A 56,690-nucleotide genomic window follows, 5' to 3' on the forward strand; every position below is an offset into this window, starting at 1 on the left:
CCCGCCCCCCCCCCCCCCCCCCCCCCCCCCCCTCCCCCGTGCCCCCCCCCCCCCCCCCCCCCCCCCCCCCCCCCCCCCCCCCCCCCCCCCCCCCCGACAACGCGGCGAGGTGCGGCATCAGACGCCGCGGGCCAGGCAGGACTTTGCGGGACACCCCCTAGCAACGCCTTTCCGCGGCAGCGGCTCAGGAACCGGTGGCGCGGACCGAGCCGGTGCTCGAACCGCTGGGGTCGGCCACGAAGCAGGTGACCTTGTGGTGGCCGACGTCCCAGCTGCTGGACCGCGGGACGGAGTAGAAGGGCTCCAGCGATTCCGGGAGCTCCGCGCCCTGGCCCATGTAATCGGTGAGCGCCGTGCTGTCGCACTTCTCCTCGGCGGTCGCGTTGACCTTGTCATCGCCGGGGAACGACCCGTCCTCCAATTCGAAGACGGCGTACGCCTCTCCCTTGTGAGGCTCGTCGCAGGGCACGATCGTCACCGAGAGGGATGCGTTGGCGTCCTTCTGGCCCTCCGGAAGTTCGTCGTCCATGTTGAAGCAGTCCCCCATGCGGATGTCCTGAAGCTCGCCGGAGCCGGGGGCGGTGACCTGGCCGGTGCTGTCGCGCTCCGGCCCGTCGTCCAGCACTCCGGTGAACCCGAACGCCAGCACGGCCGCGAAGAACAGGAGGGTCAGGCCGTGGATGACGATGGCCGCGATGGCGAAGCCCTTGCCCTTCTCGCCGCGGTCGCGGATCTGGGAGAGGGCGACGATGCCGAGGATCAGCGGGACCAGGGGTATCGCGCAGATGATCGACATGACGAACGCCACGACGGCCAACGTGTTCGTCTTCGGCGAGGACGGCGCATACCAGCCCTGCTGTTCGCCATGGGGTCCCGGCGGCGGCCCAGGGGGCGGTGGGGGCGGTGGTCCGGGCGGAGGGGGCGGCGGTCCGGGCGGTGGTCCGGGCGGTGGTCCGGGCGGAGGGGGAGGCGGTCCGGGCGGAGGGGGCGCGCCGGGCTGACCGGGCTGCCCCTGCGGTCCCCACTGCGGGTGCGGCTCGGGGGATGACGGCGGTTGCGGTGGTGTGGACACGGCGTGGCCCTCCTCGTGCAGAAGGTGGGACGCAGCCAACAGCGGTGAACCGCGGAGCGGACCGCATGCGCCGTACGACGTCGACGCATGCCCGCCGATGGAGAGTTGTGCCACTTCCACGCTACTGCCGGGCCCCCCGCCCGGCGAGCCGAGGGCTCGTAAGGGGCCCGGAAGAGGGCCCGGAAGAGGACTCAGAAGAGGCGGAGTTTGTCGTCCTCGATGCCGCGGAGGGCGTTGTAGTCCAGGACCACGCAGTCCATGCCGCGGTCCGTGGCCAGGACGCGGGCCTGGGGCTTGATCTCCTGGGCCGCGAAGACGCCCCGCACCGGCGCCAGGTGCGGATCCCGGTTCAGGAGCTCCAGGTAGCGGGTCAGCTGCTCGACGCCGTCGATCTCGCCGCGGCGCTTGATCTCCACCGCCACCGTCGCGCCGGAGGCGTCGCGGCACAGGATGTCCACCGGGCCGATCGCCGTCATGTACTCGCGCCGGATCAGCGTGTAGCCGTCGCCCAGCGTTTCGATCCGGTCTGCCAGGAGCTCCTGGAGGTGTGCTTCCACGCCGTCCTTGATCAGACCCGGGTCGACACCCAGCTCGTGGGAGGAGTCGTGGAGGACTTCCTCCATGGTGATGATGAGCTTCTCACCCGCCTTGTTGACGACCGTCCAGACGCCGGCCTCGTCCCCGCTCCCCTCCTTGAGGGTGCAGGGGGGCGACATCCAGTTGAGCGGTTTGTACGCCCGGTCGTCCGCGTGGATCGAGACACTGCCGTCGGCCTTCACGAGGATCAGACGGGGTGCCGAGGGCAGATGGGCGGTGAGCCGGCCCGCGTAGTCGACGGAGCAGCGGGCAATGACGAGACGCATGGTCGGCAACGCTACTCGACCGACGGCCCTCCACGCGATTCGCCCCTGAAAGCCCCGTTCGCCGATGGCGCGTTGTATGCGCATTCTCCTGGTGCGCCACCCATGGGGCGCCTACCGTGGTGAGCAGGAGGTTGCGGAGCGTGCACGCTGCGTCGCCGCCTCCGTCCCTGCCCGTAAGACCCCGGCAACCCAAACCGCCGGGGTCGCGAGAGGAGAACCCATGTCGCTCGACGTCTCACCGGCCCTACTCGAACAGGCCGAGCGAGGCGAGGTCGACGAAGCCGCTTTCGTCGACTGCGTCCGGACCTCCCTGCCCTTCGCATGGGAGATGATCAGCTCGCTGGTGGCACAGCTGAAGGTGGACGGCGGAGAGTTCGCCGACAACCAGACGCCGCCGCCCGACGAGCAGGCGCGTGGCCAGCTGCTGCGCGCTCTCGCGAGTGACGCGATACGTGGTGCGCTGCAGCGGCACTTCGGGGTGCGCCTGGCATTCCAGAACTGCCACCGTGTGGCCGTGTTCCCGCTGGATCCTTCCTCGGACGACCGGCTGGCCAAGTTCACCTCGATCCGCGGCCAGCTGCTCAACCAGTCGCCCGAGCTCCGGGACTGCTGACCCACCGTACGAACCGCATGACAGGCACCACCCGCACCACCCGCACCACCGTACTTCGCTGCCGCTCCGTATCGCGGGAGGTGCCATTGATACCGGAGCGGCAGCCTCAGCCGAGACGGGGCAGGACCTCGGCGCCGAGGCGCCGTACGTTCTCCTCCGTCGCGGCGAGATCCCCGGACCCCTCCGTCAGCAGGGCGAACCGCGTGATCCCCGTCCGCTCCGAGGTGGCCGCGAGCCGGTTCGCCGCCAGCCGCGGGGTGCCCACCGGGTGCAGATCGCAGAGCAGCTCGGTATAGGCGACGGGGTCCCGCATCGCACGCTCCCGGCCGTCGACCGTCACGTGCGCGTCCAGCCCCTGCTTCAGCCAGCCCGGCATCGCCTTCAGCAGGGCCTCGCGGGCGTCCGCCGTACGGTCCGCCAGCTGGCACACGCCCGCCGACACGTGCCGGGCATGCGGGTTCCGGCCCGCCGCCGCGGCCGTACGCCGGTACAGCGCGACCATGGCCGCCTTGTCCTCGTCCCCGCAGTGCATCCCCAGCAGCATCGGCAGCCCCCGCTCCGCGGCCAGCCGTACCGACGCGGGGGAGGTGCAGGCGACGATCACTTCCGGCCCTGATCCGTCCCCGTCCAGCGCCTCCGACGGGCGCGGTACGACGGCCACTTCGCGAAACCCGTACCGCTCGCCGGCAGCCGCCACCCGCGGCTCGGTGAGCCAGCGCCGCAGCAGGTCCAGGCCCTCCGGGAACTCCTTCTCGTAGGCGTCCAGGCCGCCGCCGAACACCTCCAGGTCCACCCAGGGCCCGCCCCGGCCCACCCCCAGGGTGAAACGGCCGCCCGAGGTCAAGTGCAGGAGCGCCGCCTGCTCCCCGAGGGCCACCGGGTGCGTGCTCGGCAGCACGCTCACCGCCGTGCCCACGCGCAGCCGCCGGGTCCGCCCCAGCAGCAGCGCCGCCAGGGTCACCGCCGACGGGCAGACCCCGTACGGGACGAAATGGTGCTCGGCGAGCCAGACCGAGTCGAGCCCGGCCTCCTCGGCCACCTCGGCGGTCCGCACCGCCCGGTGCAGAGCCTCCCCCTGCCCCTGGCCCGGGAACTGGGCCGCCAGTACAAACGCTCCTACGCGCATCGCCTTTACCCTCCTCGTGGCTGACGCGGCCTCCCCCAGGTGGACCGGTTCATCTGATGGCAACAACGTCTGACACGTGCCAAAGGCACGGCCTGACAGGAAAGTTATTGGGATAGTCAGGCCAGTCGACGTCACCGCGCCGCCTCTGCCAGCCACCCTGCGGGTACCCGGCCTCGCTGCGCGTAGTCTGGGAGAAAGTCACTTCCGTCCGCCCATCCGTGAGGTATACGTGTCACCGCGCCACAACCGCCCCAGGGGCGGCGAGACTCCGGACGAACGCCCCAGCACCGGCCTCGACCGGTTCGGGCTGGAGCGCACCGAGGAGTACCAGGGCGAGGAGTGGAAGGTCCGGCACGTCGCGGGCGCGAGCGCGGCGGGCAAGCGCTACCGCTGCCCGGGCTGCGACCAGGAGATCCCCTCCGGCACCCCGCACCTGGTCGCCTGGCCCGAGTACGGCGGCGTGGACGACCGCCGGCACTGGCACAAGGCCTGTTGGAACGCGAAGGACCGCCGCACCTCGCGGGTGCAGCGGTCCAGGAACGCGCCCAAGTACTAGGAGCCGCGGCAGTACCAGGAGCCGCGGCGCCTCGGCCGCGGCGTCTCAGACGTCGCGGCGGCCGACCACCACGTACGAGCCCGCCACCGCGGCCCCCGTCACCAGCAGGATCAGCAGCAGCTGCGCCGCGTTGCCCGGCAGGTCGGCGGTGTCGCTGTTCGGCAGGCCGAACAGCTGCATGAGGGCGACCGGGGCGTTGTACTGGAGCACGGCCCGGCCGAGCGAGGCCATGGACTCCCACATGCTGAGCATCCCGCCTACCACCGGCGGCAGCGTGACGAGCCCCAGCATCACGGCGATCGCCCCGGCGGAGTGCCGCAGCATCGCCCCGATCGCCAGGCCCAGCACGCCGAGCAAGGTGACGTACAGGCAGCCGACCAGTGCGTTGACCCATTCCCGGCCTCCGTGCGACCCGGCGGCCGCCCCGCCCCGCATGATCGCGGAGGCCAGCCCGACCACCGCCACCGAACCGGTGACGGCCAGGAAGGCGACGGTGGAGAAGACGAGGTACTTCGCGGTCAGCACCCGGGCCCGGTCGGGGGCGGCGGTGAAGGTCGTACGGATCAGCCCCGTGCCGTACTCGGAGGTGATCGTCAGGATCCCGAGCACCATCACGGAGATCTGACCCACCAACAGCCCGAACAACGCGGGCGCCGTGAGCGGCACCTCCTGGTAGTCGGTCGAGCGGGTCTCGGAGACGGCGAGCAGGCCGACGCCGACGACGAGCAGCACCAGCGAGCCGAGCGTCCACACCGTCGAGCGCACCGAGATCATCTTCGTCCACTCCGAGGCCACGGCGTGCCCGAGGTGCGGCCGGGGCGTCGGCAGGGGCGAGGTGTAGCTCTTCGGCTGGTCCGCGGTGCTCGTGGGGCCGGTCATCGGGTGTCCTTGCGCGTGTCCGTCGGGGTGCTGCGGGGGGTGCCGGCGAGCTCGCCGGGGCTGCCGGGCATCAGGAAGGGCTGCCCGCCCGCCCCGGGCGGCGGGGGAGCGAAGAAGCCGGTCTGCGGCACCTCCGGGGCCGGGAGCTCGTCCTCCCAGGCGGGGACGCTCAGCGGCTCCGGCTCCCACAGCTCGGCGCGGGGGTCGTCGGTGGAGGTGTACTCCACGGCGGGCTGCGTCATCCGCATGTAGGCCTCCTCGAGCGAGGCCCGGTGCGGGGACAGCTCCCACAGCCGTACGCCGGCCTCGTGCGCGAGATCGGAGATGCGGGGCAGCTCGAGGCCGGTCACGCGCAGTGCCCCGTCGGGCTCCTGGAGGACCCGGCCGCCCGCCTTGGTCAGCGCCGTACCCAGTGCATACCGGCCATCTTGATCATTGTCGGCCGCGCGCACCCGCGCGAATCCGGCCGAGTTGTGCGCGATGAACTCCTGGGTGCCCATGTCGGCCAGCAGCCGCCCCCGGCCGATCACGATCAGGTGGTCGGCGGTCAGCGCCATCTCGCTCATCAGGTGTGAGGAAACGAACACCGTGCGGCCTTCGGCGGCGAGCCGGCGCATGAGGGTGCGGACCCAGAGGATGCCCTCGGGGTCGAGCCCGTTGACGGGCTCGTCGAACAGGAGCACCTGGGGGTCGCCGAGGAGGGCGGCGGCGATGCCGAGCCGCTGGCCCATGCCGAGCGAGAAGCCCTTCGTACGCTGCCCGGCGACGTCCTGGAGGCCGACCACGGCGAGCACCTCGTCCACCCGCTTCTCCGGGATGCCGGAGAGCTGGGCGACGGAGAGAAGGTGCCTGCGGGCCCGGCGGCCGCCGTGCACGGCCTTGGCGTCGAGCAGGGCCCCGACGTGCCGCTGGGCGTTCGGCAGCTGTCGGAAGGGCACGCCGTTGATCGTCACGTGGCCTGCCGTGGGCCGGTCCAGGCCGAGGATCATGCGCATGGTGGTGGACTTCCCGGAGCCGTTCGGCCCCAGGAATCCCGTCACGTGACCCGGCCTGACCTGGAAGGACAGCTGGTCGACGGCGGTCTTGGCGCCGTAGCGCTTGGTCAGGCCGACAGCCTCGATCATTGCTCTGCCCCTGCTCTGCCCCTTGCCAGGACCGGACGGCTTTCGTCCGCGTAAGGGTTAAGAGGATATCGAGTCGCCCTCGGTTCCACCCCGGAGCGGATCCCTGAACTGACCCTGAGCCCGACCCGGGGATGACCCGTAGTACGCGGGGCGTCCGTCCTGCGACGGAGGCCCCGCGTCCCGGCCGTCAGGCGTCGCGCTTCTTGAGGACCAGGTAGCCCCCGAGCACAGCGGCCAGCACCCACAGCGCCATGATCCCGAAGCCGCCCCACGGGCCGTAGGGCGCCGTGCCGCTGTCCATCGCGCCCGGGACGACCTGCATGATCTTGGAGCCCGCCTGGTCCGGGAAGTACTGGGCGACCTTCCGGGTGGCACTGACCGCCCCGAGGATCGTCGAGACCAGGAAGAAGAACGGCATCAGGATGCCGAGCGACAGCATCGAGCTGCGCAGGATCGTCGCCACGCCCATCGAGAACAGCGCGATCATGGCCATGTAGAGGCCGGCGCCGACCACGGCGCGCAGGACGTTCGGCTCGTCGATGCCGATGCTGCGGTCGCCCAGGATGGCCTGTCCCAGGAAGAAGGACAGGAAGCTGGTGACCAGGCCCACGACCAGCGCGAGGCCGGTGGCCACGATGAGCTTGCCGGCCAGGAAGCTCGCGCGGCGCGGCACGGCGGCCAGCGAGGTGCGGATCATGCCCGAGCTGTACTCGGTGCCGACCACCAGCACACCGAAGACGATCATGGCGAGCTGGCCGAGCGTCATGCCGGCGAAGCTGGCCAGGGTCGGGTCGAAGGTGAGCTGCTGCTCCGGCGGCATGTCGTCGAAGGTCGCGTTGAAGACGGCGCACAGGCCGGCGCTCACGCCGACCGTGACCACCAGCGCTGCGACCAGGGTCCAGATCGTCGAGGAGACCGTGCGGATCTTGGTCCACTCGGACCGGAGAACGGCGTTGAAGGCCATGGTCACTCGCCGCCCTTGCGCGTCGCCTCGTAACCGGCGCCCCACGCGGGTACGTCGGCCGGCCGGGCCGGGTTGTCGGCCGCCTGGCCGGGGCCGGGCAGCATGCCCGGTGCGCCCGGTGCGTGGGCGTGGTACTCGACGGAGTCGGCCGTCATGCGCATGAACGCTTCTTCCAGTGAAGCCCGTTGCGGGCTGAGTTCGTGCAGCACGATCTGGTGCTGGGCGGCCAGCTCGCCGAGCTGCTCCGCGGCCACCCCGTCGATCTCCAGCGTGCCGGTGGCCGGGACGGTGATGGCGTCGATCCCGGCTTCGTGCAGGACGTCCCTGAGCCGCTCCTGCTGCGGAGAGCGCACCCGGACGTAGCTGCGCGAGTTCTGGTGAATGAAATCAGCCATAGACATGTCGGCCAGAAGCTTTCCCTGGCCGATGACGATCAAATGGTCTGCGGTCAGCGCCATTTCGCTCATCAAGTGGGAGGAGACGAAGATCGTCCTTCCCTCGGCCGCCAACCCCTTCATAAGATTCCTGATCCAGAGAATTCCCTCCGGGTCCAGACCATTGACGGGTTCGTCGAACATGAGGATCTCCGGGTCGCCCAGCAGCGCAGAGGCGATTCCCAGCCGCTGGCCCATGCCCAGCGAAAATCCTTTCGACTTCTTCTTCGCCACGGGCGTCAGCCCGACAAGATCCAGTACTTCGGCCACCCGGCTCTGCGGGATCCGGTTCGACTGGGCAAGGCAGAGAAGGTTGTTGTACGCGCTGCGGCCCCCGTGCATGGCTTTCGCGTCCAGCAGCGCCCCGATGTGCTTCAGCGGTTCCGGCAGGTCCCGGTAGTGCTTCCCGTCGATCCGGACCGTGCCGCTGGTCGGATTGTCGAGGTCGAGCATCATGCGCATGGTCGTGGACTTCCCCGCCCCGTTGGGGCCGAGGAAGCCCGTCACCACCCCCGGTCTGACCTGGAAGCTGAGGTGGTCCACGGCGGTCTTCGCGCCGAATCGTTTGGTAAGGCCCTCAAGCTCGATCATGCGGCTCACGCTAGAACGCCCGAGGGCCCCACGCCACCTCAAACAGGTGACACGGGGCCCTCGGGCAGGACATTTCGCTACCAGCGAGTAGCAGGTGAGTGGCCGACAGGTCGACCGCCGGTGAACTGCCCGGCGTCCTAGCGGCTCTGCTGCGCCGGAACGCCGCGGGTGACGGGCTCGTCGTCGACGATCGGGTTGGCGGCCGCGACGGCGGCGCCGGTCAGCGTCGCCAGCATCTCGCGGACGTTGGTCAGCTGGGCGTTGATGGAGTCGCGGCGGTTGGTGAGCGCCGCCAGCTCGCGCTCGGACTCGCTGCGGATGCGGTCGGCCTTCGCGTTGGCGTCGGCGACGATGTCCTCGGCCTGGCGCTGCGCGGTCTCCACCGTCTGGCGGGCGCGGCGTTCGGCGTCCGTACGCAGCTTCTCGGCCTCCAGGCGCAGCTGCTCCGCGCGGTGCTCGATCTCCGCGAGGCGCTTCTCGGCCTTGGCCTGACGCGAGGCCAGGTCGCGCTCGGACTGCTCACGGCGCTTGGCCAGGTTGGTCTCGAAGTCCGCGGCGGCCTGGGCGGCCTTGGCGCGGGTCTCCTCGAACAGGGCGTCGGCCTCCTCGCGCTTGGAGGCGGCGTCCTTCTGGGCCTCGGCGCGCAGGGTGGAAGCGTCGCCCTTGGCCTTCTCGACGATGCGGACGCCCTCGTCCTCCGCCTTCGACTTGCGGTCGGCGGCGAACGACTCGGCGTCGTTGCGCACCTGCTGGGCAGCCGACTCGGCGAGCTCACGGTGCTGCTCGGCCGCGCGACGGGCCTCCTCGCGCAGGTCCTTCGCCTCCTCCTCGGCCAGGCGCAGGATCTTCTCGACCCGGGCGCCGAGGCCGGCGTACGACGGCTCTGCGTCGCTCACCTGGGCCTGGGCGTTCTGCGTCTCGAGGTGCAGCTCCTCGATCCGCTTTTCCAGAGAGTTGATACGTCCAAGGGCGCTGTCGCGGTCGGAGACCAGCTTGGTAATGCGGTCGTCCACCTGACCGCGGTCGTAACCACGCCGCACGAGCTCGAAGCCGAAGGGGGAGGAAGTGTCGCTCATGGGGTTCCTGTCGAATGAGACCGATGAGGTGCTACGTGAGGTGTTAGGGGAATCCTAGGCGCCGAAGCGGCGTGTCTTCGAGTCAATCCGCGATTGATCTGGACAATGACACCCCTTTTGAGTGGCAAGGCGGCAGAATGATTGTCACTCGTTCGCCTGAACCTTCATCAGGAACACACATCTCGCTCGCTGACTAGCCCTCCGACGACTTGCCACCCGAACGAGTGGAACCCGCAGCAGCTCCGGCCTTCACGCCCCCCGCGCCCTGGCCGCCGACTGCGGGCTTTCCGCCGCCCGAAGGCGCCTCGAATGATTCCAACGCCTCAAGAACGTCCTGGACACGGGAGATCTCCGCCTGAATGTCCTCGCGCCTGCGCACCAGGACCTCCAGCTCACGGCGCCCTTCGTCGACGAGCCGCTCCGCCTCCGCCTTCGCCTGCGCGAGGGCGTTCTCGGCCTCCCGGGCCAGCTCGGCCTTCTTCTGCTCGGCCTCCTTGAGCAGCGCCTCGGCCTTGCGCACCGCCGCGATCCGGACCTTGCTCGCCTCACTGCTCGCGTCCGACACCAGCGCCTTGGCCTTCGCCTCGGCCTCGACGCTCTGCTCGGTCGCCGCCCGGACCAGTTTGTCCACGCGCTCGCCGGCCGACTTCATCTGCTCGGCCGACTCCCGGCGGGCCCGCTCGTGCAGCTCCTCGACCTCGCCCTCGACGCGGGAGCGCAGGTCCTCCGCCCGCTCCCTTATGGCAGCGGCGTCCGTGCGTGCGCCGATCAGCAGCTCGTCCGCGTCCGTACGGGCCTTCTCCACCAGGGAGTTGCCCTCGACCGTCGCCTCCGAGGAGATCCGCGCGGCCTCCTTGCGGGCCGCGTCGACCATCGCGTCGGCCTGCTCCTCGGCCGCCGTCGTCGCGGCCAGGGCCTGCGCCTGGGCGTCGGAGGCGAGCTTGTCCGCCTCCGCCGCGGCCTCGGTGATGAGCCGGTCCACCTGTTCCGCGGCTTCGCTGCGCCGCTTGTTGGCCTCCTCGCGGGCCTCGTCCAGCAGCCGCTCCGACTCCGCGCGGGCCTCCGTACGGGTGCGCTCCGCCTCGGTCGCCGCCTCGGCCTTGACGCGCTCGGCCTCCGAGCGGGTACGGGTCGCGTGCTCCTGCGCCGAGGCCAGGGCCTCCGAGGCCTCCGCACGCAGCCGCTCGGCCTCGGCCTGGGCCTCGCCGACCGTGCGCTCGTTGTCCTTGCGGGTCTGCTCGGTGAGCTTGTCCGCCTCGGACGCCGCCTCCGTGACGAGCCGGTCCGCCTGCTCGGCAGCCTCGCTGCGCAGCCGGCCCGCCTCCGCGCGCGCCTCGTCGAGGGTCCGCTCGGACTCCCGCTCGGCGCTCGCCAGGGTCTCGTTCGCCGCGACCGTGACCCGGTCCGCCTCCGCGGTGGCCTCGCCGATGATCCGGCCGCCCTCCGCACGGGCGTCGTCCAGGGTCTGCGCCGCCTCCGTGCGCAGCCGCTCGGCCTCCGCCGCGGCCTCGCCGACGGTGGCCTCGTTGGCCGCACGCGTCTCGTCGACCAGCCGGTCGCCCTCGTTGCGGGCGTCGACCAGGATCCGCGTCGCGTCCCGCTCGGCCGCGGCCAGCATGTCGGACGCCTGGCGGGTGAGCCGCTCGGCCTTCGCCGTCGCCTCGCCGACCGTCGTCTCGTTCGCGGCGCGCGTCTCCTCCGTGAGCCGCTCCGCCTCGGACACGGCCTCGGTGATGAGCCGGTCCGCCTGCTCCGCGGCCTCGGTACGCAGCCGGTTGGCCTCCGAGCGCGCCTCGTCCAGGGTGCCCGCCGCCTCGGTGCGGGTGGCGTCGGCCGCCTCGGCCGCCTCGGCGGTGATCCGCTCCGCCTCCGCGGTGGCCTCGCCGACGGTGGCCGCGTTCGCCGCCAGGGTCTCCTCGGTGAGCCGCTCGGCCTCCGCAGTCGCCTCGGCGACGATCCGGGCGCCCTCGGTGCGCGAGGACTCCAGGGACTCCGCCGCCTCGCCGCGGATCCGGTTCGCGTCGTCACGGGCATCCGCCCGGGTCCGCGCCGCGTCGCGCTCGGCCGCGGCCAGCGCGTCCGTCGCCTCCGTACGCACCCGCTGCGCGTACTCGGCGGTGTCGCCGCGCAGCTGCTCCGCCTCGGCGATCGCGTCGCCGACCGTGCGCTCGGCCAGCGCCTTCGCCGCGTCCGTCTCGGAACGCGCCTCGGTGCGGATCCGGTTGGCGTCCTCGGTGGCCCGCTCGCGCTCGTCGTAGGCGTCCGCGCGGACGCGCGCAGCCTCCTCCTCGGCCTCCGTCTTCGTACGCTCCGCCGCGTGCTCGGCGGCGCTGCGCAGCCCGGTGATCTCCTCCTCGGCCTGCTCGTGCAGACCGGCCACGGAGTCCCGTACCTGCTGGGCGGTGGCCTCCGCCGCCGACACCAGCTCCGCGGCGCGCCGCTCCGCCTCCTCGGTCAGGCGGGCCGCCTCGGCCTGCGCCTCCTCGGAGCGCTTGCGGGCCGCGGCCAGCAGCTCCTCGCTCTGCTCGCGGGCCTGGGCCCGCTCGCTGTCCGCGTCCGTCCGGGCCGACGCGAGGGTCTCCTCGGCCTCCCGGCGGCGCCGGGCGGCCTCCTCCTGCGCGGCGGCCAGCGCCTCGGCGGCCTCCGCGGCGACCCGCTCGGCGGCGGCCTTGGCCTCCGCACGCAGCCGGTCCGCGGTCTCCTGCGCCTCGGTGCGCACCCGCTCCGCCTCGGACTCCGCCTCGCTGCGCAGCCGTACGGCGACCTGCTCGGCCTCCGCACGCGCACGCCCGGCGTCGTTCGCCGCGTCCGTGCGCAGCTGGTCGGCCTCCGCCTCCGCCTGCGCCTGGAGGCTGCGGATCCGCTCCGCCGACTCGGCGCGCAGCCGGTCGGCCTCTTCGGTGGTCTCCCGGCGGATGTTCTCCGCCGCCCCGCGGGCGTCGCGCAGCGTCTGCTCGGCCGTGCCCAGCCGGTTCTCGGCCTCCGAGTGCAGGCGTACGAGCTCCGCCTCGGCTTCCGCCCGCTTCGCGGCGACGGCCTGCTCGGCCTCCTCGCGCCGCGCACGGGCCGCCGCGTCGGCCTCGGCCCGTACGGCCTCCGCCTGCTCCTCGGCCTCGGCTCGCAGCCGCTCCGCCTCGGCACGGGTCCGCTCGAGGGTCTCCTCGGCCTGCTTGCGCAGCGTGGTGGCCCGCTCGACGGCCTCGGCGCGGACCCGCTCGCTCTCGGCGCTCGCCCCGCCGCGCAGCTCGTCCGCGTCCGACTTGGCCTTGCCCAGGAGCTCCTCGGCGGTCCGGGCCGCCTCTTCGATCTGCTGGACCGCCTCGCGACGGGCCTCGCCGCGGATCCGCTCGCCCTCGGCGACGGCCTCGGCGCGCAGCTGCTCGGCCTCGCCGCGCAGCCGCCGGGCCTCCGCCTGGAGTTCGACGGTACGGGCCCGGTACTCCTCGGTGTCGTCCTTCGCGGCGCCCTTGAGCTCGTCGGCCGTGGCCGCCGCGTGGACGCGCAGCCGCTCCGCCTCGGACTCGGCCTCGCGGCGGATCCGCTCGGCCTCCTCGGACGCGGCGCGGGTGGTGGCCCGCGCGTCCTCCGAGGCCTTGTTCAGTACGTCCTCGGCCGTGCGGGCCGCCTTCGCCAGCTGGGCGGCCGTGTCCTCGGCCGCCGCCGCGCGGGCCTGCTCCGCGGCCTCCGCGCGCAGCCGCTCGACGCCGGCGCGGGCGTCGGCGAGGGTCTGCTCGGCCTCGGCCTTGAGGACCTCGGCCTCCTTGGTGGCCTCGCCGACCAGCCGGGCCACCTGCTCCTTGGCGGTGCGGGTGCGCTGCTCGTTGACCGACTCCGCCGAGGCGAGCTGCCGGGCGGCGCTCTCCTTGGCGTCCGCGAGGAGCTTCTCGGCCTCGGCGCGCGCGGAGCGCAGGGCGCCGTCGGCCTCCTGGACCCGCTGCTCGGCCACCCGGCCGAGGTCGAGGGTCTGCTGCCGGGTCTGCTCGGCCTCGGCGCTGGTGCTCGTACGCAGCCGCTCGGCGTGCTCGGTGGCCTCCTGGGCCTGCGCGGAGGCGGCGGTCAGCAGCCGCTCGGCCTCCTTGCGGGCGCGCAGCAGCGTGGCTTCGGTCTCCGCACGGGCGGCCTCGGCGTCGGCGGCCAGCCGGCGCCGGGTCTCCTCGGCGACGCGCGCGGCCTCGGCGCGGGCGGCGTTCAGGGACTGCTCGGCCTCGGCGCGGGACTCGTCCATGAGCCGGCGGGCCTGGGACTCCGTACGGGCGCGCAGCTGCTCGGCCCAGGCGACGTTCTCGTTGACGTGCGCCTCGACGGTCTGGCGGCGCTCGTTGAGCTCCTGGTCCAGACGCTGGCGGCGGTTGACCGCCTCGGCGTGCAGCTCGGCCTGCAGGCGCGCCTGGTGCTCGGCGTGCTCCTGGAGGATGCGCTGGGTCTGCGCCCGGGCGTCGCGCAGCTCGCGCTCGGCGTCCGAGCGCATCTGGTCGGCCTGGATCTGGGCATTGCGGAGCAGCTGCTCCGCCTGGTAGCCCATGTCCGCACTGTCGTAGGCGGGGCGGGACGCCAGATTGCGCCGTACCTCGTGGAGCTTGGCGCGCAGCACCTCGACCTGGTAACCGAGGTCTTCGGCGTGCTGGACGGCCTTCCCGCGCTCCTTCTTCAGCCGCTCCATCTCGGCTTCGAAGCGCGAGAGATGGTCGGCTTCAGCCTGATGGCTCTCCTGGCTTTCGTAGCCCCGCACAGCGCGGTCCCATCCGTCCCCTGGTCGCAAGCTCACTCCCAATTGAGCATCGCTCGCCCGCTGAACGACGCCCCCGGGGGAATGGTGTCAGATACCGGGGCAGGGGTCACAGGCCCCGACCCCGTCTCCGCACCGAACCCCGGCCGAGCCATGGCCACTCTACCGGCCGGGGAATCGGGCCATCAGTGGTCCATCAATGGTCGGGGTTGGAGGTGACCAGTTCGGTGAGGACTCCGTGGCAGTCCTTGGGGTGGAGGAAGGTGATCGAGGAGCCCATGGAGCCGGTGCGGGGCTGGTCGTAGAGGACCCGGACGCCCTTGCCGCGGATGGCCTCCGAGTCGCCCAGGACGTCCTCGGTGCCGAAGGCGATGTGGTGCACGCCCTCGCCGTTCTTGGCCAGCCACTTGCCCACCGCGGAGTCCTCGCGGGTGGGCTCGAGGAGCTGGAGGTAGGAGGCGCCGCCGTCGGAGGTCCCGTTGATCTTGAGCATGGCCTCGCGGACGCCCTGCTCCTCGTTGACCTCGGAGTGGAACACCTCGAAGCCGTACGTGGCACGGTAGAACTCGACGGTCTTGTCCAGGTCGAAGCAGGCGATCCCGATGTGGTCGATTCTTGTCAGCATGGGACCAGTGCACCGCCGAGGAGGGCAGTCACGCAACGTGCCAGCGATCACACCGACTGCCCGGTGACGGCGCGGGTACCGCTCAGTACATTCAGGTAAACCCTCGTTCACTCCTCATCTCAAGGGGCTGTGCTCCATGTCCGGAACGAACAACACCACGTCAGTGATCGTCGCCGGGGCCCGCACGCCCATGGGGCGGCTGCTCGGCTCGCTGAAGTCCTTCTCGGGCGCCGACCTCGGCGGGTTCGCCATCAAGTCCGCGCTGGACCGGGCCGGCATCGCCGGTGACCAGGTGCAATACGTGATCATGGGCCAGGTGCTGCAGGCCGGCGCGGGCCAGATCCCCGCCCGCCAGGCCGCCGTCAAGGCCGGCATCCCCATGAACGTGCCGGCGCTCACGATCAACAAGGTGTGCCTCTCCGGCCTCGACGCGATCGCGCTGGCCGACCAGCTCATCCGCGCCGGCGAGTTCGACATCGTGGTCGCGGGCGGCCAGGAGTCGATGACCAACGCCCCGCACCTGCTGCCGAAGTCTCGAGAGGGCTTCAAGTACGGCGCGATCGAGATGCTGGACGCCATGGCCTACGACGGCCTCACCGACGCCTTCGAGAACATCGCGATGGGCGAGTCCACCGAGAAGCACAACACCCGCCTGGGCATCGAGCGCGCCCCGCAGGACGAGTTCGCCGCCGCCTCGCACCAGCGGGCCGCCGCCGCGCAGAAGAACGGCGTCTTCGAGGCCGAGATCACCCCGGTCGAGATCCCGCAGCGCAAGGGCGACCCGGTCGTCTTCTCCCAGGACGAGGGCATCCGCCCGGAGACCACGGTGGAGTCCCTCGGCAAGCTGCGCCCGGCCTTCGCGAAGGACGGCACGATCACCGCCGGCACCTCCTCGCAGATCTCCGACGGCGCCGCCGCCGTGGTCGTGATGAGCAAGGCGAAGGCCGAGGAGCTCGGCCTGGAGTGGATCGCCGAGATCGGCGCCCACGGCAACGTGGCCGGTCCCGACAACTCTCTGCAGTCGCAGCCGTCGAACGCGATCCTGCACGCCCTGAAGAAGGAGGGCCTCGAGGTCTCCGACCTGGACCTCATCGAGATCAACGAGGCCTTCGCGGCGGTCGCCGTGCAGTCAATGAAGGACCTCGGCGTGACCCCGGAAAGGGTGAACGTCAACGGTGGCGCCATTGCCCTGGGCCACCCGATCGGCATGTCCGGCGCCCGCGTGGTGCTGCACCTCGCCCTGGAGCTGAAGCGCCGGGGCGGCGGGGTCGGCGCGGCCGCGCTGTGCGGCGGCGGCGGCCAGGGCGACGCCCTGATCATCCGCGTTCCTTAATACGGCACAGTCCGCAAAAACGGCACAGTCCGCAGAAGCGGTTTCAGGCGGAGCCGTTTCCGTAACCGCAGCTAGAACCGAGGAGCGCAGCACGCATGACGGTGGACGTCCCCCAGCTGGTGGCCCAGGCGCGTGAGGGCAGGCCGAGGGCGGTGGCCCGGCTGATCTCGCTGGTCGAGGGGGCGTCCCCGCAGCTGCGCGAGGTGATGGCGGCGCTGGCCCCGCTCACGGGCGGGGCGTACGTGGTGGGCCTGACCGGATCCCCGGGCGTCGGCAAGTCCACGTCGACCTCGGCGCTGGTCTCCGCGTACCGCAAGGCCGGCAAGCGGGTCGGCGTCCTCGCCGTCGACCCGTCCTCGCCGTTCTCCGGCGGTGCGCTGCTCGGCGACCGGGTCCGGATGTCGGACCACGCCTCCGACCCGGGGGTCTACATCCGCTCCATGGCCACCCGCGGCCACCTGGGGGGCCTCGCCTGGTCCGCCCCGCAGGCGATCCGGGTGCTGGACGCGGCCGGCTGCGAGGTGATCCTGGTCGAGACGGTCGGGGTCGGGCAGTCCGAGGTGGAGATCGCCTCGCAGGCCGACACCTCGGTGGTGCTGCTGGCCCCCGGGATGGGCGACGGGATCCAGGCCGCGAAGGCGGGCATCCTGGAGATCGGCGACGTGTACGTGGTGAACAAGGCGGACCGGGACGGCGCGGACGCGACCGCCCGGGAGCTGAACCACATGCTGGGCCTGGGCGAGGCGCGGGGCCGGGACGACTGGCGGCCGCCGATCGTGAAAACGGTCGCGGCGCGCGGCCAGGGCATCGACGAGCTGGTCGAGGCCCTGGAGAAGCACCGGGCGTGGATGGACGAGCGCGGGGTGCTGGCCGAGCGCCGTACGGCCCGGGCCGCGCGTGAGGTGGAGACCATCGCGGTGACGTCCCTGCGGGCCCGGATGGCCGACGTGCACGGGGACGCCCACCTCGACGCGCTGGCGGCCCGGGTGGCGGCCGGCGAGCTGGACCCGTACGCGGCCGCGGACACGCTCCTGGCGACGCTGACGGAGGCCTGAGCGGCCGTACCGGCCCACGTACCGGCCTGCGGGCCCACGTACCGGCCTGCGCCCGCCTCCGTACGGCGTACGCACGCGAGAGCCGCGCCCCGTTCTTCCGGGGCGCGGCTCTCGTACGTCTGCGGGGCGGACCGGTCAGGCGTTGGGACGCTTGCCGTGGTTCGCCTTCTTCTTCTTGCGTGCTCGCTTCTTGTTGCCGCGCTTGGCCATGACGCCACTCCCTCGAAGATCGGGGTAATCCGGGCGCTCGCCAGTCTAGGGGCGCCCGATCCGGTCCGCATGGGAACCCGCGGACCGGCGCGTGTCAGTCGTCGTCGTTGTCGTCGCCGTCCGAGTCCGATCCGGACACCGTCGCCTTGCCCGTCGTGGCGTCGACGTGGACGTGGGTGGTCTTGTCGCCGGACTTGACCTCGACGTTCCAGTAGCGGGAGCCGTTGTCGTCATCGTCGTCCCATTCCACGGACCAGACCTGGCCGGCATGGGCGGCGACAGCCGCCTTCATCGCCTTCTGGGCGGTGACTTTTGCGGCGAGCAGCTCCTTGTTCCCGCCGTCGTCGTCGCTGTCGTCGTCCGCGTTCTCGGTGAACACGTTGCCGCTGCGGGAGTCGACCGTCAGTTCCGCGTGCTTGCCGTCCTTGCCGATGACGTCGACGTGCCAGACGGCGCCGTCCTTGTCGAGGGACTGCACGACACCCGGGTACTTCTTCAGCGCGGCGGCCGCGGCCCCCTCGGCGTCCACGTCGGCCCGCGCCGAAGCCGACGCGGGGGCGGTTCTCGCCGCGTCGGCCGTGTGTGCGGCGGCGGCCGCCACCGGGCCGCCGAACGCCAGGACCACGGCCGCGGCCGACGCGACGTACACCTTGTGCTTGCTGTGCATGGCTGACCTCCTCGGGCCGGCCATGCGCTTACGGTTGCTCGGCGGGCGGCCGGCGAGCGAGCGTTATCACCCATTCTCCGGGCTGCCGCCGGGGACGGCACCCCGGATGGGCGCCGTCCGGGCCGCCGTCCGGCCGGTGTCAGGCCTTGCCGCGCTGGTCGCGCAGGTGGCTCGCCACCGGCTCCAGCGAGGCGCGCAGCGCCGCCAGGGCCTCCGGCGGCAGCAGGTCGATGAAGTGCCGGCGGACGGACGCCACGTGGTGCGGGGCGACCTTCCGCATGAGCTCCATGCCCTCGTCCGTGAGCACGGCGTACAGCCCCCGGCGGTCGGACTCGCAGTTCACGCGGACGACCAGGCCGGCCGTCTCCATACGGGTGATCTGGTGGGACAGCCGGCTCTTGGACTGCAGCGTCGACGTGGCGAGATCGCTCATCCGCATCCGGTGGTCCTCGGACTCCGAGAGGTTCACGAGGATCTCGTAGTCGTTGTTGGTGAGTCCGAAGGGCTGGAGATCCTTTTCCAGCTGGTGCATCAGCAGTCTGCTGACGTCCAGATGGGTGCGCCAGGTGCACTGCTCGGCGTCGGTCAGCCAGCGCGTGGCCGTCTCGGTCTCCATGGTCTCCATGAATGAACTCTACCTAAGAAGTTGAATTACGTACAAAAAAGGGAAAGCTGAAGATCACAGTCCGAGGCGCCGCTGGATGTCACCCAGCTGTCCCGGCATCCGCGGTACGCCCAGCTGCCCCAGCGGGCCCTGCTGACCGTGCCCGCCGCCGTACCCGGCCCCGGGCACGCCCGCCGATTCCGCGCCGGCACCGACCGCTCCGACGGCCTTCTCCGCCATCAGCATCTCCGACGACTGCAGCAGCACCGTCCCGGCCCCGACGAACTCGAACTGGTGCTCCTCGCCGGAGCTGCCGCCGATACCGGTCAGCGAGCGCAGCCCGCCGATGACCCCGGACATGTAGCCGTGGTCGTAGTGGTGGCAGGGGGACGGGCAGTCCGCCCAGCCCACCAGCGCCTGCGGGTCCACGCGCAGCGGCGGCTCCATGAACACCACCGGCCCGTTGGACGCCGCCACGAACTTCCCCGTTCCGATCAGGGTCAGGAACCCCGGCACGATCGACTGCTTCAGGGCGAGCGTGGGCTGGTAGGCCAGCAGGTTGCCCGACCGGATCGTCAGGTTCCCATTGTCCAGGTCGTACGAGTTCACGTCGAAGGCCCGGTCGGCCAGCAGCATCTTGCCCTGGCCCTCGGCCACGACCCAGTCGCCGGCATGCATCGGCGAGTGGAAGCTGGTGCGCAGCAGCCGGTCGAAGCGGCCGTTGCCGACGCCGTTGAACTCCATGCGCCCGTAGTAGGCGATCATCTTGCCCTTCTGCAGGAACCACTGGCTCCCCTTGAGCTCCACGCAGAAGGTGTACGCGTTCACGTTGTCGTCGGAGGGCAGGGTGTGCGGGTCGAAGACCGTCGGGCCGCCCGGTCCGCCCATCACGGGGCCAAAGTTCACAGCTTCTCCTCGGAGGCCTGTACGTACACCGCTCCCTGGCCCGAGAGCTCCAGCTGGAACGCCTCGCCCGAGCCGCGCCCCACCATGTCGCGCCAGCCGAGCGCGGTGGAGAGCTTGTTCCTGACGTCCCCGTGGTGGGCCACGTACGCCTGCGGGTCCACGTGGACCGGCCGGTTCGGGGTGATGGGGAGTTCGATGACCCCGCCGTGGGCCATCACGGCGACCGAGCCGTGCCCCTTGAGGGTGGTGGTGAACAGGCCCTGGCCGGTCACCTGACCGCGGACCATGCCCATGACACCGCCCTGCGAGCCCATGAACATCGTGCCCTGCTGCAGGGTGCCGTCGAAGGCGAGCAGCCGGTCCGCCTCGACGTACAGGGTCTCGCCGGTCAGGCCGATCACCTGGATGTGGTGGCCGCCGTGGCCGAACATCACGGTGCCGCTGCCCTCGACCGTCATCAGTGGGGTCTGCTCGTTCGCCACCCGCCGCCCGATCATGCCCATCACCCCGCCCTGACCGCCGGTCAGGCTCGGGGTGAAGGAGACCTCGCCGCGGTACGCGAGCATCGCGCCGCGCTGGCTGTACATGCGCTGCCCCGGGATCACCTGGGCCTCGACCATCTTCGAGTTGATCTCGCGGAACGGCATCAGATGTCGCCCCCGATGGTGTTGCGCTCGCTGGGCTGCACGTAGACCAGGCCCTCGCCCTCGAAGCGGATCTGGAACGACTCGCCGGAGCCCTCGCCGATCAGCGTCCGGAAGTTCACCCCGGACTGGAAGGACTGCTGGAGGTTGCCGGTGTGCGCGATGTACGCCCCCGGGTCGACGGAGAGCGGGTACTGGCCGCTGACGCGCAGCACGACCGCCGGGCCGTCGGACATGATCGCCGCCTGGCCGGAGCCCTCGACGGTCGTCGTGAACAGGCCGTTGCCCGTCGCCCCGCCGCGCAGCCCGGTGAAGGTCGTGCCGGTGCGCAGCCCCGCGTCGGTGCACAGCAGGTTGCTGGACTCGACGTAGAGCTTCTCGCCGCGCAGGTTCACCAGGTTGATCTCGCTCGCGCGGTCGGCGAAGAAGCAGGTGCCGTGCCCCTGCACTTCCATCACGGTCATCTGCTCACCCGTCAGTCGACGGGTCACCATGCCCCGGAGGCCTTCGCCACCGCCGGTCATCTTCTTGAAGGCCATCTGGCCGTCGTACGCAACCATGGAGCCGTTTTTCGCTTTCACGGCATCCCCGGTCAGGTCGACGGCGAGCACCTTGCTGCCTTGGAGTCGGAACTGAGCCACGGGATGACGTTATCGGCAGCGGGCGAAGGCGAACAGGGCCCCGTGGCCTATATCCGGCGACTGCGGCATCTCGCACACTCGCGGCGCACCCGCGGCGGGCCCGTCGCCCCCTGCGGACCCCCGGTCAAGATCCCGCAAAGCGGCTGAGACACTGGGACGGACCCCAGGCCACCACCCCGAAGGCTCACCGTGGACATCAAGACCGCTTCCGCCCTGCACCGGCTGCGCCTCGTCTCCGTACCGGAGGCGCTGTCGTTCCCGGCCCTGCTGATCTTCGGCTCGCTGCTGAGCCGGATCTCCGACATCGACTACCTGATGATGCCGCTCGGTGGCCTGCACGGGATCCTGTTCCTCATCTACCTGGTCTTCCTGGCCGACGTCTGGAACAAGGCGAAGTGGCCGGCCAAGAAGGCCGCCTTGTTCTTCCTGCTCGCGCTGGTGCCCTTCGGCGGCCTGTACGGCGACAAGCTGCTCAAGCGCGAGGAGGCCGACAGCGTGCTCGCGGCCCGTGCCCGGCGCGAGGCGGCGAACGCCGCATGATCGTCGCGTTCTCGGTGACCCCGCTGGGGGTCGGCGAAGAGGTCGGCGAGTACGTGGCCGATGCGGTGCGCGTCGTACGGGAGTCGGGTCTGCCGAACCGCACGGACGCGATGTTCACCTCGGTCGAAGGTGAGTGGGACGAGGTGATGGACGTGGTCAAGCGCGCGGTGGCGGCCGTGGAGGAGCGGGCGCCGCGGGTGTCGCTGGTCCTGAAGGCCGACATCCGTCCCGGGGTGGTGGACGGGCTGACGTCGAAGGTGGAGACGGTGGAGCGCCACCTGGCGTAACCCTTTCGGTCGAGTCCAGTTCGACATGCTCATGGTTTGTCACCTTTTGTGGTGAGGGAGACCCTGGGCTTCGAGCACTGGAGGGGCCGTGCGGCCGGAAGGCTTCGACTACGAGACCCACAGCCGCCTCGCCGGCCCGTTCGCGGAGCCGGACCGCACCGCCTACCGGGTGGGCTACCGCTCCCTCCTCTCGCGCGAGGAGCTCCGCACCCGAATACGCGCCGTCCTCCTCATGGCGCTGGCCCCCCTCGCCGCGGCCGGACTGCTGCTCTACCTCGTCTGGCCCACGCACCGGACCGTCCGGGAGGGCGGGGAGCGCTGGCTGGTCCGGTGCGACGCCGCGATGCTCGTGTGCATCGCCTTGATCATGCTGTTCATGCTGGTCAACGTCGTGTCGGTGGCCCACGCCACGCTGGTCGCCCGCGACCCGGTCCCCGTGCCGCCCGAACCCGGCACCAGGGTCGCGTTCCTGACGACGTTCGTCCCCGGCAAAGAGCCGCTCACCATGGTGCGGGGCACCCTCCTGGGGGCGGCCGCCCTCCGTCACGACGGTCCGCTCGACGTGTGGCTGCTGGACGAGGGGGACGACCCCGAGGCCCGGGCCCTGTGCGCGGAGCTCGGCGTACGGCACTTCACCCGAAAGGGCATACCCGGCTGGAACACCCGCGAGGGCCCCCACCGGGAGCGGACCAAGCACGGCAACTACAACGCCTGGCTCGTCGCACACGGCGACGACTACGAGTTCTTCGCCTCCGTCGACACCGACCACGTCCCGCTGCCGAACTTCCTGGAACGGATGCTCGGCTTCTTCCGCGACCCGGACATCGCCTTCGTCGTCGGCCCGCAGGTGTACGGCAACTACACCTCCTCCGTCACCAAGGCCGCCGAGTCCCAGCAGTACCTCTTCCACGCCCTGATCCAGCGCGCGGGCAACCGCTACGGCGCCCCCATGTTCGTCGGCACCAACAACGCCGTGCGGATCAGCGCCCTCAAGCAGGTCGGCGGGCTCTACGACTCCCTCACGGAGGACATGGCCACCGGCTTCGAGCTGCACCGCCGGCGCAACCCCGGCACCGGGCGGTTCTGGAGGTCCGTCTACACCCCCGACGTGCTCGCCGTCGGCGAGGGGCCGGCCTCGTGGACCGACTTCTTCACGCAGCAGCTGCGCTGGTCGAGGGGTACGTACGAGACCCTCTTCCGGCAGTACTGGAAAGGCTTCTTCCGGATGCCCCCGGGGCGCCGGCTCCACTACACCCTGATGCTCGTCTACTACCCGATGACGGCCTTCAACTGGCTGCTCGGCGTCCTCAGCTGCGTCCTGTTCCTGTGGCTGGGCGCCTCCGGCACCCAGGTCTCCTCCGAGGTGTGGCTCATGCTCTACACCGACGCGGCCGCACTCCAGGTGGGCCTGTACCTGTGGAACCGCCGCCACAACGTCTCGCCCCACGAGCCCGCGGGCTCCGGCGGCCTGGCCGGCATGGCGATGTCCGCGATCTGCGCGCCCGTCTACCTCATGTCCCTCGGCTCGGCCCTGCTGCGCACCCGGGGCGGGTTCGTCGTCACCCCCAAGGGCGGTGACGCCAGCCCCGACCGGCTCGTGACCTTCCGGATCCACCTCTTCTGGGCCGCCGTCCTGGCCCTGTCCCTCGCCGCCTCCGTCCGCCTCGGCCACACGCACGCGGCGATGCGCACCTGGGCGGTGCTCGCCCTGCTCGTCGCGCTCGCGCCGGTCGCCGTGTGGGGCTGGACCCTGCTGCGCGAGCGCCGGGCCCCGGCCCGGGCGGCAGCCCTCGACCTCGGGCTCGGCCCCGGGCCGGGAGAGGAGCCCGAGCCGGCGTTCGCCACACCGACGGGAGGGAACTGAGCCATGGCGTACCGGCCTTCGAAGCAGTTCAAGAACACCGTTCTGGGCACCGGGGCCGTGGTGGTGCTGGCCGCGCTCAACGCGCCCGCCGCGCTCAGCTTCGCGCAGGAGCGCTACCACGCGTACAAGACCGGCCAGTCCAGCTACAAGATCCAGTACGGCTCGTGGGGGCAGGTCCGGCTCCCCGAGGAGTACCGGATCAACGCCATGCACGCGGCCCTGCTGCACACGGGCAAGGTGCTGCTGATCGCAGGCTCCGGCAACAGCCAGAAGAAGTTCGACCAGGGCACCTTCGACACCGTCCTGTGGGACCCGGAGGACGACAGCTTCAGGAAGATCCCCACGCCGGAGGACTTCTTCTGCTCGGGCCACAGCCAACTGCCCGACGGACGGCTGCTGGTGGCGGGCGGGACCGCCCGGTACGAGGTCCTCGACGGCAAGGTCACCCGCGCGGGCGGCGGCATGCGGGTCAAGAACGAGAGCCCCGACAAGGTGGCCCGGCTGAAGAAGGGCACCCGGTTCCGGTCCCCGTCCGGGGTGGAGTACGTGTCGAAGTTCGACGTCACCGTGCCGAAGGCCAAGCGGGAGTTCGAGATCACGTACGGGCGCGCCGGGCACGTGAAGCCCTGGCGGACCAAGGTGGTCGCCGCGGAGGCACGGGTCTTCGTCGAGGCGGTGAGGGCGGGCGCCGAGGGACTGACGACCGAGGCCGCGCAGTACCGCGTCGTCGGGCTCGAGGGGAAGGACGCCGACAACGTCTACGGGCTCGCGGAGCGGCTGAGCGTCGAGAAGCAGGACTTCCAGGGCATCAAGTCGGCGTACGAGTTCGACCCGAAGGCGGAGAAGTACGTCCCGGTCGACCCGATGAAGGACGCCCGCTGGTACCCGACGCTGGTGGCGCTGCAGGACGGGCGGGTGCTCGCGGTCTCCGGACTCAACGACGTGGGGGACGTGCTCCCCGGCGACAACGAGTACTACGACCCGAAGACGCAGCAGTGGACCCGGGGCCCCTTCCGCTACTTCCCGACGTACCCCGCGCTCTTCCTCATACAGGGCGGCAAGCTGCTCTACACCGGGTCCAACGCCGGCTACGGCCCGAAGGACAAGGGGCGCGAGCCCGGTGTGTGGGACCTGAAGACCAACAAGTTCACCGAGGTCAAGGGTCTGGCGGACCCGGACCAGCTGGAGACCTCGTCCTCGGTCCTGCTCGCGCCGGCCCAGGACCAGAGGGTGATGGTGCTGGGCGGCGGCGGGGTCGGCGAGTCGAAGCTGTCCTCGAGCCGGACCGCGATCGTGGACCTGAGGGAGGACGACCCGGTCTTCCGCTCCTCCGCGCGGCTGCCGCAGGGCACCCGGTACCTGAGCAGCGTGCTGCTGCCGGACGACTCCGTGTTCACCACCGGCGGCTCCCGCGACTACCGGGGTCGCAGTGCCAGCGACATCCACAAGGCGCAGTTCTACTACCCGCGCACCGACTCCTTCGTGGCCGCCGCCGATCCGTCGGTGGGCCGCAACTACCACTCCGAGGCGCTGCTGCTGCCCGACGGGCGGGTCGCGACCTTCGGATCCGACCCGCTCTTCGCGGACAAGGACAACACCCGCCTCGGGAAGTTCGAGCACCGGCTGGAGGTGTACTCGCCGCCGTACCTGTACCGGGACCCGGCGCGGCGACCGGCCCTGGGGGCCGGGCCCGCCGAGGTCGGCCGGGACGGGCGGGCCACCTTCGAGGCGGCGCACCCGGAGCGGATCCGGCGGGCCCGGCTGATGCGGCCGAGCGCGGTCACGCACACCACGGACGTGGAGCAGCGGTCGATCGAGCTCGGGCTGACCAAGGCGGCCGGCTCGGTGACGGTCGAGGTGCCGAACGACCCGACGCTGGTGCCGCCGGGCTGGTACATGCTGTTCGTGACGGACGCGGACGGGACGCCTTCGGTGGCGAAGTGGCTCCGGGTGCGGGCGCAGAAGCCGGTGCCGGATGCGGCGCAGGAGCAGGCGCAGGAGCCGGAGGAGTAGCCCCCGGCTCCTACTCCTTGCTGCGGCCGGCCAGGCCGAGCGCGTAGTCCGCCCACCACTTGCCGGCCCCCGGGCCGCCGCGGCACGGTCCGTCGGACTCGCCGGGCCGCTTGATCCAGAGGTACGCGTCGACGAGCGGGTCGCCCGTCCGGTCGGTCGGCGGGACGCCGAGGGCGCGGCCCGGCGGATTGCACCAGCCCTCGCGGCCGTCGCCCGGGAGCGGGCCCGCGCCGTTGCGGCTGGTGTCGATGACGAAGTGCTTGCCGTGGGCGGCCCGGGAGATGCGGGCGCCGTAGTCCCGGCCGGCCGCGTCGGGCTGGAAGTTGGAGACGTTGAGCGAGAAGCCGTCGGCCTGGTCGAGCCCGGCCTCGTGGAGGGGTTCGACCAGTTTCATCGGGTCCGGGATCCAGGCCGGATTGCCGGCGTCCAGGTAGACCTTGGTGTTCCGGTTCTTCTTCAGCCGGGTGACGGCCTCGGCGAGGAGCCGCAGGCGCTCGTCGTGGTGGTCGGCCCGGGTGCAGCCGTCCACGATGTGTGGGACGGCGTCCGGTTCCAGGACGACCACGGCCTTGGCGTCGCCGATGCCGTCGGCGAAGGCGCCGATCCACTTGCGGTAGGCGGGGGCGTTCTTCGCCCCGCCGGCGGAGTGCTGGCCGCAGTCGCGGTACGGGATGTTGTACGCGGTGAGCACCAGGACCCGGCCCTCCGCCCCGGCGCTCTTCGCGGCCCGGCGGATCTCGGGGCCGGGGTCGTCGCCGGGTCCCCACAGGGCCATGGGCCGTTCCGAGATCCGCCGCAGCACCTGGGCGTCGCTGTTGCGTCCCTGGGCCTCCCAGGCGGCGACCTGCCGGGCGGCGTCGCTCTGCGGGTCCACCCAGAACGGGGATGCGGCGGGCTCGGCCTGGTCAGGTGCCTCCGGCGGAGCCTGCGCGGGGGCGGATTCCGGACTGCCGCAGGCGGGGGCCGCGGCGAGCAGCAGCGCGAGGCCGAGTGCGGCGGTGAGGGGTCTGCGGCGTGGGCGGGGACGTGTGCGGGATCGGGCGCGGCCTGGCATCCGGTTCCTCGGGACGAAGGGTCGGTTCGCGGAATCAAGGACCGGCATATCGTGACATGACGGGCGGTGAGCCCTGCCCCGCGACACCGCAGGTGCCGCCGCCTGGAGCACCGGAACCCGACTACGCCGGCGGGGCGCCCGTGGTCAGGGCGATGCCGAGCGGGGTGCGCTCGTACAGGATCCGGTGGCCGTGGCGGGCCGAGATCAGCAGGCCCGCCCCGTGCAGGGCCTTCAGGTGCGCCGAGACCGTGGCCGGTGCCAGGCCGAGCCGGCGGGCCAGCGCCGTCGTGGAGGCCGGTTCGTCCAGTGCGCACAGCACGTCCGCCCGGCCCCGGCCCAGCAGTCGGGCCAGCGCCTGCGGGGTGGGGCCCGGCGACGCCGTCCACAGCGCGCCGATACCGCGCGCCGGGTAGACCAGCGTCGGCTGCCAGGGCGGGTCGTACCCCCCGACCACTTCCGGCCACATGAATGCGCTCGGCATGAGGAGCAGGCCCTGCCCGTCCAGGGAGCGGTCGTGGTGGGTCGGGCGGTCGATGGTGAGCGTGCCGTCCGACCACCGCAGGTCCGGGTGGAGGCCGTCGAACAGCGCCTCCAGCCCGCCCGCCGCCAGCCGCCGCGTGTGGAACAGGATGTCCGCCTCCAGCAACTCCCGCAGCCGCGGCCAGTGCGGGGCGATCAGCGCGGCCCACGCCTGCTCGTACAGGTCGGCCAACTCGTGCACGGCCCGGGCCGGATCCGCGAGCATCCGCCGCCCGAGGCCGCTCTCGGCGGCGCCCGGCGTACAGACGAGGGCGCGCCGCAGGTCCTCGCGCAGGGCCTCCGGATCGGCGGCCGAGGACCGTACGCGGGCCAGCTCCTCCTCGAACGTGACGGAGGGGCCGAGCGGGGGCGGGCTCAGGAAGTCGGGGTTGTGGCCGGTGCGCGGCATCAGCAGCCACAGCGGCCTCAGGTCCAGGCCGTCGGCGGCCGCGCGGATCTGCCGCAGCCAGGGCAGGTGGTACGCCTGCCGGGCGGGCGTCATGAGGGTCCGGACCGCCTCCTGGGTCTCCCAGCGGGGCGAGATCGAGAACCGGCAGCGGAGGAGGTCTCCGGGGCCGAAGCGGAAATGGAACGCCATGCCTCTCCCTCCGGGGTGGTCTGCGGGTTCCGCTGCGCGGAGCCTTCTCCCCGCCCCGCCCTTTCTTCGTGTCCCGGGGCACGGCCCCGGACCCCGCGCGCGGGTGCGGCGCCGTTGTGGGGCGCTGCCCCCGAGCCCCCGCGCCTCAAACGCCGGCGGGGCTGGATGGTGCCGGGGCTCGGGCGGGTCAGTGATTCGTTCCAGGGCGAATCGCTGTCGCGTACCCACCGTAGCCCCGCAGGGTCGCTGCATGTCCACCGCCAACGAGGCCTCCGCCGGCCCGTCCGCCCCGCCCACCCCGACCGGCGGCTACCGGTCCGTTTTCCGGGTGCGGGAGTTCCGGCCCGTCTTCGCCGCACACCTGATGTCCGTCCTCGGAATCGTCGTCGCCGAGATCGCCCTGACCGTCCTCGTCTTCCGCACCACCGGCTCGCCCCTGATGAGCGCGCTCACCTTCGCCCTCGGCTTCCTCCCGTACGCCCTCGGCGGCACCCTCCTCGCCGGGATCGCCGACCGCCTGCCCGCCCGCCGGGTCCTCGTCGGGTGCGACCTCGTCTGCGCCGCCTGCGCGGCGGCCATGGTCCTGCCCGGCACCCCCGTCGCGGGGCTCCTCGTCCTGCGCTGCGCCACGGCCTTCGTCGCCCCGCTGTTCCAGGGCACGCGCAACGCCTCCCTCGCCGACATCCTCGGCCCCGGCGACGCCTTCGTCCTCGGCCGCTCGCTGATGCGCATGGTGGCCCAGAGCGCCCAGCTCATCGGTTTCGGCCTCGGCGGGCTGCTGCTCACCGTCCTCGCCCCGCGCGCCGCCATCGCGCTGACCGCCGCCGGGTTCCTGTGCTCGGCCCTGTTGCTGCGCTTCGGCACCCGGGCCCGGCCGGCCCGCGCCGGCGCCGACCGCACCTCGCCGCTCGCCGGGCTGCGCGCCGTCCTCGGCGACCGCCGACTGAGGGCGCTCACCCTGCTGTTCTGGCTGCCGCCCGTCTTCGTCATCGCCCCCGAGGCGCTGCTCGTCCCGTACGCCGACGGCATCGGCGCCGGCACCGCCGCGCTGGGAGTGATGATGTGCGCCCTGCCCGTCGGCACCATCGCGGGTGAACTGTGGGCCGGCTCGGCGCTCGGCCCCGGCACCCGCTCCCGGCTCGTGGCCCCGCTCGCGGCCGCCGGCATGCTGCCGCTGCTCGTGTACGCCGTCCGGCCCGGGGTGGTGACCGTACTCGCCGCACTGCTGCTCGCCGGTCTGGCGGACGCGTACACCCTCGGCCTCGACCAGTGGTACGTCGAGGCCGTCCCGGACGAGCTGCGCGGCCGAGCGATGACCCTGCTCAGCACCGGCCTGATGACCCTCCAGGGCGTCGGCATGGCCCTGGCCGGGCTGGCCGCCGAGTTCCTGCCGGTGCACGTGGTCGTCACCGGCGCCGCGGTGCTCGGCACGGCGGTGGTCCTGGTCCTCCTCGCCGAACTGCGGTCGGCGAACCGGCGGGAGGGCGGACCGAAGAATGAGACGGGGCCCACGGCCAAATGACCGCCCGGTAGGGTCGGGTACGTGTCCAAGCCGCTCAGCCTCCCCTTCGACCCCATCGCCCGCGCCGACGAACTGTGGCAGCGTCGCTGGGGGCCGGTGCCCTCGATGGCCGCGATCACCTCGATCATGCGCGCGCACCAGATCCTGCTCGGCGAGGTCGACGCGGTGGTCAAGCCGTACGGGCTGACCTTCGCGCGCTACGAGGCGCTGGTCCTGCTCACCTTCTCCAAAGCCGGCGAGCTGCCGATGTCGAAGATCGGCGAGCGGCTGATGGTCCACCCGACGTCGGTGACGAACACGGTGGACCGACTGGTGCGTTCCGGGCTGGTGGCCAAGCGGCCGAACCCGAACGACGGCCGCGGCACGCTCGCCTCCATCACGGACAAGGGCCGCGAGGTCGTCGAGGCGGCGACGAAGGACCTGATGGCGGTCGACTTCGGGCTGCGCGCGTACGACGCCGAGGAGTGCCAGGAGATCTTCGCGCTCCTGCGCCCGCTGAGGATCGCCGCCGCGGACTTCGAGGAGCAGTAGCCGACCTCACCGGGCCCCCGTCAAGATCGAGCAAAACGGACGGTTAGGCTCATCGGCATGAAGAAAAGCGTGCTGACCCGCTACCGGGTCATGGCCTACCTGACCGCGGTCATGCTGTTGATCCTCTGCACCTGCATGGTTTTCAAGTACGGCTTCGACACCGGCGCCGACCTGACCCTCGCGGTCTCGCAGGTGCACGGCGTGCTGTTCATGATCTACCTGGTGTTCGCGTTCGACCTGGGCTCCAAGGCCCGCTGGCCGTTCCCGAAGCTGCTCTGGGTGCTGGTCTCCGGCACGATCCCGCTGGCCGCCTTCTTCGTCGAGCGCAAGGTCCGCGCCGAGGTCGAGCCGCTGGTCGAGGGCGGCCTGGCCACCGCCAAGGCCTGACCCCTCCGCCCTCCCGGGGCACCCCCTTCCGAAGCCCGTCGCAGTAGCGGCGGGCTTCGTCGCGTTCGGAAAGCGCCCGGCTGGACTGCTTCGGCCAGGACCGGATCCGGCCAGGCGGAAGGCATGCGTCCGCCCCCGACCGACGGCGAAGATCTTCACATCGGCAGCGAAGAGCGGCCGAGGAACCGGGACCGGCGCCACCGCGGGGCGCCCCCTGGTCCGTGGTCCCGGGGCACGTCTGCCCGGGCCGCTCCGGGCTCCGTCGAGTCCACTGCTTCGCCTTCCCACACTCGTGCTCAACCTTCGGGGGTTCCTCATGCCTGCTTTCGGGCGCCTGGCCGCACTGACGGCCGCCGCGGCGGTCGGTTCATCCGTCATCGTCTTCGCCGGCACGACGTCCGCCACCGCGGCCAGCGTCGCCACCTGGGACAAGGTCGCCCAGTGCGAGAGCTCGGGGAACTGGGCCATCAACACGGGCAACGGCTACTACGGCGGGCTGCAGTTCTCCCTCTCCACCTGGCGGGCGTACGGAGGTTCGCAGTACGCCTCCTACCCGCACCAGGCCACGAAGAAGGAGCAGATCCTCACCGCGGAGAAGGTGCTGGCCGGTCAGGGCCCGGGGGCCTGGCCCAGCTGCGGCCGCTCGTCCGGGCTCGGCAGTGACCACGCCAACCCCTACCCCGACGCGCCGAAGCCGGAGACGCCCGCCGCGTCCTGGAAGACGCAGGTGCTGGTCGAATCCGGTGGCGGGCTGTTCCACGCGACGCGGTTCGACAACGGCACGTGGACGCGGTTCGGCAACGTCTTCGGCGAGGCGAGCGTACCGGGCGGGGTGCGGTCGGTCTCCGAGGCGGGCATCAACGGTGACACCCACGTCCTGGCCGTCGGCAACGACGGGAAGGTCCTCCACGGCGTCCGGTCCGCCGACCGGAACTGGACCGCCTTCGGCGACGTCAACGCGGCGGCGGGCGCGCTGACGAACGTCACGCAGGTGACCTCTGCGTCGATCGGCGCCGATCTGCACGTGGCCGTGGTGGCGGACGGCTCGGTCTACCACACGGTCCGGTATGCGAACGGTACGTGGGCGCCGTTCGGGAAGGTCGCACAGGCAGGCGGCGGCGCGGTCACGAAGGTGGCGATCGCCCGTACCGGCAACGAGCTCCAGGTCGTGGCCCTGGCCGACGGGGTGCTCCAGCACACGGTCCGCAGGGCGGACGGCAGCTGGGCGGCGTGGGGCAACGCCTCGGCCGAGTCGGGTGCCGCGGCGGCCGGGATCACCTCGATCGACGACGTGGCGGTGGCCGGCACGGGTGCCGGTGACCTGCAGCTGGTGGTGACGGCGAACGGCGGGACCAAGCAGTTCCACGGTGCCCGCTACGGCAACGGCACCTGGATCGGCTTCAACAGCCTGAGCTCCGTCTTCTCCGGTGTCACCGTCACCGACGTCGCCGCTGCAGCCGTCGACAACGAGATGCAGGCGGGATTCGTGACGACCGACGGCCGCGTCCTGCACACGATCCGCCACACCGACGGCACGTGGACGGCGGCGGGCTCCGTGGACCTGGCCGGCGTCAGCGGCGACCACACCGGCATCGCCATCACCGGCACCTTCAACTGACCGGCTCGCACACCACATTCGGGGGGAATCCCATGTCCGTCACCACCGTCAGCCGTCGAGCCGTGTCCTCCGCGACCGGTCTGGTCCTCGCGGCCACCGGCCTCGTCGCCTTCGCCGCGGCCCCTTCCTACGCCGCGGGGCCCACGTACCAAATGCCCTTCAGCTGCGGCCAGTCGTGGCTCGGCAGCACCCGCGCCGGGCACAGCCCCTCCACGCTGGCGATCGACTGGACGCACGGCGCCAGCACCCAGGGCCAGCCGGTGCTCGCCAGCGCCGACGGCACCATCAGCATTGCAGACACGCTCACCAACTCCGACGGCTCGTACCGCAGTTACGGCAAGTACGTCGTGATCGACCACGGCGGCGGCTGGAAGACCCTCTACGGCCACCTGAACGACTACAACGTCACCGAGGGAGCCCGGATCTCCCGCGGTCAGCAGATCGGCCACGTCGGCAACACCGGCAACTCCAGCGGGGCGCACCTGCACTACGAGCAGAAGTACGACGGACAGGTCAAGCAGGCCACCTTCAACGGCACCCCCTACAACATGGGGAACCTGACCAGCAAGAACTGCGACACCGCGCCGGAGCTGCCGCCGGCCGCGCCGAAGCAGTGGCGGGCCCAGGTCGCGGTGGAGTCCGGCGGCGGCATCTACCACGCCGTCCGGAACGCCGACCGTACGTGGACCGCGTTCGGCAACGTGGAATCGCAGGGCGGGGAAGTCCCCACCGGGGTGCGGTCGATCTCCGAGTCGGGCATCGACGGGGACACCCATGTCCTGGCGGTCAGCAACGACGGGAAGCTCTACCACACCATCCGGTTCGCCGACCAGTCCTGGGGAGGCTTCCGCGATGTGCACGCCGTCGCGGGGCCGTTGACGAACGTCACGCAGGTGACGTCGGCGTCGATCGGTGGCGATCTGCACGTCGCGGTGGTGGCGGACGGCTCGGTGTACCACACCATCCGGTACGCGAACGGTACGTGGGCGCCCTTCGGCAAGGTGGACCAGCCGGCCGGGGGTGCGGTGACGAAGGTGGCGATCGCGAGCTCGGGCTCGAACCTCCAGATGGTCGCGTTGACCGGCGGGGTGCTCCAGCACACGGTCCGTACGTCGGACGGCAAGTGGGCGGCGTGGGGCAACGCCTCGGTCGAGTCGGGTGCGGCTGCGGCCGGGATCACCTCGATCGACGACGTGGCGCTGGCGGCGACCGGTGCCGGTGACCTGCAGCTGGTGGTGACGGCGAACGGCGGGACCAAGCAGTTCCACGGTGCCCGCTACGGCAACGGCACCTGGATCGGCTTCAACAGCCTGGGCTCCGTGGTCTCGGGCGTGACCGTGACCGACGTCGCGGCGGCGCAGGTCGACGGCGAGATGCAGGCGGGCTTCGTCACCACCGACGGCCGGATCCTGCACACGATCCGCCACGCCGACGGCACCTGGACGGCCGCGGGCTCCGTGGACCTGGCCGGCGTCAGCGGCGACCACACCGGCATCGCCATCACCGGCACCTTCAACTGACCGGCCTCCCCGGCCTTCCCCGCCTCATCGGGCGCCGGGCCGACGGCCCGCCCCACACCCAGACTTCGCTTCGTCTCCAAAGGACTTCATCGTGTTCAAGACCAAGCAGACCGTCCGCAGCCGCGCCCTCCTCGGGGCCCTCATCCTCGCCCCGCTGATGGGCATGGCGTCCGCCGGCTCCGCCGCGGCCGACGCGCCGAAAGTGGCGGACATCGCCCGCTCGCAGCTCGGCAACAGCTGCGCGCCCTACTACGGCTGCGTCTACCCGAGGGCCTGGTGCGCCGAGTTCTCCCGCTGGGTCTGGAAGCAGGCCGGCGCGAACACCTCCGGCCTCAACGCGGCGGCCGCCAGCTTCTACAGCTACGGCCAGCGCAACGGCACGCTGCACACCAGCGGGCCCAAGGTCGGCGACGCGGTCCTGTGGGACGACGACGGCTCGGTGTCCGGCGAGGCGAACCACGTGAGCCTGGTGGTCGGCGTCTCGGGTGACGGCTCGCAGATCCAGACCGTCGGGGGCAACGAGAGCGGCAAGGTCTCGTACAAGGACTGGTTCAACTGGCGCTCGTACGTCAACCCCGGCGCGGGCAGGGCCCTCGCCTTCGTGTCGCCGACGGGCGTCGCGGAGACTCCGACCCAGCCCCCGGCGTCGCCGCAGCAGTGGCGGGCGCAGGTCGCGGTGGAGTCCGGCGGCGGCATCTTCCACGGGATCCGGTCCGCCGACCGCACCTGGACCGGCTTCGGGAACGCCGAGAACGCGGCCGGGGAGATCCCGACCGGGGTGCGCGGCGTCGCCGAGGCGGGCATCAACGGGGACACCCACGTCCTCGCGGTCAGCAACGACGGCAAGCTCTACCACTCGGTCCGCTTCCCGGACGGGAACTGGGCCGGATTCGGAGACGTGCACGGTGAGGCCGGCGCCCTGACGAACGTCACGCAGGTCACCGCGGCCTCCATCGGCGCCGACCTCCACGTGGCCGTGGTGGCGGACGGCTCGGTGTACCACACCATCCGGTACGCGAACGGTACGTGGGCGCCCTTCGGCAAGGTGGACCAGCCGGCCGGGGGTGCGGTGACGAAGGTGGCGATCGCGAGCTCGGGCTCGAACCTCCAGATGGTCGCGTTGACCGGCGGGGTGCTCCAGCACACGGTCCGTACGTCGGACGGCAAGTGGGCGGCGTGGGGCAACGCCTCGGTCGAGTCGGGTGCGGCTGCGGCCGGGATCACCTCGATCGACGACGTGGCGCTGGCGGCGACCGGCGCCGGTGACCTCCAGCTGGTCGTGACGGCGAACGGCGGGACCAAGCAGTTCCACGGTGCCCGCTACGGCAACGGCACCTGGATCGGCTTCAACAGCCTGGGCTCCGTGGTCTCGGGCGTGACCGTGACCGACGTCGCGGCGGCGCAGGTCGACGGCGAGATGCAGGCCGCCTTCGTCACCACCGACGGCCGGATCCTGCACACGATCCGCCACACCGACGGAAACTGGACCACGCCCGGCGCGATCAACCTGACCGGCGTGACCGGCGACCACACCGGCATCGCGATCACCGGCACCTACAACTGACCGATGACCCGATGAGGGCCCGGGACGGAAATCCGTCCCGGGCCCTTTGCGCTGTTCAGGGCCTTGTGCCCGGGCCGGCGGCGGACTGCCGGAGGTTTGCCATCGACATTTACTAGGACGTCCTAGTAAATTCATGAGCATGGACGCTGACGCCATCGAGGAGGGCCGCCGCCGCTGGCAGGCCCGTTATGACAAGGCCCGCAAGCGCGAGGCCGATTTCACCACGCTCTCCGGGGATGACGTCGATCCCGTCTACGGCCCCCGGCCCGGTGACTCGTACGAAGGATTCGAGCGCATCGGCTGGCCGGGGGAGTACCCCTACACCCGCGGCCTGCACGCCACCGGGTACCGCGGCCGGACCTGGACCATCCGCCAGTTCGCCGGGTTCGGCAACGCCGAGCAGACCAACGAGCGCTACAAGATGATCCTGGCCGCCGGCGGCGGCGGGCTCTCCGTGGCCTTCGACATGCCGACCCTCATGGGGCGCGACTCCGACGACCCCCGCGCGCTGGGCGAGGTCGGCCACTGCGGGGTCGCCATAGACTCCGCCGCCGACATGGAGGTCCTGTTCAAGGACATCCCGCTCGGCGACGTGACCACGTCGATGACGATCTCCGGCCCGGCCGTGCCCGCCTTCTGCATGTACCTGGTCGCCGCCGAACGGCAGGGCGTCGACCCGGCCCTGCTCAACGGCACCCTCCAGACGGACATCTTCAAGGAGTACATCGCCCAGAAGGAGTGGCTCTTCGAACCCGAGCCGCACCTGCGCCTCATCGGCGACCTCATGGAGTACTGCGCGAAGGGCATCCCGGCGTACAAGCCGCTGTCCGTCTCCGGCTACCACATCCGCGAGGCCGGAGCCACGGCCGCGCAGGAGCTCGCGTACACCCTGGCCGACGGCTTCGGCTACGTGGAGCTGGGCCTCTCCCGGGGCCTGGACGTGGACCACTTCGCCTCCGGCCTCTCCTTCTTCTTCGACGCGCACCTCGACTTCTTCGAGGAGATCGCCAAGTTCCGCGCCGCCCGCCGGATCTGGGCGCGCTGGATGAAGGAGGTGTACGGGGCGCAGAGCGAGAAGTCGATGTGGCTGCGCTTCCACACCCAGACGGCCGGCGTCTCGCTGACCGCGCAGCAGCCGTACAACAACGTCGTACGCACCGCCGTCGAGGCCCTCGCGGCCGTCCTCGGCGGCACCAACTCCCTGCACACCAACGCGCTCGACGAGACCCTCGCGCTGCCGAGCGAGCAGGCGGCCGAGATCGCCCTGCGCACGCAGCAGGTGCTGATGGAGGAGACCGGGGTGGCCAACGTGGCCGACCCGCTGGGCGGTTCCTGGTTCGTGGAGCAGCTCACCGACCGCATCGAGGCAGACGCCGAAAAGATCTTCGAGCAGATCAAGGAGCGCGGCCTGCGCGCCCACCCGGACGGGCAGCACCCGATCGGGCCGATCACCTCGGGCATCCTGCGCGGCATCGAGGACGGCTGGTTCACCGGGGAGATCGCCGAGTCGGCCTTCCAGTACCAGCGGTCGCTGGAGAAGGGCGACAAGCGGGTCGTCGGCGTCAACGTGCACCACGGGTCGGTGACCGGGGACCTGGAGATCCTGCGCGTCAGCCACGAGGTGGAGCGCGTGCAGGTGCAGCAGCTGGCCGCGCGCAAGGAACGGCGCGACGACGCCAAGGTGAAGTCCTCGCTGGACGCCATGCTGGCCGCCGCCCGCGACGGGTCGAACATGATCCCGGCGATGCTGGACGCGGTGCGCGCCGAGGCCACGCTCGGCGAGATCTGCAACGTGCTGCGCGACGAGTGGGGCACGTACACGGAGCCGCCGGGCTTCTGAGCCCGCCCCCGTGCGCGGAAGGCCGGTCGTGGCAGCCCCTGCGGGGGCGGCCGTGACCGGCCTTTCCGTTCGCCCGGGCCGAATCCGGGGCTCAGGCGTGGGCCGGGCCCTGGAGGCCGTGCATCAGGAGGGCCGTGAAGGTGGACACCCAGGCCTCGTCCACCGGCTCGCAACTGACCAGCGCGCGGTGGACCACCGTGCCCGCGATCACGTCGAAGATCAGGTCCGTGGTCGGGCCGGCGAGGCTCTCGTCCTCCTCGTACGGGAGTTCCCCGCGGGCCTGGGCCCGTTCGCGGCCCAGTACGACGAGACGTTTCTGCCGGTCCACGATCGCCGACCGGATCCGGTCGCGCAGGGCCTCGTCCCGGGTGGACTCGGCGACGACCGCCATCAGGGCCGTACGGGCCTCCGGCCTCCGCAGCAGCGCCGCGAACTGGAGGACCACGTTCTCTATGTCGGCTTCGAGTGACCCCAGGTCGGGGAGCTCGAGGGAGTCGAAGAGCTCCGCGACGGCGTCCACGACCAGCTCGTTCTTGCCCGCCCAGCGGCGGTAGAGGGTGGTCTTGGCGACTCCGGCCCGGGCCGACACGTCGCCCATCGTCAGCTTCGACCAGCCCAGCTCGACCAGCGCGTCCCGCGTCGCGGCGAGGATGGCCGCGTCCGCAGCGGCGCTGCGGGGGCGGCCGGTGCGTCCGGTCGGGGGGCTGGGGTTGCGCATGGCGCAGACCATACCCGTCGGTAGCGGAACCGACGGCCTGCGAAATGCTGTGCTTGAGATCACGGGGCGCGAACGGCCGCGAGGAGTTACGCTACGGCTCGTAGCGTAAGAGCGACGACCACGCGAAGAGCTACCGGCGCCAGGTGGGGACCCGGCGCCACACCATACGACCACCGCACAACCGATCGGTCCGACGCGGGCAAGAAGGCATTTCGGCCGATCTTTTTCGTCGGCGCGCACACACGGGGGAGGATGTACGCATGCAGCCCAGAAACATGTCCATGAGCGGCGTCGTCGACCTTGCCGCGGTGAAGGCGGCCGGCGAGGCCAAGGCGAAGGCCGAGCAGGCCCGTGCCGAAGCGGCCCGCCAGGCCGCCCAGGGTGGCGCCCCCGCGTCCGCCGGTGCCCTGCCGCCGTCCGCGCTCGTGATCGACGTCGACGAGGCCGGCTTCGAACGCGACGTCCTCCAGCTCTCCGCCGAGGTCCCGGTCGTCCTGGACTTCTGGGCCGAGTGGTGCGAGCCGTGCAAGCAGCTCAGCCCGCTGCTCGAGCGCCTGACGATCGAGGCGAACGGCCGCCTCCTCCTCGCCAAGGTCGACGTCGACTCCAACCAGATGCTGATGCAGCAGTTCGGCATCCAGGGCATCCCGGCCGTGTTCGCCGTGGTCGCGGGCCAGGTGCTGCCGCTGTTCCAGGGCGTGGCGCCCGAGCAGGAGATCCGCGCGACCCTGGCACAGTTGGTCCAGGTCGCCGAGGAGCGCTTCGGGATCATCGGCATCGAGGTGGACCCGAACGCCGAGGGCGTCCCCGCGGGCGCCCCGGCCGCCGAGGCCCCGGCCCCGGAGGGCCCGTACGACGCGCTGCTCGAGGCGGCCGTCGTCGCGCTGGACGCCGGTGACCTGGCCGGCGCGGTGCAGGCGTACAAGAACGTACTGGCGGACGACCCGGCCAACACCGAGGCCAGGCTGGGCCTGGCCCAGGCCGAGCTGCTCGCCCGGGTCAAGGACATGAACCCTCAGGCGGTGCGCGCCGCGGCGGCCGAGGACCCGAAGGACCCGGCGGCCCAGATCGCCGCTGCGGACCTGGATCTGGTTGGCGGCCACGTGGAGGACGCCTTCGGGCGCCTGGTGGACACGGTCCGGGTGACGGCCGGCGCCGACCGCGACGCGGTACGGGTGCGGCTGCTGGAGCTGTTCGAGGTCATCGGGGCGGACGACCCCCGGGTGGCGGCGGCGCGTACGGCGCTCGCGCGGGTGCTGTTCTAGAGCCCGCGCCGTGTCCCTTCCGGAGGCGTCCGGAAGCCGCCGGACCACCGGTGATTTGTTGACACGTAGATAAACAGCGGCCGCACTTTGCCAAAACTTGGCAATTGCGGCCGCTGTTACTCGCAGTAAGTGGAACCCCGTGATCTGTCCGGTGTGTTCGTAAATCCCCCGCTCTGTCGTGGCCCTTGGTGACACCCTGCGTCGTCACCCGATGGCGCCGGGTCGATCCCCGGTTATCTTGCCGTTACCCGCCAGTAACGAACCCCCTTGTGCCCCGGCCTGGAATGGACCACGATCGGCGACGCTCGGTCCTTCCCGCAGTGCCGCTCATCCGGAGCCGCGGTGGAGGGTCCCCACCGGGCCGGCCGGTGGCAGTGTCACCGGCTGTGGGACAGGGGGGTCTTCGCCACACCGGCGGAGCCTGTCCTCCTGGTTGCGCGAACGCGTGACCCAGTGGTTGTCGCTCGGGGGTGAACGCCGGTGTACCGGACGCGGCTCTGTCGCGGCTCGGCCGCCTGCGCTCCTTCCCGAGGACGTAGCACTTCTCCCATCCCAGGACGGGTACGGCCCGGACCGGAGATGTACGTCCGAGAAGGAGGAACGAATAATGAGTTCTCAGGTTCGTGGCGGGACCAGATGGAAGCGCTTCGCGCTCGTCATGGTGCCGAGCATCGCGGCAACCGCCGCGGTCGGTGTGGGTCTGGCGCAGGGTGCCCTCGCGGCGTCCTTCGCCGTGTCCGGTCAGGACTTCAAGGTCTCGGCCGACAAGCTCGACGGTGACAACCTCATTCAGTACGGCGGTATCGCCGAGGGTCACGACCTCAAGGGCAACGCTGCGCACCACCCGGTGACCATCTCCGGGTTCAGCCACGCCGAGATCACCAACATGTGCCAGTCGCTGGTGACCCCGACCCCGCTGGGCAACATCACGCTGCAGCTGCGGACGGGCCACAAGGGCACGCCGGCCGTCGCCGACAACATCTACCTGGATGTTGCGGAGCTCGACACCGACGCCGAGTTCAAGAACCTGGACATCGGTGTCGCCGTGGGCGACTCGAGCCACAAGACCAAGCCGCAGGCCGGTACGGTCGCGAGCCCCTACGCGTTCTCCCAGCGCGCCGACAAGGCGATTCTGTCGAACGTGCGCCAGAAGGCGTGGGCGACGACGGCGGGTACGTTCAAGCTGCCCGACCTCAAGCTGCGCCTGCTCGGCGGCGACCAGCCGTGCTACCAGGACGAGAAGTAATCCGTCCCGGAGCGTGACCGGAGGGGCGGTCGGCGCCGGCTGCAGCCGATTCCGCCCGCCCGTCCGGGGCTCCACCTAGTTCTCCGTACCACCGTTTCCAGGGAGCTGTAGTCCATGAACCACCAGGCCCCGGTCTACGTTCGCCGCTCTGATGATGCTCTGCTCACCGTGGCGTATTACCACTTCTACGCCTGGCGCGGCCGCCGTCCCTTCTGGGCAGGCCTGTTCATGCTCCTCGGTGGTGTCCCGATCGTGTACTTCCCGTACGCGGACATGCGATTGGGCAACGTCACTCTCGCGATGGCGACGACGACCGGATCCGGCTCGCTGATCATCGGCATCCTGCTGATGACGCTGGGCCTGGCCCTCTGGTTCCAGCAGAGCATCCGCGTCTTCGCAGGGGTCGCCTCGATCCTGCTGGCCCTGGTGTCCCTGCCGGTGTCCAACCTCGGCGGGTTCTTCCTGGGCTTCATCTTCTCCATGGTCGGCGGCGCCCTCGCACTGTCGTGGGTCCCCGGCAACCCGGTGGAAGAGACCGCCGTCCCGGACGGCGGCGCCGGCAAGTCGGCAGCCATGGAGGACAGCCCCCAGGGCATTCCGGGCATCCCGGCGCCCCGTGAGACGGAAACGGCATACGCGAGCGAGACGACTGCCCACGCCGATGGCGGGAGGAACAGTGCGGGGTGACGAGACGCAGCGGGGCGTGGCCCCGAGCGCAGAGTCCCGTGAAAGAAGGGGCCCGCGGCACGCCGCGCCCCGGAAGTCGCTGCTGAACAAGATCCAGATACCCGTCGGCAAGACGATGGCGCTGGCGGCCATGCCGACCGCGGTCTTCGTCGGGATGGGCGTGGCCCCGAAGCTGGCCCTCGCCGACGACCACGAGATCCCCTTCGCGCCCGGCCCGTGCGTGACGCGGTCCGACGAACCCGCGGAGTCGGCTTCTCCGAGCCCCTCCACGTCGCCCTCGCCGAGCTCGTCGCCCACCGCGACTCCCTCGCCCGGTGCGTCCAAGGCCCCGAAGCCCGGCGTCACCCCGCCGGCCCCGAAGCCTTCCGCCAGCAAGCCGGCCGGTCCCACCACCGCGTCGAAGCAGACCGAGCCGTCGGCCCCGGCCGCCGCGCCGTCCGCGTCCAAGACCCCGAACCCGCTGGACCCGCTGGGCGTCGGAGACGCGCTCAAGGGCATCGTCGACGGGATCACCAAGCCGCTCGAGACCGCGAAGCCGCCGGCGACCCCGACGCCCACGCCGTCCAAGACGGCCACGGCCGAGCCGTCCTCCCCGGCCAAGCCCGCACCGGACCCTGCCACGGACGCGATCCGCGACGCGGCGAAGAAGGCCGGCGTCGACGTCAAGGAGCTGTCCCAGGACGTCAAGGACACCGCGACGAAGCCGAAGGACGAGACCGGCAAGACGGAGGACGAGGACGAGCCGAAGCCCGAGGAGACGAAGGACGCGGACGGGAAGCAACCCTTCCCCTGCCCGACGTACGACGCCAAGGCGCTGGCCGACGCCGAGCTGGAGCCGGGCATCCCGCTCCTGCCGGACGAGCCCTGGTACCTCGACAGCTCGCTGCTGACCCTCTACGGCCTGGACTACCACGGCATCGTCGAGGTGAAGACGGCCGGCGGCAAGACGAAGAAGGTCCTGAAGTTCACGGCGGACTCGCTGGACATCAAGGACCTCTACCAGACGGTCGGCAAGAGCGGGAACGTCGCCCACCTGAAGTCCCGCTCCGGCTCCACCTCCAAGATCCGCGGCGGCACGGTGACGATGTACACCGAGAGCCTCAAGGGGAACCTCTTCGGCCTGATCCCGATCGAGTTCACCCCGAACAGCCCGCCGCCCCTGAACGTCCCGTTCGCGTTCTTCACGAACGTCAAGGTCGTCCAGGCCGGCCAGTTCGGCGGCACGCTCACCGTCCCGGGCCTCAAGAACTACATCGGCCCGCCGGAGTAGTCCCGTACGGGGCAGTCCCGTACGGCCCCGCGCACCGCGTCCACGCACCGAGGGCGGCACCCCGGATCCTCCTCAGGATCGGGGTGCCGCCCTCGGTCTCTGTGCGGCAGAGTCACACCGTGCGGTGTCAGCCCTGGGACTGGCCGCCCAGGTGGTGGACGCGGACCATGTTGGTCGTGCCCGGGACGCCGGGGGGCGAGCCGGCGGTGATGACCATCGTGTCGCCCTCGTTGTAGCGGCCCAGCTTGAGCAGCTCGCCGTCCACGAGGTCGACCATCGCGTCGGTGGTGTCCACGTGCGGCACGATGTAGGAGTCGACGCCCCAGCTCAGCGTGAGCTGGTTGCGGGTGTTGACGTCGGTGGTGAAGGCCAGGATCGGCTGGGTCACGCGGTAGCGCGACAGGCGGCGGGCGGTGTCCCCGGACTGGGTGAAGGCGATGAGCGCCTTGCCGTCGAGGAAGTCCGCGATCTCGCAGGCCGCGCGGGCGACGGAGCCGCCCTGGGTACGGGGCTTCTTGCCCGGGACCAGCGGCTGGAGGCCCTTGGAGAGGAGCTCCTCCTCGGCCGCCGTGACGATCTTCGACATCGTCTTGACGGTCTCGATCGGGTAGGCGCCGACCGAGGACTCGGCCGACAGCATGACCGCGTCCGCTCCGTCGAGGATCGCGTTGGCGACGTCGGACGCCTCCGCGCGCGTCGGGCGCGAGTTGGTGATCATCGACTCCATCATCTGGGTCGCGACGATCACCGGCTTGGCGTTGCGGCGGCACATCTCGATGAGCCGCTTCTGGACCATCGGGACCTTCTCGAGCGGGTACTCGACGGCCAGGTCGCCACGGGCCACCATGACCGCGTCGAAGGCGTCGACCACGGCCGCCATGTTCTCGACGGCCTGCGGCTTCTCGACCTTGGCGATGACGGGGACCCGGCGGCCCTCCTCGTCCATGACCTTGTGGACGTCCTTGACGTCGTTGGCGTCGCGGACGAAGGACAGGGCGACCATGTCGCAGCCCATCCGCAGGGCGAAGCGGAGGTCGTCGACGTCCTTCTCCGACAGGGCGGGGACGTTCACGGCGGCACCCGGCAGGTTGATGCCCTTGTGGTCCGAGATGACACCGCCCTCGATGACGATGGTCTTGACCCGCGGGCCCTCGACCTCGGTCACCCGCAGCTCGACGTTGCCGTCGTTGATCAGGACCTGGTCGCCCTTGGCCACGTCGCCCGGCAGGCCCTTGTAGGTGGTGCCGCAGATGGACTTGTCGCCCGGGACGTCCTCGGTGGTGATGGTGAACTCGTCACCGCGCACCAGCTCGACGGGACCCTCGGCGAAGGTCTCCAGACGGATCTTCGGACCCTGGAGGTCGGCGAGGACGCCGACCGCATGCCCGGTGTCCTCGGAGACCTGCCGGACGCGGTCGTACCGCTCCTGGTGTTCTGCCTGGGACCCGTGGCTGAAGTTGAATCGGGCCACGTTCATACCTGCCTCGATGAGCGCTTTCAGCTGCTCATACGAGTCGACGGCGGGGCCCAGCGTGCAGACGATTTTGGAACGGCGCATGACTGGATCCTATCGGTTTGTTTCGTAGCGGAATATTCCGTCTGGTGGAAAGTCCAAGTGACTACTGAGTAACCAGCGCGTACGCCTGGGTGGCGATCTCCAGTTCCTCATCCGTCGGGACCACGGCCACCGCCACCCGCGCGTACTCCGGCGACACCAGCCGCGGCTCCGGGGAGCGCACGGCATTGGCCTCCGGGTCCAGGGCGAGCCCCAGCTCCGCGAGGCCGTCCACCGCAGCTTCCCGGACCTGGTGCGCGTTCTCGCCGACCCCGGCCGTGAAAACCACCGCGTCCACCCGGCCGAGCACCGCCGAGTAGGCGCCGATGTACTTCTTCAGGCGGTGGACGTACGCCGCGAAGGCGAGCCGCGCCGACTCGTCGCCCTCGCCCGCCCGCCGCAGCACCTCGCGCATGTCGTTGTCGCCGCACAGGCCCAGCAGACCGCTCTTCTTGTTCAGGAGCGAATCGATCTCATCCACCGAGAAGCCGCCCACCCGCGCCAGGTGGAAGACGACCGCCGGATCCAGGTCGCCCGAACGGGTGCCCATGACCAGACCCTCCAGCGGGGTCAGCCCCATGGACGTCTCCACGCACACCCCGCCCCGGACCGCCGAGGCCGAGGCCCCGTTGCCCAGGTGCAGCACGATCACGTTCACGTCCTTCACCGGCCGGCCGAGCAGCCCGGCCGTCGCCCGCGAAACGTACGCGTGGGAGGTGCCGTGGAACCCGTACCGCCGGATGGCGTACTTGTCCGCCGTCGCGGCGTCGATCGCGTACCGCGCCACGTGCTCCGGCATCGTCGAGTGGAACGCCGTGTCGAAGACCGCCACCTGCGGGAGGTCCGCGCGCAGCGCGCGGGCGACCTCGATGCCGGTCACGTTCGCCGGGTTGTGCAGGGGGGCCAGCGGGATCAGGCTCCGGATCTCCGCCAGCACCTCGTCGTCGATCACCGTCGGCTGCGTGAACCGGGACCCGCCGTGCACCACCCGGTGCCCGACGGCGGCCAGTTCGGGGGAGTCCAGGCCCAGCCCGTCGGCGGCGAGCTCCGCCGCGACGGCCCGGAGCGCGGCCTCGTGGTCCGCGATCGCGCCGAGCCGCTCGCGCTTGCCGCCCTCGGCGCCCGGACCGGTGAGCGGCTCGTGCACGAGGCGCGAGGTCTCTTCGCCGATCCGCTCCACCAGGCCGACGGCGAGGCGGGCGGAGTCCGCCATGTCGAGCAGCTGGTACTTCACCGACGAGGAGCCGGAGTTGAGGACGAGTATGCGCGATGCGGTGGTCACGATGAGGGTCTTTCCTTCGGGGTGGAGGCTCGGTGGCGGAGGCCGGGCCGGGCGGGCTGCGCGGGCTGTACAGGGGTCAGGCGGTGGGGGCCGGCGTGCCCTGCGCCTGGATCGCGGTGATCGCCACGGTGGTGACGATGTCCTGCACCAGCGCGCCGCGCGAGAGGTCGTTGACCGGCTTGCGCAGCCCCTGGAGCACCGGGCCGACCGCGACGGCGCCCGCCGAGCGCTGCACGGCCTTGTACGTGTTGTTGCCCGTGTTGAGGTCGGGGAAGATCAGCACGCTCGCCCGGCCGGCCACGTCGGAGCCGGGCAGCTTCGTCGCGGCGACCGAGGGCTCGACGGCGGCGTCGTACTGGATCGGGCCCTCGACGGCCAGGTCGGGGCGCTGCTCACGGACGAGCTCGGTGGCCTTGCGGACCTTGTCGACGTCCGCGCCGGAGCCCGAGGTGCCGGTCGAGTACGAGAGCATCGCGATCCGCGGCTCCACGCCGAAGGCGGCCGCGGTCGCCGCCGACTGGATGGCGATGTCGGCGAGCTGCTCGGCGCCCGGGTCCGGGTTGACCGCGCAGTCGCCGTAGACGAGGACCTGGTCGGCGAGGCACATGAAGAAGACCGAGGAGACGATCGAGGCGTCGGGCTTCGTCTTGATGATCTCGAAGGCGGGCCGGATGGTCGCGGCGGTGGAGTGCACCGAGCCCGAGACCATGCCGTCGGCGAGGCCCTCCTGGACCATCAGGGTGCCGAAGTAGTTGACGTCGGTGACCACGTCGAGGGCCAGCTCGACGGTCATGCCCTTGTGGGCGCGGGCCTGGGCGTAGAACTCGGCGAAACGTTCCCGCAGCGGGGAGCTCGCCGGGTCGATCAGCTGCGCGCCGGAGACGTCGACGCCCAGGTCGGCGGCCTTCTTCAGGATCGCCTGCTCCTCGCCTAGCAGGGTCAGGTCGCAGACCCCGCGGCGCAGCACCACGTCCGCGGCGCGCAGCACGCGCTCCTCGCCGCCCTCGGGCAGCACCACGCGGCGGCGCTCGGAACGGGCCCGCTCCAGCAGCTCGTGCTCGAACATCATCGGCGTGACGCGCTCGGAGCGGGCCACCGACAGCAGCCCGCGCAGCTCGGCGGTGTCCACGTGCCGCTCGAACAGGCCGAGCGCGGTCTCCAGCTTGCGCGGGGTCGCGGAGTTCAACCGGCTCTGCAGCGAGAACAGTTCGGCGGCCGTCGGGAAGCTGTTGCCGGCCACCGAGACCACCGGGGTGCCCGGCGCCAGCTTCGAGGCCAGCGTCAGGATGTCGGGGCCCGGACGCTCGTTCAGCGTCAGCAGCACGCCGGCGATCGGCGGGGTGCCCGAGGCGTGCGCGGCCAGCGCCCCGATGACCAGGTCGGCGCGGTCCCCGGGGGTGACGACCAGGCAGCCGGGGGTCAGGGCGTTCAGGAAGTTCGGCAGCATGGCGCCGCCGAAGACGAAGTCCACGGCGTCGCGGGCCAGCCCGGCGTCGTCGCCGAGGAGCACCTCGCCGCCGAGCGCCCGGGTGATCTGGGCGACCGTCGGGGCGGAGAGCGACTTGTCGTCCGGCAGCACGTAGCAGGGGACGGGCAGGCGGGCCGCCAGCCGCTCGGCTATCGCGTCCCGGTCCTCGGCGACCACCCGGTTGACCACCATCGCGACGACGTGGCAGCCCAGGCTCTCGTACGCGCGGAAGGCGCTCTGGGCCTCGGCGCGCACGGACTCGGCGGGGTGCTTGGTGCCCCCGACGACGGGCACGACCACGGCCCCCAGCTCGTTGGCGAGGCGGGCGTTCAGCGCCAGCTCGTCGGGGAGGTTCGTGTCGGCGTAGTCGGTGCCGAGGACGAGCATGACCTCGTAGTCACGGGCCACCCGGTGGTAGCCGTCCACCAGGCGGGAGACGAGCTCGTCGGTGCCCTTCTCGGCCAGGATGGCGGAGGCCTCGTGGTACTCCATGCCGTACGCCGCCCGGGCGTCCTGGTCGATCCGGTAGCGGGCCTTGAGGAGGTCGAAGAGCCGGTCCGGTCCGTCGTGCAGCAACGGACGGTAGACGCCGACCCGCGCCGTCTGGCGGGTCAGCAGCTCCATGATCCCCAGCTCGACGACCTGCCGGCCGTCCCCCCGCTCGATACCGGTCACGTACACGCTGCGCGTCACGCGTGCTCTCCGTCCCATGGTCTGGATGTGGGTGCCGCCCGCCGGGCCGGCGGGCGGATCCGAGTCGATTTTCCCCGATAGGGTGGGCTTGACCTCTTGACAATACCTTGGCGGCCAGATAGGGCGCCCGCCGGAAAAAGGAGTGCCGGAGGGGCCGAAAGGCCTGGTGGGCGGAGCAGCGCAGGACGCGCCCCGTCCCGGGCCCGTGGAACAATCGGACAGGGCTTCACCAATACGCCCTTCAGATGTACGGCTGTCCGCCCGCACGCGTACGGCCCGGTACGACCAGGAGCAGGAGACACAGCACGATGCGTATCGGAGTTCTCACCGCAGGCGGCGACTGCCCGGGCCTGAACGCTGTCATCCGTTCGGTCGTGCACCGCGCCGTGGTCGGTCACGGCGACGAAGTCATCGGCTTCGAGGACGGCTTCAAGGGCCTCCTGGACGGCCACCACCGCCCCCTCGACATCAACGCCGTCAGCGGCATCCTCGCCCGCGGCGGCACGATCCTCGGCTCGGCCCGCATGGAGCGCGCACGGCTGCACGAAGCCGCCGAGAACGCGCAGGAATTGGCGACGCGCTACGGCATCGACGCCCTCATCCCGATCGGCGGCGAGGGCACGCTGACCGCCGCCCGGATGCTGTCGGACGCCGGGATGCCGGTCGTCGGCGTGCCGAAGACCATCGACAACGACATCTCCTCCACCGACCGCACCTTCGGTTTCGACACCGCGGTCATGGTCGCCACCGAGGCCATAGACCGCCTCAAGACCACCGCCGAATCGCACCAGCGCGTGATGGTCGTCGAGGTCATGGGCCGGCACGCGGGCTGGATCGCCCTGGAGTCCGGCATGGCCGGCGGCGCCCACGGGATCTGCCTGCCGGAGCGCCCCTTCGAGGTGGACGACCTGGTGAAGATGGTGGAGGAAAGATTCTCCCGGGGTAAGAAGTTCGCCGTCATCTGCGTCGCCGAGGGCGCGCACCCCGCCGAGGGCTCGATGCCGTACGAGCGCGGCGCGATCGACGCCTACGGCCACGAGCGCTTCGCCGGCATCGGCAACCGCCTCGCGACCGAGCTGGAGCACCGCCTCGGCAAGGAGGCCCGTCCGGTCATCCTCGGCCACGTCCAGCGCGGCGGCGTCCCCACCGCGTACGACCGGGTCCTGGCCACCCGCTTCGGATGGCACGCGGTGGAGGCCGTCCACCGCGGCGACTTCGGCAACATGACCGCCCTGCGCGGCACCGACATCGTGATGGCCCCGCTGGCCGAGGCGGTCACCGAACTGAAGACGGTCCCGGAGGGCCGCATGTACGAGGCCGAGTCGGTCTTCTGACCCGGCCCCCGGGGCGGGGGGCAGGACGCCGCCTAGCGGGCGCCGCCCGCGAAGGCCCAGAAGTGGGCCACGATGTCGGCCAGGAACTCCCGGCCCGCGTCCCCCGCACCGGCCGAGCCCGAGGCGCCGCCCCAGCTCAAGGTGGCCACCATCTTCGACTGGTAGTCCGCGTGCAGCTGCTCCAGCACCGGCTCCAGGTGCTGCTTCGGCACCGGGAGCAGCTTGGCCAGCGGCTTCACGTACGCCTGCCAGCGCGTGGTCACCGCATTGCGCAGCAGCTCGGCGAGCTCGTCCTGCTTGCCGGTCGCCGCCACGAACTGGGCCAGCGACAGGCCGAGCACCTGCGCCAGGGCCACGGACTGCCGTTCGTTGCCCTTCCAGCGCCCCGTGTCCTCCATCTTCTGGTACGCGCTCGTCTCCAGCCCGATCCGCCGGGCCAGCTCGTCCGCGGCCAGGCCGCGGGCCATCCGGTGCTCCCGCAAGGTCACGGCCTCGGCGAGCAGCTCGCCGGGGGCGCACCAGAGCACGCCCGCGAGCGCCGTCAGCTCTGCCGAACTCGGCGATATCTCGCCACGCTCCCAGGCCATCACGGTCTCGGGCTCGACGATCAGTCCGTACTGGGCGCGCAGGCCATAAGCGACATGACCGGGAGCCATGCCCAGGGCTGCGCGGAGGCGACGCGCGGCGGGGGCATTGAAGGGAGGGCTGGAGTGCACAGGGCACACCGTAGGAGTGCCCAAGGGGTGGCGACTACAGACCGTTCAAACAAGCCCAGAACTCGTAGGAAAGTCCTATGGAGTTCGACCCTTTGGTCGGGTTTCCCTGCGACCGTCCGGTAATCGGATCATTTCTAGATCCATTGGCAAGCCTACGGTTCCGGCCTGCCGATGCGATACCCCTGCGCACGATCTCCACGGATCTCCATCGTTCTCCACGGTTCTCCCGCACCCCCTCCTGAACCGCCCTCCCGCCCGGTGCGTGATCCATGTCGGGGCCCTCGCATACGGGGGTGGCGAGGGCCCCACCCCTCATCCCGCAGTCGCTCCTTGCCTTGACGCCGGCGTCAAGGATTACCGTCTGGGCATGCGCATCGGCGAACTGGCGGAGCAGGCGGGAACCACCACGCGGACCCTGCGGTACTACGAGTCGCGCGGACTGCTGCCCGCGCGCCGCACCGGCAACGGCTACCGCACCTACGACGAGGACGACCTGCGGCTGCTGCGCCAGATCCGCATGCTCCAGGACTTCGGCTTCGAGCTGGAGGAGACCCGCCCGTTCGTCGACTGCCTGCGCGCAGGCCATCCCGCCGGGGACTCCTGTCCCGCTTCCCTGGCCGTGTACCGGCGCAAGCTCGCGGAACTCGACGGGCTGATCGGCCAGCTGGCCGACGTACGGGAGCAGGTCGCGCGGCAGCTCACCGCCGCCGAGGAGGCCGCCGGCCAGGCGGCGTCGCCGCGCTGTGAAATGACCGGACCGTGAGAAGGGGAAGGGAAGAGATGATCCACGCCAAGGGTGTCGCCGAAGTGACCGACCGGGACTTCGAGGCGGAGGTCCTCGCCGAGCGGGGCCGGGCTGTCCTCGTGGAGTTCACCGCGGACTGGTGCGGCCCCTGCCGGCAACTCGCGCCCGTGCTGTCCGCCGTCGCGGCCGAGGAGGTCGACCGCCTCAAGGTCGTGCAGATCGACGCGGACGGCAACCCCGCGACCGTCGTCCGGTACGGGGTGCTGTCCATGCCGACCCTGCTCGTCTTCCGCGACGGCGAGCCCGTCAAGCAGATGGTCGGCGCACGCGCCAAGCGCAAGCTGCTCCAGGAACTCGAGGAGGTGACCGGGGGCGCCGGCGTCAGGGCCTGAGCCAGACCGTCGCCAGCGGCGGGAGGGTCATGCGCAGGCTCACCGGACGGCCCTGCGCGGGCACGGGCTCGGGCCGCAGCGGCTGCAGATGCCGTACGCCGCTGCCGCCGTACTGCTCCAGGTCCGTGTTCAGGACCTCCCGCCACCCCGGCACCTCCTCCGGGACGCCGATCCGGTAGCCGTGCCGCACCACCGGCGAGAAGTTCGACACGCACAGCAGCGGCGAGCCGTCCTGCGCGTACCGCAGGAAGGCGAAGACGTTGTCCTCCGCCGCGTCCGCCTCCACCCAGGCGAAGCCCTCCGGCACCGTGTCCCGCTCCCACAGCGCGGGCGCCGCCGCGTACGTGTGGTTCAGGTCGCGCACGAGGTCGCGTACGCCCCGGTGGTCGCCGGCCGCCGAGTACGAGGAGTCCAGCAGCCACCAGTCCGGCCCGTGCGACTCCGACCACTCCGAGCCCTGGGCGAACTCCTGTCCCATGAACAGCAGTTGCTTGCCCGGGTGGGCCCACATGAAGCCCAGGTACGCACGGTGTATGGCCCGCTGCTGCCACCAGTCCCCGGGGATCTTCGACACCAGCGAGCCCTTGCCGTGCACCACCTCGTCGTGCGAGATCGGCAGCACGTAGTTCTCGCTGTACGCGTAGATCATCCCGAACGTCATGTCGTGGTGGTGGTACTTGCGGTGCACCGGATCCTTCGTCGCGTACCGCAGGGTGTCGTGCATCCAGCCCATGTTCCACTTCAGCCCGAAGCCGAGCCCGCCCCCGTCCGTCGGCCGGGTCACGCCCTCCCAGGCCGTGGACTCCTCCGCGATCGTCACCACGCCCGGACAGCGCCGGTACACCGTCGCGTTCATCTCCTGGAGCAGCGCCACCGCGTCCCAGTTCTCCCGGCCGCCGTGCTCGTTCGGCGCCCACTCGCCCTCGCCCCGCGAGTAGTCCAGGTAGAGCATCGAGGCGACCGCGTCCACCCGCAGCCCGTCCACGTGGAACTCCTGGCACCAGTACACGGCGTTCGCGACCAGGAAGTTGCGGACCTCCTTGCGGCCGTAGTCGAACTCCAGCGTCCCCCAGTCCGGGTGCGCGGCCCGCCGCGGGTCGTGGTGCTCGTACAGCGGCCGCCCGTCGAACTCCGCGAGCGCCCACTCGTCGCGCGGGAAGTGCGCGGGCACCCAGTCGACGATCACCCCGATCCCCGCCCGGTGCAGCGCGTCCACCAGCATCCGGAAGTCGTCCGGGCTGCCCATTCTCGACGTCGGCGCGTAGAACCCGGTGACCTGGTAGCCCCACGAGCCGCCGAAGGGGTGCTCGGCGACCGGCATGAACTCCACGTGCGTGAAGCCGAGCTCCTTCACGTACGGCGGGAGCTGCTCGGCCAGCTGCCGGTACGAGAGCCCCGGCCGCCAGGAGGCCAGGTGCAGCTCGTACACCGAGAACGGCGCCTGGTGCGTGGGGCGGGCCCCGCGCTGCGCCATCCACTCGGCGTCCTGCCACTCGTACCGGGACGCGGTGACCACCGAGGCGGTGGCCGGCGGGACCTCCGTGTGCCGGGCCATCGGGTCGGCGCGCAGGGTGTGGCTGCCGTCCGGGCGGGTGATGTCGTACTTGTAGAGCGTGCCCTCGCCCACCCCCGGCAGGAACAGCTCCCACACCCCGGAGGCGCCCAGCGAGCGCATCGGGTACGCGACCGAGTCCCAGTACGAGAAGTCTCCGGTGACCCGCACCCCCTGGGCGTTCGGCGCCCACACCGTGAACCGGGTGCCGGCCACGCCCTGGTGCTCCATCGGGCGGGCCCCGAGCGCCGTCCACAGCTCCTCGTGCCGGCCCTCGCCGATCAGGTGCAGGTCCAGCTCGCCGACCGCGGGCAGGAACCGGTACGGGTCGTGCACCTCGAGCTCGTCGCCGTCGTACGTGACCAGCAGCCGGTAGTCCGGCACGCCGGTCAGCGGCAGCAGGCCCGAGAACAGCCCGTCGCCGTCGTCGAGGAGCTCGGCCCGCAGCCCCTTGGCGACGACCGTGACCGACTTGGCGTACGGGCGCAGCACGCGGAAGACGACCCCGTCCCGCCGGGTCCGGGCGCCCAGCACGCCGTGCGGGTCGTGGTGGCGGCCCTCCAGCAGCCGGGCCCGTTCCTCGGCGCCGAGCGCGGGCGCCGGCCGTACCCCGTGCGCGGGCGCCCGCCGGGCGCGCGGTGGCTGGGCCTTGCGCGGCGCGGCCGCGGCCGGCGTTCCGCGGCCCTGAGCGGCGGCCGGAGCCGGAGCCTTGGCCGGGGCCGCGGCCGGCGGGGTGGTGGACGGTGACTGACGGGCGGGGCTCACGTGTGCGGCCTCCTAGGCGGCTGCGGGCGGGGGTGGGGGGAGAGGGAGGAGAAGCCTTCGCCGGGGCCGGGCCCGGCGCCCGGGCCGGGTCCCGCGGCGGTACCGGGGCCGGGCCGGTGGGACTGCCCCGGGCGGGCCGTGGACCCGGGGCCCGGCAGCGCCCGGCCGAATCCCCGGTCCGCGCCGGAGGCGAGCCGCCGGATCGCGGCCATGGGGACGTGCAGCCAGTCGGGGCGGTGCCGGGACTCGTAACGCGCCTCGTACACCGCCTTGTCGGTCTCGTACGCGCGCAGCAGGACGGGGTCCTCACGCGGGTCGCGGCCGGTGGTGCGGGCGTAGCCCTCGCAGAAGGCGGCCCGGCAGGCGTCCGCCCAGGCGGGGGCGAAGGGGCGGTGGGAGCGGGCCGCGTAGTCGAACGAGCGCAGTATCCCGGCGATGTCGCGGACGGCGGGTTCGGGGCGGCGGCGGTCGGCCAGCGGCCGGGCCGGCTCGCCCTCGAAGTCGATCAGCGCCCAGCTGCCGTCGGCGGTCCGCAGCGTCTGGCCCAGGTGCAGGTCCCCGTGGATCCGCTGGGCGGGCACCCCGGCCCCGCGGGAGGCGGCCAGCGCGTCGAACGCCCCGCGCAGCCCCGCCTCGTAGGGCCGCAGCGCGGGCACCTCGCGGGCGGTGGCCGCCAGCCGGGCCGTCATTCCGGAGGCGAGGCGGGCGGTCTGCTCCGGGCCCAGCGCGACGGTGGGCAGGGCGGCGGCGAGCGCACTGTGCACCTCGGCGGTGGCCCGGCCCAGCGCATGCGCCTCGGCGGTGAAGTCGGCCCCGGCGCCGAGCCGGCGCAGCGCGAGCTGCCAGCCGTCGTCGGAGCCGCGCAGATAGGGCTGGAGCACGCCCAGGGTCAGCGGCTCCGCACCGGGCAGCTCGGCCTCGTACCAGGCGACCGGAGCGGGCACGCGGGAGCATCCGGCGGCAGCCAGCGCCCGAGGCAGCTCCAGGTCCGGGTTGACCCCGGGGCCGACCCGGCGGAACACCTTCAGGATGTGTGAATCCCCGTAGATCATCGAGGAGTTGGTCTGTTCCCCGGACAGCGGCCGGGGGGTGAGCGCCGCCGGGATCAGCGCCATCGGGTCACGGTCGAACCGCAGCGGGCCGAGGGTGCCGGGGGCGCGCAATCGTTCCAGCAGCAGGGCCGCCAGCCGCGGGTCGCCCAGCCCCTCGTACACGTACTGGCCGGCGTACGGGCCCTGCTCGGCGCGCCCGATCAGGGCGGGCGCCAGGGCCGGCGGCAGCGCGGCGCGGACGCCGAGCAGCAGTTGGTAGCAGTCGCCGTCGACGTCGAGGAGCAGGTGGACCAGCCTGGGGGAGGACCCCGGCGGCAGCAGATCGGCCGCCGAGATCATCCGGAGCCGGCCGATGCGCCGGCCCTTGCCGGCGAACCAGCGCTGGACCGGCAGCCAGTCCCGCAGCATCGGCTCCAGCGGACTGAGTCCGGTCGTGCTCGTCGTCCCGGCGGATGCAGCCTCCGACATGGCGTCGCGTCCTTTCCCCGGGCCGTCACAGAATGCGGAGAGTGTCCCGGATCGCGTCAGTGCTTCTCCGGTGGTGTACGAGTGTCGGGTCAGGATGATCCGTACAGGGGCGGGCGATTGACCCATTCGCGTCGCCCACCCCGTACCCGGCGGCTACTCGCCCAGCAGGCGGTACCAGTAGAAGCCGTGCCCCGCGAGCGTGAGCAGGTACGGCCACTCGCCGATCGGCGGGAAGCGCACGTCACCCGTGAGCTCCACCGGGACCCGCCCGTTGAACGACCGCAGATCCAGCTCGGTGGGCTGCGCGAAGCGCGAGAAGTTGTGCACGCACAGCACCAGGTCGTCCCCGTACTCGCGCAGGAACGCGAGCACCGCCGGGTTGGACGAGGGCAGTTCGGTGTACGAGCCGAGGCCGAAGGCCGGGTTCGCCTTGCGGACCTCGATGAGCCTGCGGGTCCAGTGCAGCAGTGACGAGGGCGATGCCATCGCGGCCTCGACGTTGGTGACCTGGTACCCGTAGACCGGGTCCATGATGACCGGCAGGTTGAGCCTGCCCGGATCGCAGGAGGAGAAACCGGCGTTGCGGTCCGGGGTCCACTGCATCGGCGTGCGGACGCCGTCGCGGTCGCCGAGCCAGATGTTGTCGCCCATGCCGATCTCGTCGCCGTAGTAGAGAACCGGCGAACCGGGCAGCGACAGCAGCAGGGCCGTGAACAGCTCCATCTGGTTGCGGTCGTTGTCGAGGAGCGGGGCGAGCCGGCGCCGGATGCCGATGTTGGCCCGCATCCGCGGGTCCTTGGCGTACTCGGCGTACATGTAGTCGCGCTCTTCGTCCGTGACCATCTCGAGGGTGAGCTCGTCGTGGTTGCGCAGGAAGATGCCCCACTGGCAGCGGTCCGGGATCGCCGGGGTCTTGGCCAGGATTTCGGAGACGGGGTAGCGCGACTCTCTTCGTACGGCCATGAAGATGCGCGGCATGACGGGGAAGTGGAAGGCCATGTGGCATTCGTCCCCGCCCTTCGCGAAGTCGCCGAAGTAGTCGACGACGTCCTCGGGCCACTGGTTGGCCTCGGCGAGCAGCACGGTGTCGGGGTAGTGCGCGTCGATCTCGGCGCGGACCCGCTTGAGGAGCTGGTGGGTGCGCGGCAGGTTCTCGCAGTTGGTGCCCTCCTCCGCGTACAGGTAGGGCACCGCGTCGAGTCTGAACCCGTCGATCCCGAGGTCCAGCCAGAAGCGGAGGGCGGAGACGATCTCCTCCACCACGGCCGGGTTCTCGTAGTTGAGGTCGGGCTGGTGCGAGAAGAACCGGTGCCAGTAGTACTGCTTGCGGACCGGGTCGTACGTCCAGTTCGAGGTCTCGGTGTCGATGAAGATGATGCGGGCGTCCTGGTACTGCTTGTCGTTGTCGGCCCACATGTAGTAGTCGCCGTAGGGCCCGTCCGGGTCCTTGCGGGACTGCTGGAACCACTCGTGCTGGTCGCTCGTGTGGTTCATGACGAAGTCGATGATCACCCGCATGCCGCGCTGGTGCGCGGCGTCCACGAACTCCACGAAGTCGGCGAGGTCGCCGAACTCGGGGAGCACCGAGGTGTAGTCGGCCACGTCGTAGCCCCCGTCGCGGAGCGGCGAGGCGAAGAACGGCGGCAGCCAGAGGCAGTCGACGCCCAGCCACTGGAGGTAGTCGAGCTTGGCGGTGAGCCCCTTCAGGTCCCCTACGCCGTCGCCGTTGCTGTCGTGGAAGGACCGTACGAGCACCTCGTAGAAGACCGCCCGCTTGAACCAGTCGGGGTCGCGGTCCTTCGCGGGGGTGTCCTCGAACGTGTCGTGGACGGGATCGTTGATCATCATGTGGTGGGTGACCCTCCGGTGGGCGGGGACGGTCGCAGAGCCGCCAGCACGTGCGCGGGCGTGCGGCCCGGTTCCAAGCGCACGTAGTTGGCCCTGCCCCAGTGGTAGGTCTCGCCGGTGAGCTCGTCGCGCACCGCGAGGGACCCGTGCCAGTCGAGGCCGAGTACCGGCATGTCCAACGAGACCGTCGCCTCCTGGGTGTGGTGCGGATCGAGGTTGACGACCACCAGTACGGAATTGGCGCCGGCATGCTTCGAATAGGCGATCACCTGGTCGTTGTCGGTCGTGTGGAAATGGATGTCGCGCAGCTGCTGCAGCGCCGGGTTGCGGCGGCGCATCCGGTTCAGGGCGGTGATCAGCGGGGCGATGGTGCGGCCCTCGCGGTCCGCGGCCGCCCAGTCGCGCGGCCGGAACTCGTACTTCTCGGAGTTCAGGTACTCCTCGCTGCCCTCCCGGACCGGGGCGTTCTCGCACAGCTCGTAGCCGGCGTAGACGCCCCAGGTGGGGGAGAGGGTGGCGGCCAGGACGGCGCGCACCTCGAAGGCCGGACGACCGCCCCTTTGCAGGTACTCGTGGAGGATGTCGGGCGTGTTGACGAAGAAGTTCGGCCGCATGACGGCGGCGGAGCGGGTGTCCGCGAGCTCGGTCAGGTACTCGGTCAGCTCCGCCTTGGTGTTGCGCCAGGTGAAGTAGGTGTACGACTGCTGGAAGCCGATCGCGGCGAGTGCGCGCATCATGGCGGGCCGGGTGAAGGCCTCCGCCAGGAAGATCACGTCGGGGTCGGACTTGTTGATGTCCGCGATCACCTTCTGCCAGAAGACGACCGGCTTCGTGTGCGGATTGTCCACCCGGAAGATGCGGACGCCGTGGTCCATCCAGTACCGCAGGATCCGGACCGTCTCCTCGACGATCCCGGCCATGTCGGTGTCGAAGTGGATCGGGTAGATGTCCTGGTACTTCTTCGGCGGGTTCTCCGCGTACGCGATCGTCCCGTCGGCCCGGTGGCGGAACCACTCGGGGTGCTTCTCCACCCAGGGGTGGTCCGGGGAGCACTGGAGCGCGAAGTCG

At 71.4% G+C, this 56,690-nt stretch carries 49 protein-coding genes (1 of these 49 only partly in view); 22 read left to right on the forward strand and 27 right to left on the reverse strand.

What is annotated here, in order from left to right; translation table 11 throughout:
• Window positions 1-184: 184 nt before the first annotated feature.
• On the reverse strand, window positions 185-808 hold the full coding sequence (locus ACZ49B_RS01410; protein WP_468299324.1) for a DUF4190 domain-containing protein: 624 nt from the start codon (window positions 806-808) through the stop codon (window positions 185-187).
• A 455-nt stretch (window positions 809-1,263) separates the two neighbouring features.
• Window positions 1,264-1,935, reverse strand: a complete 672-nt coding sequence (gene nucS / locus ACZ49B_RS01415) for an endonuclease NucS (protein ID WP_468299326.1) — start codon at window positions 1,933-1,935, stop codon at window positions 1,264-1,266.
• A gap of 220 nt (window positions 1,936-2,155) precedes the next feature.
• Here nucS and ACZ49B_RS01420 point away from each other — a divergent pair, with 220 nt between their 5' ends.
• Window positions 2,156-2,548, forward strand: coding sequence for an SCO5389 family protein (locus tag ACZ49B_RS01420; protein ID WP_030153794.1), 393 nt, complete (start codon window positions 2,156-2,158; stop codon window positions 2,546-2,548).
• A gap of 106 nt (window positions 2,549-2,654) precedes the next feature.
• Here ACZ49B_RS01420 and ACZ49B_RS01425 read toward each other — a convergent pair whose 3' ends face one another.
• Complete coding sequence (locus tag ACZ49B_RS01425) at window positions 2,655-3,674, reverse strand: LLM class flavin-dependent oxidoreductase (protein ID WP_468299328.1); 1,020 nt, start codon at window positions 3,672-3,674, stop codon at window positions 2,655-2,657.
• Window positions 3,675-3,903: 229 nt separating this feature from the next.
• Here ACZ49B_RS01425 and ACZ49B_RS01430 point away from each other — a divergent pair, with 229 nt between their 5' ends.
• The gene (locus ACZ49B_RS01430; protein ID WP_053784706.1) at window positions 3,904-4,230 is read left to right on the forward strand and encodes a hypothetical protein; all 327 of its coding nucleotides are present in this window, start codon (window positions 3,904-3,906) and stop codon (window positions 4,228-4,230) included.
• Between the two features lie 45 nt (window positions 4,231-4,275).
• Here the strand turns inward: ACZ49B_RS01430 and ACZ49B_RS01435 are convergent, their stop codons facing one another.
• The 7 genes from ACZ49B_RS01435 to mce form a co-directional block, all read right to left on the reverse strand.
• Window positions 4,276-5,109: an ABC transporter permease gene (locus ACZ49B_RS01435; RefSeq protein ID WP_468299331.1), complete on the reverse strand. Its 834-nt coding sequence runs from the start codon at window positions 5,107-5,109 to the stop codon at window positions 4,276-4,278.
• A complete protein-coding gene (locus tag ACZ49B_RS01440; RefSeq protein ID WP_468299333.1) occupies window positions 5,106-6,233 on the reverse strand; it encodes an ABC transporter ATP-binding protein in 1,128 nt (375 codons plus the stop codon). Before ACZ49B_RS01440 ends, ACZ49B_RS01435 begins: the two co-directional genes overlap by 4 nt.
• Window positions 6,234-6,420: 187 nt before the next feature.
• Window positions 6,421-7,197 (reverse strand): ABC transporter permease, encoded by a 777-nt coding sequence (locus tag ACZ49B_RS01445; protein WP_468299335.1) that lies wholly within the window; start codon window positions 7,195-7,197, stop codon window positions 6,421-6,423.
• Window positions 7,198-7,199: 2 nt separating this feature from the next.
• Window positions 7,200-8,222 (reverse strand): ABC transporter ATP-binding protein, encoded by a 1,023-nt coding sequence (locus ACZ49B_RS01450; RefSeq protein WP_468299337.1) that lies wholly within the window; start codon window positions 8,220-8,222, stop codon window positions 7,200-7,202.
• 137 nt (window positions 8,223-8,359) lie between these two features.
• On the reverse strand, window positions 8,360-9,298 hold the full coding sequence (locus ACZ49B_RS01455) for a coiled-coil domain-containing protein (RefSeq protein ID WP_030153801.1): 939 nt from the start codon (window positions 9,296-9,298) through the stop codon (window positions 8,360-8,362).
• A gap of 193 nt (window positions 9,299-9,491) precedes the next feature.
• Window positions 9,492-14,027: a polarized growth protein Scy gene (gene scy / locus ACZ49B_RS01460; protein WP_468299339.1), complete on the reverse strand. Its 4,536-nt coding sequence runs from the start codon at window positions 14,025-14,027 to the stop codon at window positions 9,492-9,494.
• A gap of 193 nt (window positions 14,028-14,220) precedes the next feature.
• On the reverse strand, window positions 14,221-14,649 hold the full coding sequence (gene mce / locus ACZ49B_RS01465) for a methylmalonyl-CoA epimerase (protein ID WP_030153803.1): 429 nt from the start codon (window positions 14,647-14,649) through the stop codon (window positions 14,221-14,223).
• Window positions 14,650-14,785: 136 nt separating this feature from the next.
• Between mce and ACZ49B_RS01470 the strand changes: the two genes are divergently transcribed.
• Together ACZ49B_RS01470 and meaB are read left to right on the forward strand one after the other, a co-directional pair.
• On the forward strand, window positions 14,786-15,982 hold the full coding sequence (locus ACZ49B_RS01470; protein ID WP_266625368.1) for an acetyl-CoA C-acetyltransferase: 1,197 nt from the start codon (window positions 14,786-14,788) through the stop codon (window positions 15,980-15,982).
• Between the two features lie 95 nt (window positions 15,983-16,077).
• On the forward strand, window positions 16,078-17,037 hold the full coding sequence (gene meaB / locus ACZ49B_RS01475) for a methylmalonyl Co-A mutase-associated GTPase MeaB (RefSeq protein ID WP_468299342.1): 960 nt from the start codon (window positions 16,078-16,080) through the stop codon (window positions 17,035-17,037).
• A gap of 135 nt (window positions 17,038-17,172) precedes the next feature.
• Here the strand turns inward: meaB and ACZ49B_RS01480 are convergent, their stop codons facing one another.
• The 6 genes from ACZ49B_RS01480 to ACZ49B_RS01505 all read right to left on the reverse strand — a co-directional run bounded on the left by ACZ49B_RS01480 (window position 17,173) and on the right by ACZ49B_RS01505 (window position 20,709).
• The gene (locus ACZ49B_RS01480; protein WP_099895366.1) at window positions 17,173-17,247 is read right to left on the reverse strand and encodes a 50S ribosomal protein bL37; all 75 of its coding nucleotides are present in this window, start codon (window positions 17,245-17,247) and stop codon (window positions 17,173-17,175) included.
• A gap of 94 nt (window positions 17,248-17,341) precedes the next feature.
• Window positions 17,342-17,914 (reverse strand): PepSY domain-containing protein, encoded by a 573-nt coding sequence (locus ACZ49B_RS01485; protein WP_468299344.1) that lies wholly within the window; start codon window positions 17,912-17,914, stop codon window positions 17,342-17,344.
• Between the two features lie 139 nt (window positions 17,915-18,053).
• Window positions 18,054-18,530 (reverse strand): MarR family winged helix-turn-helix transcriptional regulator, encoded by a 477-nt coding sequence (locus tag ACZ49B_RS01490; protein ID WP_266633215.1) that lies wholly within the window; start codon window positions 18,528-18,530, stop codon window positions 18,054-18,056.
• Between the two features lie 63 nt (window positions 18,531-18,593).
• Entirely contained in the window at window positions 18,594-19,406 is an 813-nt protein-coding gene (locus ACZ49B_RS01495) for an AIM24 family protein (protein ID WP_468299847.1), read from the reverse strand.
• A gap of 14 nt (window positions 19,407-19,420) precedes the next feature.
• Window positions 19,421-20,071: an AIM24 family protein gene (locus tag ACZ49B_RS01500; RefSeq protein WP_030295230.1), complete on the reverse strand. Its 651-nt coding sequence runs from the start codon at window positions 20,069-20,071 to the stop codon at window positions 19,421-19,423.
• Window positions 20,071-20,709 (reverse strand): AIM24 family protein, encoded by a 639-nt coding sequence (locus ACZ49B_RS01505; protein WP_468299346.1) that lies wholly within the window; start codon window positions 20,707-20,709, stop codon window positions 20,071-20,073. Before ACZ49B_RS01505 ends, ACZ49B_RS01500 begins: the two co-directional genes overlap by 1 nt.
• Window positions 20,710-20,898: 189 nt before the next feature.
• Here ACZ49B_RS01505 and ACZ49B_RS01510 point away from each other — a divergent pair, with 189 nt between their 5' ends.
• From ACZ49B_RS01510 to glxA, 4 genes are all read left to right on the forward strand, one after another.
• Window positions 20,899-21,249 (forward strand): DUF3817 domain-containing protein, encoded by a 351-nt coding sequence (locus ACZ49B_RS01510; RefSeq protein WP_468299348.1) that lies wholly within the window; start codon window positions 20,899-20,901, stop codon window positions 21,247-21,249.
• Window positions 21,246-21,536 (forward strand): MTH1187 family thiamine-binding protein, encoded by a 291-nt coding sequence (locus ACZ49B_RS01515; protein WP_030153812.1) that lies wholly within the window; start codon window positions 21,246-21,248, stop codon window positions 21,534-21,536. Before ACZ49B_RS01510 ends, ACZ49B_RS01515 begins: the two co-directional genes overlap by 4 nt.
• A gap of 88 nt (window positions 21,537-21,624) precedes the next feature.
• A complete protein-coding gene (locus ACZ49B_RS01520) occupies window positions 21,625-23,400 on the forward strand; it encodes a glycosyltransferase family 2 protein (RefSeq protein WP_468299350.1) in 1,776 nt (591 codons plus the stop codon).
• A gap of 3 nt (window positions 23,401-23,403) precedes the next feature.
• Entirely contained in the window at window positions 23,404-25,413 is a 2,010-nt protein-coding gene (gene glxA, locus ACZ49B_RS01525; protein ID WP_468299352.1) for a radical copper oxidase GlxA, read from the forward strand.
• A gap of 10 nt (window positions 25,414-25,423) precedes the next feature.
• Here glxA and ACZ49B_RS01530 read toward each other — a convergent pair whose 3' ends face one another.
• Both ACZ49B_RS01530 and ACZ49B_RS01535 read right to left on the reverse strand, forming a co-directional pair.
• On the reverse strand, window positions 25,424-26,467 hold the full coding sequence (locus ACZ49B_RS01530) for a glycoside hydrolase family 6 protein (RefSeq protein ID WP_468299354.1): 1,044 nt from the start codon (window positions 26,465-26,467) through the stop codon (window positions 25,424-25,426).
• Window positions 26,468-26,588: 121 nt separating this feature from the next.
• Window positions 26,589-27,584, reverse strand: coding sequence for an ArsR/SmtB family transcription factor (locus tag ACZ49B_RS01535; RefSeq protein WP_468299356.1), 996 nt, complete (start codon window positions 27,582-27,584; stop codon window positions 26,589-26,591).
• Between the two features lie 250 nt (window positions 27,585-27,834).
• Between ACZ49B_RS01535 and ACZ49B_RS01540 the strand changes: the two genes are divergently transcribed.
• From ACZ49B_RS01540 to ACZ49B_RS01570, 7 genes are all read left to right on the forward strand, one after another.
• Window positions 27,835-29,106, forward strand: a complete 1,272-nt coding sequence (locus tag ACZ49B_RS01540) for an MFS transporter (protein ID WP_468299358.1) — start codon at window positions 27,835-27,837, stop codon at window positions 29,104-29,106.
• Between the two features lie 21 nt (window positions 29,107-29,127).
• Complete coding sequence (locus ACZ49B_RS01545) at window positions 29,128-29,637, forward strand: MarR family winged helix-turn-helix transcriptional regulator (protein ID WP_383504246.1); 510 nt, start codon at window positions 29,128-29,130, stop codon at window positions 29,635-29,637.
• A 57-nt stretch (window positions 29,638-29,694) separates the two neighbouring features.
• Window positions 29,695-30,024 (forward strand): DUF3817 domain-containing protein, encoded by a 330-nt coding sequence (locus ACZ49B_RS01550; RefSeq protein WP_468299361.1) that lies wholly within the window; start codon window positions 29,695-29,697, stop codon window positions 30,022-30,024.
• A 316-nt stretch (window positions 30,025-30,340) separates the two neighbouring features.
• Window positions 30,341-31,642 (forward strand): transglycosylase family protein, encoded by a 1,302-nt coding sequence (locus ACZ49B_RS01555; protein ID WP_468299363.1) that lies wholly within the window; start codon window positions 30,341-30,343, stop codon window positions 31,640-31,642.
• Window positions 31,643-31,674: 32 nt separating this feature from the next.
• Complete coding sequence (locus ACZ49B_RS01560) at window positions 31,675-33,162, forward strand: peptidoglycan DD-metalloendopeptidase family protein (RefSeq protein ID WP_468299365.1); 1,488 nt, start codon at window positions 31,675-31,677, stop codon at window positions 33,160-33,162.
• A 91-nt stretch (window positions 33,163-33,253) separates the two neighbouring features.
• A complete protein-coding gene (locus ACZ49B_RS01565) occupies window positions 33,254-34,726 on the forward strand; it encodes a CHAP domain-containing protein (RefSeq protein ID WP_468299367.1) in 1,473 nt (490 codons plus the stop codon).
• Window positions 34,727-34,865: 139 nt separating this feature from the next.
• The gene (locus ACZ49B_RS01570) at window positions 34,866-36,566 is read left to right on the forward strand and encodes an acyl-CoA mutase large subunit family protein (protein ID WP_468299369.1); all 1,701 of its coding nucleotides are present in this window, start codon (window positions 34,866-34,868) and stop codon (window positions 36,564-36,566) included.
• A 91-nt stretch (window positions 36,567-36,657) separates the two neighbouring features.
• Here ACZ49B_RS01570 and ACZ49B_RS01575 read toward each other — a convergent pair whose 3' ends face one another.
• The gene (locus ACZ49B_RS01575; protein ID WP_468299371.1) at window positions 36,658-37,284 is read right to left on the reverse strand and encodes a TetR/AcrR family transcriptional regulator; all 627 of its coding nucleotides are present in this window, start codon (window positions 37,282-37,284) and stop codon (window positions 36,658-36,660) included.
• A gap of 260 nt (window positions 37,285-37,544) precedes the next feature.
• On the opposite strand from ACZ49B_RS01575, the gene ACZ49B_RS01580 reads away from it, so the two are divergent.
• The 4 genes from ACZ49B_RS01580 to ACZ49B_RS01595 all read left to right on the forward strand — a co-directional run bounded on the left by ACZ49B_RS01580 (window position 37,545) and on the right by ACZ49B_RS01595 (window position 41,752).
• Complete coding sequence (locus ACZ49B_RS01580) at window positions 37,545-38,549, forward strand: tetratricopeptide repeat protein (RefSeq protein WP_468299373.1); 1,005 nt, start codon at window positions 37,545-37,547, stop codon at window positions 38,547-38,549.
• A 607-nt stretch (window positions 38,550-39,156) separates the two neighbouring features.
• Window positions 39,157-39,795, forward strand: coding sequence for a DUF6230 family protein (locus tag ACZ49B_RS01585; RefSeq protein ID WP_468299375.1), 639 nt, complete (start codon window positions 39,157-39,159; stop codon window positions 39,793-39,795).
• A gap of 114 nt (window positions 39,796-39,909) precedes the next feature.
• The gene (locus tag ACZ49B_RS01590) at window positions 39,910-40,482 is read left to right on the forward strand and encodes a DUF6114 domain-containing protein (RefSeq protein WP_468299377.1); all 573 of its coding nucleotides are present in this window, start codon (window positions 39,910-39,912) and stop codon (window positions 40,480-40,482) included.
• Complete coding sequence (locus ACZ49B_RS01595; protein WP_468299379.1) at window positions 40,472-41,752, forward strand: hypothetical protein; 1,281 nt, start codon at window positions 40,472-40,474, stop codon at window positions 41,750-41,752. The genes ACZ49B_RS01590 and ACZ49B_RS01595 overlap by 11 nt, the downstream gene beginning before the upstream one ends.
• Window positions 41,753-41,879: 127 nt before the next feature.
• Here ACZ49B_RS01595 and pyk read toward each other — a convergent pair whose 3' ends face one another.
• The 3 genes from pyk to pta all read right to left on the reverse strand — a co-directional run bounded on the left by pyk (window position 41,880) and on the right by pta (window position 46,750).
• Window positions 41,880-43,310, reverse strand: coding sequence for a pyruvate kinase (gene pyk / locus ACZ49B_RS01600; protein ID WP_468299381.1), 1,431 nt, complete (start codon window positions 43,308-43,310; stop codon window positions 41,880-41,882).
• A gap of 61 nt (window positions 43,311-43,371) precedes the next feature.
• Window positions 43,372-44,589 (reverse strand): acetate kinase, encoded by a 1,218-nt coding sequence (locus ACZ49B_RS01605; protein ID WP_468299383.1) that lies wholly within the window; start codon window positions 44,587-44,589, stop codon window positions 43,372-43,374.
• Window positions 44,590-44,665: 76 nt separating this feature from the next.
• Complete coding sequence (pta, locus tag ACZ49B_RS01610) at window positions 44,666-46,750, reverse strand: phosphate acetyltransferase (RefSeq protein WP_468299385.1); 2,085 nt, start codon at window positions 46,748-46,750, stop codon at window positions 44,666-44,668.
• A gap of 308 nt (window positions 46,751-47,058) precedes the next feature.
• Between pta and ACZ49B_RS01615 the strand changes: the two genes are divergently transcribed.
• A complete protein-coding gene (locus tag ACZ49B_RS01615) occupies window positions 47,059-48,084 on the forward strand; it encodes an ATP-dependent 6-phosphofructokinase (protein WP_468299387.1) in 1,026 nt (341 codons plus the stop codon).
• A 32-nt stretch (window positions 48,085-48,116) separates the two neighbouring features.
• Here ACZ49B_RS01615 and ACZ49B_RS01620 read toward each other — a convergent pair whose 3' ends face one another.
• Window positions 48,117-48,800 carry a helix-turn-helix domain-containing protein gene (locus ACZ49B_RS01620; protein WP_468299389.1) on the reverse strand — a complete coding sequence of 228 codons (684 nt, stop codon included), beginning with the start codon at window positions 48,798-48,800 and terminating at the stop codon, window positions 48,117-48,119.
• Between the two features lie 367 nt (window positions 48,801-49,167).
• Between ACZ49B_RS01620 and ACZ49B_RS01625 the strand changes: the two genes are divergently transcribed.
• The gene (locus tag ACZ49B_RS01625; protein WP_468299391.1) at window positions 49,168-49,563 is read left to right on the forward strand and encodes a MerR family transcriptional regulator; all 396 of its coding nucleotides are present in this window, start codon (window positions 49,168-49,170) and stop codon (window positions 49,561-49,563) included.
• Window positions 49,564-49,580: 17 nt separating this feature from the next.
• The gene (locus ACZ49B_RS01630; RefSeq protein WP_468299393.1) at window positions 49,581-49,937 is read left to right on the forward strand and encodes a thioredoxin family protein; all 357 of its coding nucleotides are present in this window, start codon (window positions 49,581-49,583) and stop codon (window positions 49,935-49,937) included.
• On the opposite strand, the gene glgB is transcribed toward ACZ49B_RS01630, so the two are convergent.
• The 4 genes from glgB to ACZ49B_RS01650 all read right to left on the reverse strand — a co-directional run.
• Entirely contained in the window at window positions 49,927-52,254 is a 2,328-nt protein-coding gene (gene glgB, locus ACZ49B_RS01635) for a 1,4-alpha-glucan branching enzyme (protein WP_468299395.1), read from the reverse strand. The genes ACZ49B_RS01630 and glgB overlap by 11 nt on opposite strands.
• The gene (locus tag ACZ49B_RS01640) at window positions 52,251-53,774 is read right to left on the reverse strand and encodes a maltokinase N-terminal cap-like domain-containing protein (protein ID WP_468299397.1); all 1,524 of its coding nucleotides are present in this window, start codon (window positions 53,772-53,774) and stop codon (window positions 52,251-52,253) included. The genes glgB and ACZ49B_RS01640 overlap by 4 nt, the downstream gene beginning before the upstream one ends.
• A gap of 153 nt (window positions 53,775-53,927) precedes the next feature.
• Complete coding sequence (treS, locus tag ACZ49B_RS01645) at window positions 53,928-55,622, reverse strand: maltose alpha-D-glucosyltransferase (RefSeq protein ID WP_468299399.1); 1,695 nt, start codon at window positions 55,620-55,622, stop codon at window positions 53,928-53,930.
• On the reverse strand, window positions 55,619-56,690 hold the 3' portion of the coding sequence (locus ACZ49B_RS01650; RefSeq protein WP_468299401.1) for an alpha-1,4-glucan--maltose-1-phosphate maltosyltransferase. Its footprint extends 923 nt past the window's final position; the window shows 1,072 of its 1,995 coding nt (coding positions 924-1,995); its start codon lies beyond the right edge, outside the window; the stop codon is at window positions 55,619-55,621. The genes treS and ACZ49B_RS01650 overlap by 4 nt, the downstream gene beginning before the upstream one ends.

This window comes from Streptomyces sp. NPDC031132 (genome assembly GCF_055570595.1).

Excerpts from the sequence above, each read along its gene's own strand:
- nucS (WP_468299326.1), bottom strand. The coding sequence starts at position 1,935 with ATGCGTCTCGTCATTGCCCGCTGCTCCGTCGACTACGCGGGCCGGCTC.
- ACZ49B_RS01420 (WP_030153794.1), top strand. The coding sequence starts at position 2,156 with ATGTCGCTCGACGTCTCACCGGCCCTACTCGAACAGGCCGAGCGAGGC.
- ACZ49B_RS01425 (WP_468299328.1), bottom strand. The coding sequence starts at position 3,674 with ATGCGCGTAGGAGCGTTTGTACTGGCGGCCCAGTTCCCGGGCCAGGGG.
- ACZ49B_RS01435 (WP_468299331.1), bottom strand. The coding sequence starts at position 5,109 with ATGACCGGCCCCACGAGCACCGCGGACCAGCCGAAGAGCTACACCTCG.
- ACZ49B_RS01440 (WP_468299333.1), bottom strand. The coding sequence starts at position 6,233 with ATGATCGAGGCTGTCGGCCTGACCAAGCGCTACGGCGCCAAGACCGCC.
- ACZ49B_RS01445 (WP_468299335.1), bottom strand. The coding sequence starts at position 7,197 with ATGGCCTTCAACGCCGTTCTCCGGTCCGAGTGGACCAAGATCCGCACG.
- ACZ49B_RS01450 (WP_468299337.1), bottom strand. The coding sequence starts at position 8,222 with ATGATCGAGCTTGAGGGCCTTACCAAACGATTCGGCGCGAAGACCGCC.
- ACZ49B_RS01455 (WP_030153801.1), bottom strand. The coding sequence starts at position 9,298 with ATGAGCGACACTTCCTCCCCCTTCGGCTTCGAGCTCGTGCGGCGTGGT.
- mce (WP_030153803.1), bottom strand. The coding sequence starts at position 14,649 with ATGCTGACAAGAATCGACCACATCGGGATCGCCTGCTTCGACCTGGAC.
- ACZ49B_RS01470 (WP_266625368.1), top strand. The coding sequence starts at position 14,786 with ATGTCCGGAACGAACAACACCACGTCAGTGATCGTCGCCGGGGCCCGC.
- meaB (WP_468299342.1), top strand. The coding sequence starts at position 16,078 with ATGACGGTGGACGTCCCCCAGCTGGTGGCCCAGGCGCGTGAGGGCAGG.
- ACZ49B_RS01485 (WP_468299344.1), bottom strand. The coding sequence starts at position 17,914 with ATGCACAGCAAGCACAAGGTGTACGTCGCGTCGGCCGCGGCCGTGGTC.
- ACZ49B_RS01490 (WP_266633215.1), bottom strand. The coding sequence starts at position 18,530 with ATGGAGACCGAGACGGCCACGCGCTGGCTGACCGACGCCGAGCAGTGC.
- ACZ49B_RS01495 (WP_468299847.1), bottom strand. The coding sequence starts at position 19,406 with ATGGGCGGACCGGGCGGCCCGACGGTCTTCGACCCGCACACCCTGCCC.
- ACZ49B_RS01500 (WP_030295230.1), bottom strand. The coding sequence starts at position 20,071 with ATGCCGTTCCGCGAGATCAACTCGAAGATGGTCGAGGCCCAGGTGATC.
- ACZ49B_RS01515 (WP_030153812.1), top strand. The coding sequence starts at position 21,246 with ATGATCGTCGCGTTCTCGGTGACCCCGCTGGGGGTCGGCGAAGAGGTC.
- glxA (WP_468299352.1), top strand. The coding sequence starts at position 23,404 with ATGGCGTACCGGCCTTCGAAGCAGTTCAAGAACACCGTTCTGGGCACC.
- ACZ49B_RS01530 (WP_468299354.1), bottom strand. The coding sequence starts at position 26,467 with ATGCCAGGCCGCGCCCGATCCCGCACACGTCCCCGCCCACGCCGCAGA.
- ACZ49B_RS01535 (WP_468299356.1), bottom strand. The coding sequence starts at position 27,584 with ATGGCGTTCCATTTCCGCTTCGGCCCCGGAGACCTCCTCCGCTGCCGG.
- ACZ49B_RS01540 (WP_468299358.1), top strand. The coding sequence starts at position 27,835 with ATGTCCACCGCCAACGAGGCCTCCGCCGGCCCGTCCGCCCCGCCCACC.
- ACZ49B_RS01550 (WP_468299361.1), top strand. The coding sequence starts at position 29,695 with ATGAAGAAAAGCGTGCTGACCCGCTACCGGGTCATGGCCTACCTGACC.
- ACZ49B_RS01555 (WP_468299363.1), top strand. The coding sequence starts at position 30,341 with ATGCCTGCTTTCGGGCGCCTGGCCGCACTGACGGCCGCCGCGGCGGTC.
- ACZ49B_RS01560 (WP_468299365.1), top strand. The coding sequence starts at position 31,675 with ATGTCCGTCACCACCGTCAGCCGTCGAGCCGTGTCCTCCGCGACCGGT.
- ACZ49B_RS01570 (WP_468299369.1), top strand. The coding sequence starts at position 34,866 with ATGGACGCTGACGCCATCGAGGAGGGCCGCCGCCGCTGGCAGGCCCGT.
- ACZ49B_RS01575 (WP_468299371.1), bottom strand. The coding sequence starts at position 37,284 with ATGCGCAACCCCAGCCCCCCGACCGGACGCACCGGCCGCCCCCGCAGC.
- ACZ49B_RS01580 (WP_468299373.1), top strand. The coding sequence starts at position 37,545 with ATGCAGCCCAGAAACATGTCCATGAGCGGCGTCGTCGACCTTGCCGCG.
- ACZ49B_RS01585 (WP_468299375.1), top strand. The coding sequence starts at position 39,157 with ATGAGTTCTCAGGTTCGTGGCGGGACCAGATGGAAGCGCTTCGCGCTC.
- ACZ49B_RS01590 (WP_468299377.1), top strand. The coding sequence starts at position 39,910 with ATGAACCACCAGGCCCCGGTCTACGTTCGCCGCTCTGATGATGCTCTG.
- pyk (WP_468299381.1), bottom strand. The coding sequence starts at position 43,310 with ATGCGCCGTTCCAAAATCGTCTGCACGCTGGGCCCCGCCGTCGACTCG.
- ACZ49B_RS01615 (WP_468299387.1), top strand. The coding sequence starts at position 47,059 with ATGCGTATCGGAGTTCTCACCGCAGGCGGCGACTGCCCGGGCCTGAAC.
- ACZ49B_RS01625 (WP_468299391.1), top strand. The coding sequence starts at position 49,168 with ATGCGCATCGGCGAACTGGCGGAGCAGGCGGGAACCACCACGCGGACC.
- ACZ49B_RS01630 (WP_468299393.1), top strand. The coding sequence starts at position 49,581 with ATGATCCACGCCAAGGGTGTCGCCGAAGTGACCGACCGGGACTTCGAG.
- ACZ49B_RS01640 (WP_468299397.1), bottom strand. The coding sequence starts at position 53,774 with ATGTCGGAGGCTGCATCCGCCGGGACGACGAGCACGACCGGACTCAGT.
- treS (WP_468299399.1), bottom strand. The coding sequence starts at position 55,622 with ATGATGATCAACGATCCCGTCCACGACACGTTCGAGGACACCCCCGCG.